We start from the raw sequence: 57,546 nt of genomic DNA on the forward strand, positions 1-57,546 counted from the left end.
CCTCATCCCAGAGGCCGTCGACGCCGCCCAAGAAGCACTCCTCATCGGACGGTAAGCGGCGTGGGAAACACGACATTCATCGCCGCGATTCACAGGGTTTTGGCTCGAGATGGTGGGTTTCCTGCCGAAATGGTGGGTTTTGGCTCGAGATGGTGGGACCGTTTCGGCGGAAGAGGGACCGTTTCGGCGCAAGAGGGACCATCTCGGCGGAAGAGGGACCGTTTCGGCGGAGGGATAAAGTGGCGGAGTGCTGAGAAGAGGACGCGCGTGATCGTGGGCATCGGCGTCGACCTCGTCGACATCGCACGATTCGAGCGCACGATCCAGCGCACACCGCGGCTTCTCGACCGGCTCTTCTCCCCGGCGGAGCAGACCCGCCCGCCGAGGTCGCTCGCCGCGCGGTACGCCGCGAAGGAAGCACTCATCAAGGCACTCGGCGGCTCGGACGGCGTGCACTGGACCGAGATCGAGATCACGCCCGAGGAATCCGGGCGGCCCTGGTTCACCCTCACCGGCACCACCGCCGACGCCGTCGCCGCGCGCGGCATCACGACGCTGCACCTGTCGATGTCGCACGACGCCGGTTTCGCGACGGCCTACGTCGTCGCCGAAGCGGATGCCGCGGCATCCGCCCCGCCCGCGCCGGGCATCGCGGCACGCCCTGCGGCTCGCGGCACGTCTTCGGACACGGGCCGCGAGGCCGGGCTCGTGCCGGGAGCGACGGAGCGGCAGGCATGACCGCTGCGATGCGCGAAGCCGTGATCGACACGAGCGCGATCGCCGCGAACGTGCGGCACCTGCGCCGGCTCACGGACTCCGAGGTCATCGCGGTCGTGAAGGCCGACGGATACGGACACGGTGCCGTGCGCGCCGCCGCCGCCGCGCTCGAGGGCGGCGCCGCCCGGCTCGGGGTCGCCGACATCGGCGAGGCCCTCGCCCTGCGCCGCGGCGGGATCATGGCACCAATCCTCGCTTGGCTGCACGCACCGGGAGCCCCGTTCGCCGAGGCCGCGGCGGCCGGCGTCGAACTGGGGATTTCGAGCATCGAGCAGCTGCTGCAGGCTGCGGCGGCGGCATCCGGAGATCGCCCCGTCGGCGTGCACCTCAAACTCGAGACGGGGCTGAGCCGCAACGGCATCGCGCCCGAGGACTACCGCGTCGCGTTCTCCGAGGCCGCGCGCCTCGAGCGCATCGGGCGGCTCCGGGTCATCGGGCTCTTCAGCCACCTCTCCAACGCCTCGGCGGACGATGACCGCCGGGCGCTGCGCGTGTTCCAGGATGCCGTCGGCGCAGCCTCCGTGGCGGGTCTGGCGCCGCCCCTCCGGCACATCGCCGCGACGCACGCCGCGATCGCGCTGCCTGAGGCGCGGCTCGGCTGCGTGCGGATCGGCATCGGCATCTACGGGCTCTCGCCGTTCGCGGACCGCTCCTCCGCCGACCTCGGCCTGCGCCCCGCGATGACGCTCCGCGCCCCGGTCGTCGCGGTGCGGCGCGTACCGGCCGGCCAGGGCGTCTCGTACGGTTACGACTACCGCACCGAGCGCGAGACCACACTCGCCCTCGTGCCGCTCGGCTACGCGGACGGGGTGCCGCGGCACGCATCGGGTGCCGGACCGGTCGTGATCGGCGGCCGCCGCTTCACTGCGGCGGGGCGGATCGCGATGGACCAGTTCGTCGTCGACGTCGGCGACCACGGCGTCTCGGTGGGCGATGAGGTCGTGCTTTTCGGCGACCCGACGCTCGGCGTGCCCGCCGCCGACGAGTGGGCGGCGGCGGCCGGCACCATCAACTACGAGATCGTGACCCGCATCGGACCCCGCGTCGCCCGTCGGCAGGTGGCGTCGTGAGCTTGGACGCCCTCCTCGGCACCCGAGAGGTCGCCTCGCCGGACGAGATGGAGGCCTTCGGCGAGCAGATCGGGCGGATGCTGCGCCCCGGCGACCTGATCGTGCTCACCGGTGCGCTCGGCGCGGGAAAGACCACCCTCACCCGCGGGATCGCGGCGGGTCTGGGCGTCCGCGGGCCCGTGCAGAGCCCGACGTTCGTGATCGCGCGCACGCATCCGTCACTCGTGGGCGGTGCTCCACTCGTGCATGTCGACGCCTACCGGCTCAGCTCAGCGCTCGAGCTCGACGACCTCGACATCGACGCCGACCGCTCGGTCGTGATCGTGGAATGGGGCCGCGGCATGGTGGACGGCATCCGCGATTCGTGGTGGGAGATCGAGCTCGAACGCGAGCGGGGCGGGCGCGGCGCCGACACGATGTGCGGCGAGGCCGCCGACCTGGATGCCGACGCCCCGCGCACCGTGACGCTTTCGCGCCGGCCCTGAGGCGGCGATCGCCGCGGCGACGGCGTCGGGTCGTTCGACGTTCGCGAAGTGTCCGGCGTCGCGGAGGCGCACCTCGTGGAAGTCGCGGATCAGCGCGGCGAACACGCCCGCGTCCCGCTCTCCGGTGAAGACGTCCCGTGCGCCGCGCACGGCGCGGACCGGACACACGATCGCCGTCCAGGTGCGCGGCTCGTAGTCCGCGGCGAGCCGAGCCGCGTGCGCGAACGCCGCGGGGCGCAACTCGCCCGCGAGCGCGGCGATCACCGAAGGGTGCACCGTGCCGGTGAAGAGCGGTGCGCTGAGGGTCGGCATCCACCCCCACCGGTCGAGCGCCCGCACGAGCGCCCGTCCCGCGCCGCCGAGAAGAGCAAGGCCGCGCATCGCGAGCAGCATCCCGGCGAACCAGGGGAGCGCGAGCCCCCCGCGCACGGGGCGCCGTACGGCATCGAGCACCCCGACGCCGGTCGGTGAGACGAGGGTCACCGCCACGGTCTCCCGCGGGTGGCGCGCGGCCAGATCCAGCGCGATCAACCCGCCGAGCGAGTGCCCCACCACCCGCCACGACGTGTACCCGAGTGCGCGCGCGACTTCGGCGACGGCATTCGTCATGTCTTCCACCGAGCCCACCCGCTCGAATCCGCCGCTGGCACCCCAGCCCGGCAGATCGAGGGCGACGACGTCGGTGAGCGGCGCACCGGACAGATCGGATGCCGAGAGCACCGGCGTCCAGGTCGTCCAGGAGCCGGCCGCCCCGTGCAGCAGCAGGAGCGCCGGGCCACCGGTCTCGCGGCCGGCGTGCACCACGATCTCGCCCGCCGACGTGGGGACGACCAACCGACGCAGCCCGAGCTTCGCCGGGTCGGTGCGCAACGGCAGGGGGTGCGGCAGAGGAGTCATATGGGTGATTCGTCACGGCCGGGCGAACGGATGCCGCCGCGGCACGCCTATTACCCTGGAGGGGTGCTCCTCGCCATCGACACCTCGATCGGCACCGCCGTCGCGGTGATCGACGCCGACGGCGTCGTGCGCGCCGAGCGCGACAGCGCGAACCCCCTCGGGCACGCCGAGGCGATCGGCGGGCTGCTGCAGTCCGCGCTCGCCGACGCGCCGGGGGCGATCACGCACGTCGCGGCGGGCATGGGCCCCGGTCCGTTCACGGGGCTGCGCGTCGGCATCGCCGCGGCGCGCGCGTTCGCGCTCGGGCGGAGCATCCCGGTCATCCCGGTCGTCAGCCACGATGCGGTCGCGCTCGAGGTGCTGCTCGGGGGCGCGCTGACCGGCACGGAGCCCGGCCGCTTCGCCGTCGTCACAGACGCCCGGCGGCGGGAGTTCGCCTACACGGTGTTCGACGGCGTGGACGATGACGGCCTGCCGGTGCGGGCCAACGAGCCCGCGCTCGTGCCACGCGACCAGCTCGAGACCAGGCTCGACGAGCTCGGGGCGGCTCGGCGCGATGCCGCGGCCGTTCCGGGTGCCCTCGTCGCGCTCATCGCCGCGCGGCTCCTCGCGGCCGGTCGGGTGCCGGAGAGCACCGAGCCGCTGTACCTCCGCTCGCCCGATGTGACGATGCCGCACGGACCCAAGCGGGTGACCGCGTGAGCCTCCGAGGCGCCACGCTCGAGGACCTCGACGCGATCATGGCGCTCGAGCACGCCTCATTCCCGTCCGACGCGTGGTCCGAGGCGATGATGCGCGAAGAGCTCGCGTCGCCGCACGGCTGGTACGTCGTGGTCGAGGAGGCCGGACGCCTCGTCGGGTACGCGGGCCTGCGGGCGGCGCGCGGGGCGGCGGATGCCGACATCCAGACGATCACGATCGCGGCGGGCGCCCGCGGTCGGGGGCGCGGCCGGGCGCTGCTGCGCACCTTGCTGGAGGAGGCGGCCCGCCGAAAGGTCCGCGAGGTGTTCCTCGAGGTGCGGGCCGACAACCCGGTGGCGCAGAAGCTGTACGCCTCGGAGGGCTTCACCGAGGTCGGCCGTCGCCCGCGCTACTACCAGCCCGATGATGTCGACGCGCTCGTGATGAAACTCGACCTGCGCGGGTGGGTGGCACGGCCCGTGCCGGAACAGGAGATTCGGCCGACACAGGTGGGTCCGGGCGCTGATCGGCCTGTGCTCGCCGAAACGCCTGTTCCGAGCCCGAACACGGACGCGGGGGCGTGCACGTGAACCGTACCGAACCACTCGTGCTCGGCATCGAGACCAGCTGCGACGAGACCGGCATCGGGATCGTCCGCGGCCGGACGCTGCTGAGCAACACGATCGCCTCGAGCATGGACGAGCACGCCCGGTACGGCGGCGTCGTGCCCGAGGTCGCCGCGCGCGCCCACCTCGAGGCCCTCGCGCCCTCGATCGACGCGGCGCTCGCCGAGGCGGGCGTCACCCTGCAGGATCTGGATGCCGTCGCCGTGACCTCCGGCCCGGGTCTGGCGGGCGCGCTCATGGTCGGCATCGGCGCGGCGAAGGCGCTCGCCGTCTCGCTCGGTACACCTCTCTATGCGGTGAACCACCTGGTCGGGCACATCGCCGCCGACATCCTCGACGCGGATGCCGAGCCGCTCGAGTACCCGACCGTCGCGCTGCTGGTGAGCGGCGGACATACCTCCCTTCTCCTGGTGCGCGATCTGACCTCCGACGTGGAGCTCCTCGGCGAGACCGTGGACGACGCGGCGGGCGAGGCGTTCGACAAGGTCGCGCGGCTTCTCGGCCTGCCGTATCCGGGCGGGCCCGAGATCGACCGCGCGGCCGCCACCGGGGATCCGAAGGCCATCCCCTTCCCGCGCGGCCTCTCCCGCGCGTCGGACATGGCAAAGCACCGCTACGACTTCTCCTTCTCCGGCCTCAAGACCGCGGTCGCGCGGTGGACCGAGCAGCGGGAAGCGGCGGGTGAAGAGGTGCCGATCGCCGATGTCGCGGCATCCTTCCGCGAAGCGGTCGTCGACGTCCTCGTGACGAAGGCGCTCGCGGCGTGCGCCGACCGCGGTGTGCCCCGGCTGCTCCTCGGCGGCGGCGTGATCGCGAACCGCCGGCTGCGCGACGTCGCCGCCGCGCGCGCCGCCGCGGCGGGTGTCGCCCTGCGGATCCCGCCGCTGTCGCTCTGCACCGACAACGGTGCGATGATCGCCGCGCTCGCCGCGGAGCTCATCATGGCCGGACGCGAACCCTCCCACCTCGCATTCGGCGCGGACTCGACGCTCCCGGTCACCGAGATCCTGGTGGGTCGGGCGTGAGCGACGAGCAGAGGCGGGCGGATGCCGTGCCCCCGGCATCCGCACCGGCGGTGGAGCCGCCGTCGGAGGACGTCGCCCCCGTGGCGGCGGAGTCGGCGCTGCCGGGCCACCACCGCGGCGGGTTCGAGCGCTGGCCGACCGCGCCGGTCGGTGTCGCCCCGACCGTGAGCGCCCCCGACCTGGACGCCCCCGTGCTGTGGGCGCCGGCCGAGCCGGCCGCTCCGACGCGCGGGATGGCGGCATGGGCGCTCGGCTTCGCGATCACCGGTCTCGTGGTCGCGGTGTTCGTCGGGTGGGGGTTCCCGCTCGGACTCGTCGCGATCGTCACGGCGATCGTCGCGCTGCGGCGTCCGCTGGAAAGCCGTCAGATCGCCGTCTGGGCGCTCGTCCTCGGCGTGGTGTCACTCGCCTACAGTGCGGGTTGGATCCTCTACGCCACGAGCCGCGGGCCCCTGTTCGCGTTCCTCGCCTGAGCGGGCAGCCCCGCCTCGGCCGCCCGCCTCGGCTGATCCGGCGGCCACCCGGTCTGCGAGGATCGCACGGCGCTTGCCGTCGATGCGCGTGATCAGCAGCGTCGCGGATTCGTCGCCGCGGAGTTTGAGCGCCGTGCGGAACCGCGCGGGATCGACGTCCACGCCGCGCTTCTTGATCTCCAGTCGCCCGATCCCGCGATCGCGGAGTGCCTTCGCGAGTGGCTTCGGATCGGCGGGCAGCATCTCGCGCACCCGGAAGCTCGCCACGAACGGACTCGTGAGCGCGGTATCCGAGGTGAGATAGGCGATCTGCGGGGCGAGCATGCCGGCATCGAGCGACCGGGCCACCTCGCCGATCAGGCGCGCGCGGATCACCGCGCCGTCGGGCTCGTGCACGAACGCGCCGAGCTCGCGCACGGGCTCGTCCTCGGTGTCCGCGGGGGCGGTGAGCTCCCACGCGTGCTCGCCGCGCAGGACGAGTGCGGCACGGCGCACCCCGTCGCGCGCGAGCGCGCCGGACCACAGCACGAGTTCGACGGTCGAGCCGTCGGCGCTCACCCACTGCGCTTCGGCATCGGCCGGGATCAGTCCGCGGTCCAGGCCCGGCCCGAGCTTGATGCCGGTGGGGATGCGGCCGGCGAGCTCGAAGGCCCAGTCCAGGGCGGGGGAGTACTCCTCGGGGCGCACGCGCGCCGTCTCGCTGTGACCGGCCGTCCGCCGGGCGGGGTCGAGCCAGACCGCGTCGACACCGTCGAGATCGGCGTCCTCGGCGCGGCCGTGCCCGACGGTGACGGCATCGCCGAACGGGGCGAGGTTGTACGCGGCGATCGCGGCGGTCACCTCGTCGGCGTCGATCGCCCGCACCCCGATGCCGAGCCCGGCGAACCCGAGCGCGTCGCCGCCGATCCCGCAGCCGAGGTCGGCGATCGTCCCGATCCCGGCGCGGCGCACCCGCCCGGCGTGCTGCGCCGCCACGCCGAGACGCGTCGCCTGCTCGAGGCCGGCGCGGGTGAACAGCATCCGGTCGGCGAACGCGCCGAACTTCGGCTGCGCCTTCGCGCGCAGGCGAGCCTGGCCGACCACCGCCGAGACGAGATCGGGGGCGTGCCCGTCTTTGCGCAGTCTCGACACGGTGCGCGCGACGTCGTCGGTGGAGAGGATCGGGCCGATCCGATCAAGGAGCCGCAGCCCTTCGGGGGTGAGCAGGGCGGTCAGCTCGGTCGAATCCACCGGGTCAGCCTATCCACGGCGTCCCGGGCGGTGGTCCGAACCCGAACCCCGGACCCCCTACCGCGGGGGCGAAAACCCCTACCGAACCCCGGGGGGATCACGGGGATGCCGGGGGGAGATCACCGATGTTGCAGATCGGATGCCGCTCCACACTCGTACTACACGCCATCGGGCACTTTAGAAAAGGAACACATCATGGCTGATGAAAACGTCAACGTTCTGGGTCTCCAGGCGAACGACTCGCTGAATGACAACTCGGACAACTCGGTCAACGACTCGGGCAACGTCGACGCGTCGGTCGACGCCTCGACCGACATCGCTGACTCGGGCAACGGCAACTTCTCGGGCAACCTGTCGGGCAACGACAACTCCGACAACTCGACCGACGACTCGATCAACGACTCGGGCAACGGCAACTTCTCGGGAAACACCGACGACTCGACGGACATCGCTGACTCGGGCAACGGCAACTTCTCGGGCAACCTGTCGGGCAACGACAACTCGGACAACTCCGACAACTCGAACAACTCCGACAACTCGAACAACTCCGACAACTCGACGAACGACTCGGGCAACGGCAACGGTTCGGGCAACGGCAACATCGCCGTCGGCATCGCGGACTCGGGCAACGACAACTCGGTGAACACCGACAACTCGGTCGAGAACGAGGCCGAGGACTCCTTCAACGACAACTCGGACAACTCCGACAACTCCGACAACGACCAGGCGAACGCCGAGGACTCCTTCAACACCGACAACTCGGTCGAGAACGAGGCCGAGGACTCCTTCAACGACAACTCGGACAACTCCGACAACTCGGACAACTCCGACAACTCGATCAACACGGACATCGACGTCGACATCGACGACTCGTTCAACACCGACAACAGCACCGACAACTCGGTCCGCAACCAGGACTCGTTCAACGTCACGAGCTCGTTCAACACCCAGACGCTGAACGACTACTCCACCACGGTGGGCGTCCGCCAGTACAACACCGGCTTCGGTGACTTCAACCTGGGTGGCCTCCTCGGCGGCGCGGCCGGCGGTGCCGGCGGCGGTGACCTGAACCTGAGCCTGGACAACCGCTCCACGCTGAGCGACCAGTCGGTCAACCAGGTCATCAACGCGGGTGGCGACGTGGGCCAGGTCTTCGGCAACGCGTCGATCGTCGCTTCGGGTGACGGCGCTGCTGCCGCAGGCGGCGACGCGTGGGTCGACAACTCGTGGACGAGCACCACGGTCGGTGACGTCAACATCGGCAACACCAACATCGAGACCACGATCAGCGACTCGTTCAACGACTACTCGCAGGCCTGGGACAACTCGACGGAGACCGAGTACGAGGACTCGTTCAACGACAACTCGGACAACAACTGGGAGGACAACTCGCAGCACGCCGACCTCGACGTCGACATCAACGACTCGTTCAACGACGTCGACACCGACATCGACAACAGCACCGAGTGGGAGAACAGCGGCAACTTCTTCAGCCCGCAGGGCGTCGCCGACTCGGACATCGAGCTCTGAGTCCGTCAGCTCACCAACCGCTTGCCCGGTTGCCCTTCGGGGCAGCCGGGCAAGCGGCGTTCGCGCCTCCGGATGGGGCACATGCGGCGTAGCCTGGAGGGGCGACGCCACCGAGGGAGATGGGTGAAGCAGTGGGAACCGAAACCGAACGCGTGATGAAGAAGGCCCAGATCGACGCGATCGTGCCGGCCTCGACGCCACGGACCGACCAACTCGTGCGGGTGATCGGCAACGTCGGAAAGCTCGCCGCTTCCGCGGGGCGCGAAGACCTCTCCGCACGACTGGAGCAGACCCAGGCGCGCCTGCGCGACCCTAACGTGCGGGTCATCGTCGTCGGCGAGTTCAAACAAGGCAAGAGCAAGCTCATCAACGCGCTCGTGAACGCCCCCGCCTGCCCGGTGGACGACGACATCGCCACGAGTGTGCCGACCTCGGTGGGGTACGCCGACGAGCCGTCCGCCTCGATCCTCATCCAGCACGAAGAGGGCGGGCCGAACAGCGTCGAACGGCAGGAAGTGCCGCTGGAGGAGCTCGGCGCGCTCGTATCCGAGCGCGGAAACCCGGGCAATGAGCGCAACATCGTCTCTGCTGAAGTGCTGATCCCCCGCGAGATCCTCAAGGGCGGCCTGCGCATCATCGACTCCCCCGGCGTGGGCGGGCTGGAGTCCTCGAACTCCCTGTCGACCCTGTCGGCGTTGTCCTCGGCGCACGCGGTGCTGCTCGTCTCGGACGCGTCGCAGGAGTACACCGAGCCCGAGATCCAGTTCCTCAAGCACGCGATGCGCGTCTCGCCGAACGTCGCGACCGTGCTCGCCAAGACCGATCTCTACCCGCATTGGCGCGAGATCGAGAAGATCGACAAGGGTCACCTCGACGGGGTCGGCGACGTGCCGATGTTCACGGTCTCGAGTGATCTGCGGCTTCTGGCGGCGGAACTGCAGGACCGCGAGCTCAACGACGAGTCCGGCTTCCCGGCGCTCGTCGCGCACCTGCGCCGTGAAGTGCTCGGCAAGGCCGAGGTGATCCACGAGCGCGCGGCGATCCATGATCTGGCCTCGGTCGTCGATCAGCTCACGATGTCGCTGAAGTCCGAACTCGCCGCCCTCGAACACCCCGAGGACACCCCGCGCCTCATCGCCCAGCTCGAGGACGCGAAGGCGCGCGCCGACGAGTTCCGCGGGCGCTCCTCGCGCTGGCAGATCACCCTGAACGACGGCGTCGCCGACCTCATCTCCGACATGGAGCACGATCTGCGCGACCGCCTGCGCAAAGTGCAGCGCGAAGCCGAGAACGCGATCGAAGAGGGCGACCCCGGCCCGATCTGGGATCAGATCACCGAGTGGCTCGACCAGCGCGTGTCGGCCGCGGTCTCGGAGACGTTCGTCTGGACCGACGAACGCGGCCGGTGGCTCAGCGAGGAGGTCGCCCAGCTGTTCAGCGAGGGCGAGACCGAGCTGCCCTACATCGACGTGGGCAACACCGACGGGGTCCTCGACCCGGTGGAAGGGGTCTCGCACCTCGAGGCCGGACGCATGGGCGCGGCGGAGAAGATCTACATCGGCGTCCGCGGATCGTACGGCGGCGTGCTCATGGTCGGTCTCGTGACCGGTCTCATCGGTCTGTCGCTCATCAACCCGCTGTCGCTGCTCGCCGGCATCCTGGTGGGACGCCGCGCGTATCGCGAGGACATGGGATCGCGCCTGTCGCGACGCAAGTTCGAAGCGAAGACGCTCGTGCGCAAATACATCGACGAGGTGACCTTCCAGGTGAGCAAGCAGCTGAAGGACCGGCTGCGTACCGTCCAGCGGGCGGCACGCGACCACTTCGGGGCGATCGCCGACGAGCACCACCGGTCGCTGTCGGATGCCGTGCTCGCGGCCAAGCAGGCGGCAGGCGTCTTCACCGCCAACCGTGATCAGCGCATGACGCAGCTGCGCACCCAGATCGGTCAGTTGGAGAACCTCCGCGCGGAGATCCCCGTGCTGCCGGCGGGCAAAGGCAAGAGCGTGGCGGCGGGAAAGAAGCAGGAGGCCATCACCACGTGACCAGGACTGTGCGTGAGGATGCCGGAGAGCTCATCTCCGCGGCATCCGCTCTGTATGCGGACGATCCGCAGGCACGGGAGATCCTCGCCGATCTCGACCGGCGGTTGCGCGAACCGCTGCGTCTGGCGCTGGCGGGGATGGTGAAGGCCGGAAAGTCGACCCTGCTGAACGCGATGCTCGGCGAGGAGATCGCCCCCACCGACGCCGGCGAGTGCACGCGGGTCGTGACGTGGTACCGGTACTCGGATACCCCGTCCGTGACGCTCCACTCGCACGACGGCGAGACGCGGCGACTGCCCGTCAAGCGCGACAAAGGTCATCTCGTCCTGACGCTCGGCGGTGTCGCCCCCGAAGAAGTGCACTGGATCGACGTGGGTTGGCCCTCGGCGGGTCTCCGGTCCGTCATCCTGATCGACACCCCCGGGATCGCGTCCATCTCGCAATCGACCTCGGCCCGGTCGACGACGTTCCTCACGCCTGACCAGTCCCCGTCCTCCGCCGACGCCATCGTGTACCTCCTGCGGCACCTGCACGCGTCGGACCTCAAGTTCCTCGAGGCCTTCCGCGACACCGCGGCGGGTGTGTCGCAGACCGTGAACGCGCTCGCGGTGCTCTCTCGGGCCGACGAGGTCGGTTCGGGCCGGATCGACTCGTTGCTGTCGGCGGGCAAAGTGGCCCGCCGGTACGAGAACGACGGCGATCTCGCCTCCCTCGCGCTCGGCGTCATCCCCGTCGCGGGGCTCCTCGCCGAAGGTGCCCGCACCCTGAAGGAGAAGGAGTTCGCGGCCTTCCGCGAGCTCGCGGCGCTCGACAAGGCCGATCGCGACCGGCTGCTCGTCTCCGCCGACCGGTTCGTCAGGCCGACGGACGCGGTGAGCCTCAGCGAGAAGGCACGGAAGGAACTGCTCTCGCGTTTCGGCATCTTCGGCGTGCGCCTGGCGACGGCGCTGCTGCGGGGCGGCGTGACCGACTCGACCCAGCTCGCCGAGCGCCTCGTGCAGCAGAGCGGGCTGAACGACCTGAACATCTTCGTGCGCGACCAGTTCCGTACCCGCGCCGATGCGCTGAAGGTGCGCGGGGTGCTGTCCGGGCTCGAGAAGCTGCTGCGCGACTTCCCGCGCGAGGGGGATGCCGCGATCGCCGCCGGCATCGAGCGGATCCACGCCACCGCGCACACGCTGCGGGAACTGTCCCTCCTGTCGCGGGCACGCCTTGCGGGCCTGCCACTGCCGGATGCGGCATCCGTCGACGCGCAGCGCATCGTCGGCGGCAGCGGGACACCCGACGCGGTCCGGCTCGGCCTCAGCGAAGACGCGCGCACCGACGAGCAGCGGGCCGCGGTTGACGCGCTCCTCGTGCGGTGGCGGACACTCGCTCAGTCGCCGTTGACCGAGCGAGCGGGTGTGGAAGTGTGCCGGGTGGTGATCCGCAGTCTCGAGGAGATCGCGTCACATCTCCGAGCCCTCGGACCCGACGGGGCCGCGGCGGACATCGACCCCGCGAGCGGTCCAGCGCAGCCCCGCGGGGAGGGTGCTGACGAGGAGGGCGAGCAGGACGAGGATCGCCTGCAGCGGGAGGAGCTGGCGCAGGACCTGGCCGTCGCCGCTCGTGGCGACCAGCTCTAGCGAGATCGCGAGCAGGATCACCTGCAGCACGAGCGTCGCGAACTGCCACCAGCGCACGCCCGGGCGTCTGCTCATGAACGACACCAGCAGGGCGATCTGGACGATCAGGATCGACACCATGCTCCCGAACACCGTCCAGAACAGGATGTCGGCGGCGGCGGTGTAGGTCTCGTCCGCCCGGCCCTCCACGACGCCGCGGATGACCTCCTCCATGATCGGCAGCTGTGCCTTGCGGATGATGAAGAGATAGACGACGCAGAAGCCGCCGAGCGCGAAGCTCAGGATCCAGAACAGCTGCGTCAGGCGGATCGACGCCGGCGGGGGAACCTTCGCGACGACCGGCGCCGCGTTCGGGTTCACCAGCGGCGGCCGGGACGGCGCCTCCCGACGCGGAGCGGGCGGCTCCGGACGCCGTGGCGGCATGGTCCCCCCGGGAGCGGGCGGGGGGACGCGGGAGACGGCGCCGGAGTCCTCCGGCGCCGTCTGGTCCTTCGAGTTCGGGTCCGTCACAGCGGGTTAGGGCTCTTCCGTCGTGAACTCGACCTGGCCGTCGCCCTCGATCGTCGTGTCGACGTCGTTGAACGAGTCGTCGATCGTCACATCTGCCGAAACGTCCGTCGAGTTGTCGACCGTGGTGTTCTCGGAGTTGTCGTTGAACGAGTCGTCCGTCTCGGTCTCGGTCGAGTTGTCGGTCTCGGTCGACTCATCATTGAACGAATCGTCGATCGTGACATCGGTCGTCTCGTTGCCGATGTTGATGTCGCCGGTCTCGATGTCGGTGTCGGAGTTGTCCACATCCGCGTCGTCGCCGGCCGCGGCCGCGCCGTCGCCGGAGGCCACGATCGCTTCGTTGTCGAAGATCTGCGTGACATCGCCCTTAGCCCAGATGTTCTGGTTCACCGACTGGTCGATCACCGTGGAGCGGTTGTCGATCGACACGTTCTGCGTGATCGTGTTGATCTCCTTGATCACGTCGTTCGGGTAGGGCTTCGGCGGCGGCGGGGGCGTCGGGTGCACATCGGGTCGGTCGATCACGACCGGCGCGACGGCGCGGACGTCGTCGGCGCAGACGCCGCTGAGCCCGTTGCGGGCCAGCATCGCCTCGGGGTTCTCGTCGAACTCGGCCTGAGCTGCAGGGTCGCGGAGGAGGCTGAGAATGAACTCGATCAGCGCATCCGCGATCGTGGTGAGCGGTGTGGTCATGAGTGGCTCCTGTGTCTCCTCAAATTCTCATCTTCAGTCTGATCCGGTGATCCGGGGATCGCATCGGGGATAACCCCGATGCGATGGGGGTGCGTCAGGGGGATCCGGGGGGAGTCCCCTGCGATTCGGCAGAGGACGTTGCGTCTTCGACGACGACGCGCAGCTTCGCGACCAGGTCGGAGCGCGATGTCGCGCCCAGCCGTCGCCGGATGTGCGCGATGTGGTGCTCCGCTGTGCGCGGCGAGATGAAGATCGTCTGGCCGATCTCGGCGTAGGTCTTGCCCTGGAGCACGAGGCGGGCGACGTCGCGCTCGCGTTCGCTCAGGACGATGCCGCCGGACTCGTCGCTTCTCTTCTGCACCGCGACCGCACCGGTGTCCGCAGACCGCGGGGTGCGCGATCCGTCGTTCGGGTGCAGCTCGCGGGCGACCGACAGCAACCGGGCGGAGACCCGACGGTCGGTGGACTTCCCGGCACCGTGACCCGCCAGCCGCGCGCCGTCCCACCCGAGTCCCGCCGAGGCGAGACCGTGCGCGGCCGCTTCGATCGCGTCGGCATCCACCGAGCCGGCGAGCGTCGCGGTCCACACGCGGCCCGCCTGCGCCATCACCGCGGCGACAGCGCTGTGCGTGGAGGCCGTCACGAGCACGCGGGCGTGGGGCTTCAGGTCGTCCGGGCGGTTCAGCAGGATCCCCTGTTGGATTCCGGACCAGTGCACGTGCGCCGCCCAGACGGGCGGAGCGCCGAGGCGCTCCACGATCTCGAGAGCCCGCGCGAAGTGCGGCTGCACGCGCGCGGTGTCATCGACACGGGCGGCGGCGGCCACGAGCTCGGTGAGCGGCAGCAGTGTGTACAGATCCGTCTCCGTGCGCAGCACGCTGTCGCGGGCATCCACCCAGATCGCGTCCAGCGCCGCGGCGTCCTCGTAGCGGCGGGCGATCGCCACGCGGATCGCGTGGGCGAGCATCGCGTCGCGGGCGCTGAGGACGGCGTCGCCCTTCACGGCGTCCGCCAGCGCCTGCCGTGCGTCCACGGGCCGGGCGCGCTGCACCGCGAGCCAGGACTTCCACAGCAGCAGCCGCGTGCGGGCGATCGCACCGCCCTGACCACCGGACAGGGCGTCGTCGATGCTGGACTGCGCGATCTCGAGCTCTCCGACGCCGATCGCGACGATCGCGGCGATCACGGCGGGAAGTTCGGGCAGGGGGGCGGCGGACCCCGACGCCGTGTACATCTCGGACGCGCGCACCAGGTCGGCCACTGCGGCTTCCGCACCGTCCGGGCGCAGGGATTCGCGCAACCCGCGGTCGAGGAGCTCCATCGCGACACCGAGGGTGGAGGGCAGGCCGTGACCGGCCTCCGGAGCGCCTAGGGAAGCGGCATCCCCGACACCCACCGCGGCGATCGTGGCGCGTGCGCACGACTCGGCCCCGACCGGCGGGAGTGAGCGGTAGACCGCGTCGCTCATGCGCAGCATTCCGCGGGACGCCCAGATGGCGGCCGAGGTGTCGGCGACGCGGTCGCCGTCGCGCACGCCGTCCAGCAGCGACACGTCGTCGAGCATGCTGCTCGCCGCCTCGAGGTCGCCGGTGGCCCACGCGGCCTGTGCCCGGCGTCCGGTGAGTTCGACTTCGCCGATGCCGCACTCCAGCGCAGCGGCGTAGAGCTCCAGCGCCCGCGCGGGCTCCCGTTCGAGGAGCCGGTCCGCTTGTTCGACCAGATTGCGGCCGAAGGCGGCGTCCGCCTCTCCGCTGACCCAGTCCGCGAACGCGTCCTCGCTTCCGGCCGCCGAGAGCGCGAGCGTCTGCACCGCCGAGGCCGCGATGCCCCCCATGCGCGTGGTGGGCATCGCGGAGCGCACGGCCGAGCGGACGACGGGAGCAGGACGGCCGTTGCGCAGCAGCAGCCCTTCGGCGTATCCCTCGGCGACGAGATCCTCCTGATGCGGTGAGCCGTCGCCGTGGGGCGAGGAGCTGAGGCAGCGCGCCACGACCTCGTCCCGAAGCGCGGGGTCGATCGTCTCCAGTCGGTGGGCGACGCGCTCCTCGACCGCGCGCCGGACGGCGCGGTGCTGACGATCCGCTGCGCAGTCGCGCGGATCGTGGAGCGCGAGGGCCTCGGCGACGAGCCAGGACACCCCGCCCGTGCACTCGAGGATCGCGTCCACGCACGCGATCTCGGCGCGGCGGTCGGAGTCCTCGAGGAAGGTCAGCACGTCCGAACGAGAGACGGTGCCCAGCACGATCGCCGGACGGCTGCGCTCGAGCGCGTGCCGGACGCGGCCTAGTTCGGCGCGCTGCGCCGACGGGCGGGAAGCGACGACCAGCGACGCGGCCAGGTCCTCCGCGCGATCCAGGAGCGCCGGCAGCTGCGCCGGCGACACCCGGTGGAGATCGTCGACCAGAAGGACGGCATCCGCGGGAATCGCGTGAACGTCCGCAGCTTCGTCGAGGAAGCGGTGCGGGCGATTCTGCTCGATCAGCAATCGCTCGATCTCGGCGAGCACGGCGGTCTTTCCCGCGCCGGCGGTGCCGGAGATCACTCCGCGCACGGGCCGGCCCGGCTCGACGATCGACTCGATCGCGGGGCGGGCCTGCCGCTCCCACAGGTGGGCAGCCTGGCGCTCGGGCATGACGGTGGAATTCGGTGTAGCCATCTCGATAGAGCTTCCGCGGGTCAGACCGGGTCGGTGGGCGAGGGAGACGGATCCGGAGCGGGGTCAGCGGGTGGAGTCGTGGGGTCGGGTTCGGCGGGCGGTGTCGTCGGGTCGGCGGGCGGTGTCGTCGGGTCCGCGGGCGGCGTCGTCGGATCCGCCGGCGGGTCCGTCGGATCGGCGGGCGGATCGGTTGGATCGGCGGGCGGATCCGTCGGGTCTGCCGGGGGAGTGGTCGGATCGGCGGTCGGGTCTGCCGGAGGAGTGGTCGGGTCCGTGGTCGGGTCGGGGTTGGCAGTGGTGGGGTCCGAGCTCCCACCCGTCGGACTCGGGCTGGGTGTCGTGTTGCCGTTGGGGGTGGTGCCCGTCGGTGTGCCCGACCCGCTGCCCGATCCGCCGCCGGTCTGAGCCTGTGAGGCCGGCGTCGTCGGCTTGGCCGTCGGCGAGGCGGCCGCGATCTGCTTCTCGCTCTGCTGCACGGCGCGCTGCGTGGCCTGCCGGCGCGGATTCGACGGGCCGCTTCCGCCGCCGCGGCTGCCTCCCTGATCGGCGACGGGTTGCGTCTCGGCGACGGTTTCCAGCGGCGGAGCTGCGACGGGATCCGTCACGGGCGCCGAAGACGACGTCGGCGTCGGGCTCGGCGTACCGGTGTCATAACCCGTGAGCTCAGGGGAGCGCGACCCGGCAGACAATGTGCTCGCGAACACGATGGCCGCGGCGATCGTGACGGCGGCGCCGGCCAGCAGGATCGGCGAGGACTTGCGCGCGAACGAGGAGGACTCGGCGGACACGGGGAACGGCGGGTCGAGCGCCACGGCTTCCCCGGTGGGTGCGTCGGGCAGAAGGGCCAGCGCGTCGGACGGCTCGTCGGCGACGAGGGCGAGAGCCCCGGGCGTTGCGAGACGGCGGTCCTCGGCGCGGACGAGCGCCGTGCGCGCGGCGCCGAGGGCGATCGCGGCCTTGGGGTCGGCATCCACCGCGATGGGCCGATCGAACCGCTCGGACAGCCGCTGCGCGACCTGGGGGATCCGGGACGACCCGCCGATCAGGAGGATCGAGTCCAGCTGCTCGGGCTCGAGGCCCGCGGACTCGAGCGCGTCGTCCACGGCGTCGATCGTCCGGTCGACGGACGGCAGGATCATGGCCTCGAACTCGGAGCGGGTCAGACGCACGCTCGTGCGCTGCGGCGGAACGAGGACGGGGATCGACGCATCCGAATCGAAGGAGAGCGCCTCCTTCGCGTCCACGCACTCACGGCGCAGCTGTGAAAGGGCCAGTCGCGTGTCGGGCTCGTCCATCGCGAGGGATGCGACATCGATTCCGGATGCCGAGATGACGTGTCGCAGGACGGCGTCGTCGAAGTCCGCTCCACCGAGGTCTTCGATCCCTGTCGGCTCACCGACGATGTCGAACGTGCCGTCGATCTCCTTGCGGAGCAGGACCGTGTCGAAGGTCCCGCCGCCGAGGTCGTAGACCGCGAGCGTCTGGCCCATCTCGAGAGGGCGTGCCGCCTCGTAGTGCCGCGCGGCCGCCTCGGGCTCAGAGATCAGCTCGACCGAGGTGACCCCCACCGCTGCGAGGGCGGACCGGATCAGTTCGAGGCGGTGCGCGCCCCACTCGGTCGGGTGCGTCAGCGCGACGCCCTCGGGATCCGCTCCTTCGCGCTCCGTGACCTGGCGGACGATATCGGCCGCAGTCTGCGCATACAGGTACTCGGCCCGCAGGGCGCGGTCCCCGACTGTGATCGGCACGTCGTCGCCGACGCTGCGCTTGAACTCGCGGATCAGCCTCTCGGGCTGCGTCACGCCCCGGCGCTCGGCGGCATCACCGAAGGACAGCTCGCCGTCGTCGCCGACGAAGACGACGGTGGCCGCGCTGTCGCTGCGGCGACCCAGCGTGAACGGCGCCGCGACGATGCTGCCGTCGGCTGCGACGCGCGCGGTCGCCGCGGCTACGCGACTTGTCCCCACATCGATCGCAAGAAAATAAGACGACTGTGTCATGTTGTCCAGTTCCCCCAAGAACCTGGCGTACTGCTTCCCCCATGCATGTCTACCACCGCATAGGGCTGTCCGCGAGGGGTGTGCCGACGCTTGTCCCGGAAATGACGAGACGTTACGATCCGCAGTTCTCATGTGATCAGAGCACGCCGTACCCGCCCTGATACATCGGGTTCGGGAAATGCTCCTCGAGGCACGTCCCCGCCCGTCGAAAGGTCTTCGGTGCGGCGCGTGATTCGGATTGCGTCACAGGCTGGCACTCACGTTGCATGAGTGCCAGCGCTTGCCTAGACTGGCGTTAGCACTCTCAGGTGGAGTTTGCTAATCAGTCTTGAAGTTTCAAGGAAAGCAGAGGTAGACCGTGTCGGTTTCCATCAAGCCGCTCGAGGACCGCATCGTCATCAAGCAGGTCGAGGCCGAGCAGACCACCGCGAGTGGTCTGGTCATCCCCGACACCGCCAAGGAGAAGCCCCAGGAGGGCGAGGTCGTGGCGGTGGGCCCCGGCCGCATCGACGACAACGGCAACCGTGTCCCGCTCGATGTCGCCGTCGGCGACCGCGTGCTGTACAGCAAGTACGGCGGCACCGAGGTGAAGTTCGGCGCGGACGAGTTCCTCGTCCTGTCGGCGCGTGACGTCCTGGCGGTCGTGGTCCGCTGAGACCGGCCGTTCCGGAAGGCCCGGGTGCTTCGGCACCCGGGCCTTTCCTCGTTGCGGGGCGGCCGCTGTTCATAACTCCCGCATTCGCCGCGGCCCCGCAGCGCGCGGGCCGCGCATTCGCGCGGATTCGGCCGCTGCGTGAACAAGGAAAGCGGGAGTTGTGAACGCGCACCGGCGCTGACGGATCCGCGCCTACGCTGGGTGAGTGAGCCGACCCGATCCTGAGACCGCCCGCGCGGCATCCGGATCGCAGATCGACACGCCGAGAGAGCGGGCGCTGGGCGGTCTGTACGCGTTCACGGCGTACCTGCTCTGGGGCTTCCTGCCGCTGTACTTCCTCCTGCTCGCACCCACCGGCCCGTTCGAACTGGTCGCGTGGCGCATCCTGCTGTCGCTGATCTTCTGCGCGTTCCTGCTGACCGTGCTCCGCGGATGGGGGAGACTGCTCGCCGTCGTCCGCCGGCCGCGGCTGCTGCTGTGGACAGGGGTTGCCGGGGCGCTGATCTACGTCAACTGGCAGGTGTACATCCTCGCCACCCTCAGCGGGCACGTGATCGAAGCGAGTCTGGGCTACTTCATGAACCCGATCGTCACGGTGGTGCTGGGGGTCGTGGTGCTGCGCGAGCGGCTGCGCGTCGTGCAGTGGATCGCGGTCGGCATCGCCGTCGCCGCCGTGGCGGTCATCGTCGTCGGCTACGGCGACTTCCCGTGGATCGCCCTGACCCTCGCGTTCACGTTCGGCATCTACGGGCTCGTGAAGAAGCGACTGGGCCCCTCGGTGGATGCCGTCAGCGGGCTCACGCTCGAATCAGCGTGGCTCGTCCCGGTCGCGACCGTGATCCTCATCGTGGTCGGATCGACCTCCGGACTCACGATGGGTGCGGCGGGGCCGTGGCACGCGCTGCTCCTGAGCCTCGCCGGCGTCATCACGGCGGTGCCCCTGCTGCTGTTCGCCGCCGGCGCGCGTCGCATCCCGCTGACCGTGGTCGGACTGCTGCAGTTCATCGCGCCGATCCTGCAGTTCATCATCGGCGCATGGCTGCTGGGCGAACCCATGCCCCTCGAGCGCTGGATCGGCTTCGCCCTCGTGTGGCTCGCCCTGATCGTGCTGTCGGTGGACTCGGTGCTGTTCGCGCGCCGCCCGCGCGGCGTCTCGGACGTCGGCGAGCTCACCTGAGCGGCCGCCTCAGCGCACGAGCCTCGCGATCGCCGCGGTCGCCTCGGTGATCTTGGCGTCGGCCTCCGCACCGCCCAGGCGCGCCGCATCGACGACGCAGTGCCGCAGGTGGTCGTCCAGCAGGCCCACCGCTACCGCCTCCAGAGCGCTCGTCAGCGCGCTGATCTGCGTGAGGATGTCGATGCAGTACTTCTCGTCCTCGACCATCTTGTGGATGCCGCGCGCCTGACCCTCGATCCGCCGCATGCGGTTGAGGTACTTCTCCTTGTCGGTGATGTAGCCGTGGTGCGCGTGCGCGGATGTGTCGGTCATGCGAGCTCCTCGACGGGAAGGGGGCGGAAACGGCGCAGGCGCAGGCTGTTGCCGACGACGAAGACACTGGATGCCGCCATCGCAGCCCCGGCGATCATCGGGTTCAGCAGCCCGAGCGCCGCGAGCGGGATCGCCGCGACGTTGTAGGCGAAAGCCCAGAACAGATTCGTGCGGATCGTCCGGAACGTCCGGCGGGACAGGCGCACCGCGTCGGCGGCGCTGCGCAGATCGCCACGCACCAGGGTGATGTCCGCGGCTTCGATCGCGGCATCCGTCCCCGTGCCCATCGCGAGACCGAGGTCGGCCTGCGCAAGGGCGGCGGCGTCGTTCACGCCGTCTCCGACCATCGCGACGACGCGTCCCTCGGCCTGCAGTTCCTTGACGACGGCGACCTTCTGCTGCGGGAGCACGCCGGCGATCACCCGCTCGATGCCGACCTCGTCGCCCACGCGTCGCGCGACCGTCGCGTTGTCGCCGGTGAGCAGCACGGGATCGAGTCCCAGTGCGCGCAGCTGCGCGACCGCCTCCGCGCTGGAGGGCGCGACCCGGTCGGCGACCACGAGCACGCCGCGGGCCCGACCGTCCCACGCCACCAGCACCGCGGAGGAGCCTTCGGCCTCGGCGGACTCCTTGGCCGCCAGGAGTGCGGGGGAGAGGTGGATCGCCCAGTCCGCGAGCAGCTGCTCGCGGCCGACGATCACCGCGTGACCCGCCGCGACACCCGAGACGCCGACGCCGGTCGTGGCGGCGAAGGACTCCACAGCCGGCAGGTCGCCGAGTTCCGCGCGGGCCGCGCGGGCGATCGCCTGGGCGATGGGGTGCTCGGATGCCGCCTCCACGGCGCCGGCCAGCCTCAGCAGTTCGGCGCGCGGGGTGTCGGCATCCGTGACCGCGTCGATGAGCGACATGCGCCCTGTCGTCACGGTGCCGGTCTTGTCGAGCACGATCGTGTCGACCGTGCGCGAGGACTCGAGCACTTCGGGACCCTTGATCAGGATGCCGAGCTGCGCTCCGCGGCCGGTGCCGACCAGCAGTGCGGTGGGGGTCGCGAGGCCCAGCGCGCACGGGCACGCGATGATGAGGACCGCGACCGCGGCGGTGAAGGCCGCGGCGGCCGGAGCACCGATCAGCAGCCACGTCACGAGGGTGCCGAGCGCGATCACGAGGACGATCGGCACGAAGACCCCGGAGATCCGGTCGGCGAGCCGCTGGACGTCGGCCTTGCCGGACTGCGCCTGCTGCACGAGCCGGGCCATCTGCGCGAGCTGCGTATCGGCGCCGACGCGCGTCGCACGCACGAGCAGTCGTCCGCCGGCGTTCACGGTGGCGCCGACGACCGCGTCGCCCTCGCCGACCTCGACCGGCAGCGATTCGCCGGTCACCATGGAGGCGTCCACCGCCGAGGTGCCCGAGACGATGACGCCGTCGGTCGCGATCTTCTCACCCGGGCGCACGACGAACTCGTCGCCGACCCGGAGCGAGGCGATCGGGATGCGCCCGGACACGCCGTCGCGGATGACCTCGACGTCCTTCGCGCCGAGCTCGAGCAGCGCCCGCAGGGCCGCCCCCGCTCGCCGCTTGGAGCGCACCTCGAAGTACCGGCCGGCGAGGACGAACATCGTCACGCCCGCGGCCACCTCGAGGTAGATGTTCCCGGCGCCGTCCGACGGGCGGATCGTCCATTCGAACGCGTGCGTCATGCCCGGCATCCCGGCGGTGCCGAAGAAGAGCGCGTACAGCGACCATGCGAACGCCGCCGATGTGCCGATCGAGATGAGGGTGTCCATCGTCGCGGCGCCGTGGCGGAGGTTGATCCACGCGGCGCGGTGGAACGGCCAGCCCGCCCACAGCACGACCGGGGTGGCCAGGGCGAGCGAGACCCACTGCCAGTAGTCGAACTGCAGCGCGGGGATCATCGCCATCGCGATCACCGGCACCGACAGCACGACCGCTCCGATCAGGCGGCGCCGGAGCGAGGTCAGCTCGCGATCCTCCGGCTCGTCGCCGGCGGATGCCGGGGGCTCGGGGAGCGCCGCGGTGTAGCCGGTCTTCTCCACCTCGGCGATGAGGACGGCGGGGTCCAGTCCGGCGGGCGCGTCGACGACGGCTTTCTCGGTCGCGTAGTTCACGCTCGCCGAGACGCCGTCAAGGCGATTGAGCTTCTTCTCGATGCGGTTCGCGCACGAGGCGCACGTCATGCCGCCGATGTCGAGCTCGACATGGGACGGTGCGTCCGGCACGGCCGCGGGTGCCGGGGCCATCAGACGCGGGCCGCGGAGTATCCCGCCTCGTCGACCGCGGCGAGCACCGCGTCGTCGTCGAGCGGGGAGGCGGAGGTGATGACCAGGGTGCCCGCAGCGGCGCTCACGTCGACCTGTTCGACGCCGGCGATCTTCTGCACCTCGCCGCGCACGGCGTTCTCGCAGTGGCTGCAGGTCATCCCGGTCACGGTGTACTGGTTCGTCGTCATGTCCCCGCCTTTCGTGAGGATACCCCTAGGGGGTAGTACGTCGATGACAACCGTATACGGCAGTGGGGTATTCCGGGCCGCAGACGTGGAATCCGCTCTCATCGACCGTGGAACCGCGGACCATAACGATCGGGTCGCGTTACATATCGTTAACGAAAGGCAACATTGGCGAGACCGGCTCCGGTTTAGGTTTAGGGGAACTGGCCCGGCGCCCGAGCCGGACCGCGTTCATTCACAGCAAGGAGCAACATGAGCGTCTTCTCCCGAGGCACTGCCTCCCGTTCGCGCGTGCGGGCGGTGATCGGCGGTATCGCCATCGCCGGCGCCAGCGCCCTCGTCCTCGCCGGGTGCGCCGGCGGTGGAGGCACGGCCGAGCCTTCGGATTCGGCTGCCCCCGCTGAGGATCTCACCCTCAAGATCGGCACCGTCCTGCCCCAGACCGGCAGCCTCGCCTTCCTCGGCCCGCCCGAGGAGGCCGGTGTCACGCTCGCCGTGAACGAGGTCAACGAGGCCGCGGCCGGCGTGACCGTCGACGTCACGTTCGGCGACTCGGGTGACGCCGACAACAAGGCGTTCGAGACGACGGTTCCCAAGCTGCAGAGCGAGGGCGTCTCGGCCATGATCGGTGCCGCATCCTCCGGTGTGACCAAGCTGTTCCTCGACAGCAACGTGTCCGAGGGCATCATCACGTTCTCGCCGGCCAACACGTCGCCCGACTTCACCACGTGGGACGACAACGGCCTGTACTGGCGCACGGCTCCCAGCGACCTGCTGCAGGGCGAGGTCCTCGGAAACCTGATCGCCGAGGACGGACACAAGAACATCGGCATCATCTACCAGAACGACGCGTACGGCACCGGCCTGTACAACGTCGTCAAGGAGGTCTTCGAGTCCTCCGGCGGATCGGTCGTGGCTGAGGCGTCGTACAACGACGGCGACAGCTCGTTCGATGCTCAGGTGGCCACCGTCACCGCGGCGAACCCCGACGCGGTGGTGCTCATCACGTTCGACCAGTTCACGACGATCGCGCCGCTGCTGGTGAACGCCGGCATCCCCGCCTCGGAGTTCTACCTGGTCGACGGAAACCTGTCGAACTACGGCACGGACGTCGCCGTTTCGCTCGAGGGCGCGAAGGGCACGCTCCCCGGCCCCAAGCTGGAGGATGACTTCCAGCAGCGTCTGAACGACGCGTGGGTCGCCGAGGGCAACGCCGAGCTGGAGGACTACTCCTACGCGGCCGAGTCCTACGACGCGGTCATCCTGCTCTCCCTCGCTTCGCTCGCGGCCGGCTCGACCGACGCCGAGGCGATCGCGGGCAAGCTGCAGGAGGTCTCCGGTGGTTCCGGTGACGGCGAGAAGTGCGACTCGTTCGCCGCGTGCGCCGAGATCATCAACGGTGGCGGCGTGGCCGACTACGACGGCTACTCCGGTGGCGTCGCGTTCGACGACGCGGGCGACCCGACCGAGGCCACGATCGGTATCTTCCAGTACGGTGCCGACAACATGTACACGCGCATCAACTGATCTGATCAGCTGAGCGCAGAAGGGCCCCGGGGAAACCCGGGGCCCTTCGTGCGTCCCCCGCCCGCTCCGCCGAGATGGTGGGTTTTCCGCCGAGATGGTGGGTCTTCTCCCGAGATGGTGGGGTCTCCCGCGAGATGGTGGGGGCCATCTCGGCGTAGGAGGGGCCATCTCGGCGCAGGAGGGGCCATCTCGGCGCAGGAGGGGCCATCTCGGCGAGCACGAAAAGAGAAGCGGATGCCGGTCACCCGGCATCCGCTTCGCTACGACGAAACAGCTACACGCCGTCGGCGCCGAGCGTGCCCAGATACAGCCCGATGACCTTCGGGTCGTTCAGGAGCTCGCGGCCGGTGCCCTCGTACGCGTCGCGGCCCTGGTCGAGGACGTACCCGCGGTCGCAGATCTGCAGGCAGCGGCGGGCGTTCTGCTCGACCATGATCGTGGTCACGCCCGCCTTGTTGATGTCCGAGACGCGGATGAACGCGTCGTCCTGGCGGACGGGGGACAGGCCTGCGGACGGCTCGTCCAGCAGCAGCACGGACGGGTCCATCATGAGCGCCCGCGACATCGCCACCATCTGGCGCTCGCCGCCGGAGAGCGAGCCGGCGCGCTGCTTGAGGCGCTTGCCCAGTTCGGCGAAGATCCCGGTGACGAACTCGAGGCGATCCTTGTAGATGCGGGGGTTCTGGTAGAGCCCCATCTGCAGGTTCTCCTCGATCGACAGCGAGGGGAAGACGTTGTTCGTCTGTGGCACGAAGGCGACACCCCGCTGCACGAGCTTGTCGGCCTTCAGGCCCACGATCGACTCGCCGTTCACGGTGATGTCGCCGCCGCGGACCTTCACCAGGCCGAAGATCGACTTCAGCAGGGTGGACTTGCCGGCGCCGTTCGGGCCGATGATGCCCACGAGCTCGCCCTTGCGGGCGACCAGGTTCGCGCCGTTGATGATGTTGATCCCCGGCAGGTAGCCGGCGAACAGGTCGGTCGCCTCGACGACGATCTCGTCGGACTTCGCGGGCTTCGCCGGCGCGGTCTGCGGCAGGCTCATCGCGTCTCCTTCTCTGCTTCGTCGATCTCGTGCTGGCGCTCCTCGCGGATCTCCTCCAGCAGCTCCTGGCCTTCTTCGCCGAGATCGCCCTGGACGCGGCCTGTCACGACGCCGAGGTCGACGTCCTGGTGGCTGCCGAGGTAGGCGTCGATCACGGCCTGGTCCTGCATCACGGTGTCCGGCGGACCTTCGGCGACGACCTTGCCCTCGGCCATCACGACGACCCAGTCGGCGATGTGCCGCACCATGTGCATGTCGTGCTCGACGAAGAGCACGGTCATGCCGAGTTCCTTGAGGTCGAGGATGTGGTCCAGGAGCGATTCGGTCAGGGCCGGGTTGACGCCGGCCATCGGCTCGTCGAGCATCACCAGGGTCGGGTCGCTCATGAGCGCACGCGCCATCTCGAGGAGCTTGCGCTGACCGCCCGAGAGCGACGCGGCGAAGTCCTTCTCCTTCGCGTCGAGCTTGAAACGCTTGAGCAGCTCGCGCGCCTTCGCCTCGTTCTCGGTCTCCTGCGATCTCCAGAAGGCCGGGATGAAGCTCGTCCAGAACCGCTCGCCGCGCTGCTTCGTGGCGCCGAGCTTCATGTTCTCGAGCACCGTGAGGAGCGAGAGCGCCTTGGTCAGCTGGAACGTGCGCACCTGACCCATCCGGGCGACTTTGAACGCGGGGATGCCGGACAGGGTCGTCCCGTCGAACGCCCACGTCCCGCTATTGGGCTTGTCGAAGCCGCACAGCAGGTTGAACAGCGTCGTCTTGCCCGCGCCGTTGGGTCCGATGAGTGCGGTGATCGCGCCGCGGGGGACCTCGAGGTGCTCGACGTTGACCGCGGTGAGGCCGCCGAAGCGGCGCGTGACGTTGTCGATCACGAGGATCGGATCGGTCTTGGCGACGCCGGGGACGTTCTCGCCCTTGGCCAGTCCGCCGGTCTTGGGCCGTCGGATGCTCGCCGTGGTGGGCACGGTCTCGGGTGAGCCGTATTCGCGCTCCGGCTGTTCGCTCGCCGGCTGATTACTTGACAAAGGTCATCTCCCTCTTGTCGCCGAGGATTCCCTGCGGCCTGAAGATCACGAGGACCATCAGGGCGACCCCGACCAGGATGTAGCGCAACGTGCCGGCCTGGATCGACGACATCGGCAGGATGCCGGCGTCGGCGAGCTCGGGGAGCAGGTTGCCCAGAAGAGCGAGGACCACCCAGAAGATCACGGCACCCAGCGTCGGTCCGAGGACCGTCGCGGCACCGCCGAGCAGGAGGATCGTCCACAGGAAGAACGTCAGCGCCGTCGTGTAGCTGGAGGGCACGACCGCCGACGGCAGCACGTAGACGATGCCGCCCATCGCGCCGATCACACCACCGACCACGAGGGCCTGCATCTTGTACGCGAAGACGTTCTTGCCCAGCGAGCGGACGGCGTCCTCGTCCTCACGGATGCCCTTGAGCACGCGGCCCCACGGGCTGCGCATGAGCGACCAGACCAGCAGGATCGCGATCGCGAGCATTCCGAGCCCGAACACCCGCGTCCACAGCACGGTCTCGTTGGACTGCCACGGCCCGAAGCCGTACTGCCCGGGCGGGAACGGGTTGGCCGCACGGAAGCTCGCGTGGTAGCCGCCCAGGCCGTCCGCGGAGTTCGTCCACTTGTCGAACACCTGCGTCGTGAACAGCAGGCGCACGATCTCGGCGGCGGCGATCGTGACGATGGCCAGATAGTCCGCGCGCAGTCGCAGGGTCGGGATGCCCAGGATCAGCGCGAACACGGCTGCGGCGAGCAGACCGATGATCATGCCGAGCCACCACGGGATGCCGAAGCTCAGGACCGAGATCGCGTAGCCATAGCCGCCCAGGGCCATGAAGCCGGCCATACCGAAGTTGAGCAGTCCGGCGTATCCGAAGTGCACCGCGAGGCCGGTGGCCGCGAGCGCGTACGCGATCGTGACCGGGCTCAGGATGTACCCGAGCGTGTTCGAGAGAATCGCTCCCCAATCCATGGCCGCTACCCCAATCTTTCTTTGCGACCGAGCAAGCCCTGAGGTCTGACGAGCAGGATGAGGATCAAGACGACCAGCGCGCCGGCGTACTTGAGATCGGACGGGATCCACAGCGTCGAGACCTCGACCACCATGCCCACGATGAGCGAGCCGAGGAGGGCACCGAATGCGGTGCCCAGGCCGCCGAGGGTGATCGCCGCGAAGATCAGCAGCAGCATCTGCGTTCCCATGTCCCACCGCACACCCGGGCGGAAGTACGCCCACAGGATGCCGGACAGGGCCGCCAGCACACCGGCGAGGATCCACACGATCCGGATGACCCGGTCGACGTTGATGCCGGACGCCGAGGCCAGCTGCGGGTTGTCCGAGATCGCGCGGGTCGCCTTGCCGACGCGGGTGCCGATCAGGAAGTACGCGACCGCGAGGATCACCACGATGCTCACGCCCATGCTGATCAGGTCGATGTATGACAGCGAGATCGGTCCGAACTGGATCGGGGTGGGGCTGGCTCCCGGCAGCTGGTACGTGGATCCGCCGATGAAGTACTGGAACGTGTAGCGCAGGGCGAGGGAGAGGCCGATGCTGACGATCATCAGCTGCACGACCCCGAGCCCTCTTCGGCGCAGAGGTCTCCACAGGCCCGCGTCGAGCGCCAGGCCGAGCACACCTCCCATGACCACCGCGACGATGATGCCGAGCCAGAACGGCAGCGCCCAGAACGAGGTGAGCACGAGCGCCATGAGCGCGCCCCAGGTCACCATCTCGCCGTGCGCGAAGTTCGACAGGCCCGTCGTGCCGTAGATGAGCGACGCGCCCATCGCCGCGAGGGCGAGGAGCAGGCCGAAGTTCAGGCCGTTGATCACGCGCACCAGGAGCTGGTCCCACAGGGACTGCGTGACGCGCTCACCCTCACCGAGGAAGAGGTTCACGATCTTCGAGCCCGTGAGGCCGAACTCCACCTCCTGCGACGCGGATTCGCCGTCCACGATCACACCGTCCGGCAGCGTGGACTCGTCGACCGTGAGCGTGTACGTGTCCTTCTCGGGCACGTACAGGCGCCACTGGCCTTCGGCGTTCGTCACGGTCTCCGCATCGAAGCCGCCGCCCGAGACCTTCACGGTCACATCGGGCACCGGCTTGTCCTCGAACGTGATCACACCGCCGAAGTAGAAGTCCGTCGCCTCCTGGTCGCCGCCTGGCGTGTCGGGGGCCGCGGCGAACGCGCCGGGGGTGGACAGGAACACCATCGCCGCCGCGAGGAGAGTGCCGATCAGGACGACCAGCCAGGGCTGGGCCCGTCGAACGCGTAGAGCCGTGGGACTCACAAAACCTCCAGTCCGCTGCCGCGCCGAGGGTTCGGGTCGAAGCAGCGCTGATCAACGACGGTACGAGCGTAATGTGTCGGACTTGTTTCGCCTACCGCACACATCCGAGACGTGTCCGATCCGTGACCGGCCGGTGTCCGACGGGTGCGCGGCCGGAATGAATCGGCGGCCTCCGCGCTTAGAATCGAGTACGGTGCGCCTCGCGCCCCGGCCGTCGTCGTCCACCCCGATCAACGCGCGGTGCGCGCAGGAGAACCCATGCAGAACCACGACCCCTTCGGCTTCGTCGGGCTCACGTACGATGACGTCCTTCTGTTGCCGGGCCACACGGACGTCATCCCGAGCGAAGCGGACACCTCTTCGCGCGTGACGCGCCGGATCACGGTCGCCACCCCGCTCCTCTCGGCGGCCATGGACACCGTCACCGAGGCCCGCATGGCCATCGCGATCGCCCGCGAGGGAGGGATCGGCATCCTGCATCGCAACGCCTCGATCGCCGAGCAGGCGTCGATGGTCGATCGCGTGAAGCGCAGCGAGTCGGGGATGATCACCGATCCGATCACGACGACCCCCGACGCGTCGATCGAAGAGGTCGACGCCCTGTGCGCCCAGTACCGCATCTCCGGCCTGCCGGTCGTGGACGACGACGGGCGCCTGCTCGGCATCATCACGAACCGCGACATGCGCTTCGTCTCGGGCTTCGAGCGGCAGACCACGAAGGTCCGCGACGTCATGACGAGCGACGGGCTGATCACCGGCCGCGTCGGCATCGGCGCGAACGAGGTCATCGCCCTGTTCGCCCAGCACCGCGTCGAGAAGCTGCCGCTCATCGACGACGAGGGCAAGCTCGCCGGCCTCATCACGATCAAGGACTTCGACAAGAGCGAGAAGTACCCGCTCGCCACGAAGGACGAGCACGGGCGCCTCCGCGTGGGTGCGGCGATCGGCTTCTTCGGCGACGCGTGGGAGCGCGCCGAGGCCCTGCGCGACGTGGGCGTCGACGTCCTCGTGGTCGACACCGCGAACGGACAGTCGGCCGGTGTGATCGACATGGTCCGCCGCCTCAAGGCCGATGCGTCCTTCGACCACATCGACGTGATCGGCGGCAACGTCGCGACCCGCGAGGGTGCGCAGGCGCTCATCGACGCGGGCGTGGATGCCGTCAAGGTCGGTGTCGGGCCGGGCTCGATCTGCACGACCCGCATCGTCGCCGGTGTCGGTGTGCCGCAGGTCACCGCGATCTGGGAGGCCTTCCAGGCGGCGCGGGATGCCGGCATCCCGGTGATCGCCGACGGCGGACTGCAGTACTCCGGCGACATCGCCAAGGCTCTCGTCGCGGGCGCCGATACCGTCATGCTCGGCTCGCTGCTCGCCGGAACCGACGAGTCGCCGGGCGAGATCGTGTTCCAGGGCGGCAAGCAGTTCAAGCTGTACCGCGGCATGGGTTCGCTCGGTGCGCTGCAGACGCGCGGCAAGAAGACCTCGTACTCGAAGGACCGCTACTTCCAGGCGGATGTCCCGAGCGACGACAAGCTCATCCCCGAGGGCATCGAGGGCCAGGTCGCGTACCGCGGCCCGGTCTCGGCGGTCGCGTACCAGCTCGTCGGAGGCCTACGGCAGTCCATGTTCTACGTCGGCGCGCGCACGATCGAGGAGCTCAAGGCCAAGGGCAAGTTCGTCCGCATCACCGCGGCCGGGCTCAAGGAGTCCCACCCGCACGACGTGCAGATCGTGGTCGAGGCGCCGAACTACAAGCGGTAAGCGGCATCCGCTCGAGTCGGTAGACGGTCAGAGCTCGCAGGATCGAGCCAACCGCGCACGGATTCGGCCGAATCGCCGGCCGTTGCGCGCTCTCGCTAACCTGGGGCGATGGCCGTCCCCCAGCAGCGCGTGTTCTCGACCACCCGGGTCGAGGCGTATACGGACGGCGTGTTCGCAATCGCCGCGACGCTCCTGGTCCTGGATCTGACCACGACCGCATTCGGACGCATCGATTCGGATGCCGAGATGTGGTCGGCGCTGGCGGACATGTCCGAGAGCTTCCTCGCGTTCGTCATCTCCTTCGGTCTGCTCAGCCTGCTCTGGATGATCCACCTTCAGCAGTTCCGCGACATCGCGCGGGTGGACGGCGGCCTGATGTGGCTGAACAGCATCCGGCTGCTGTTCATCGTGCTCATCCCGTTCACCACGACCCTGGTGGCCGAGTTCTCGGAGTTCTACGCCGGGCGGATGCTGCTGCCGATCAACTTCTTCTTCGCGACGCTGTTCGGCTTCCTCGCCTACCGATGGGCGATGGCGCGCGGTGGCCACCTGCTCTCCGACGAAGCGCGGCCCGACGCGGCGACCCAGTCCATCGCGGGTGCCGTCGCGGTGGGGTGCGCCGCCGGCGCCGTGGTCCTCGCGCCGTTCGTCGGGTCATGGGGCTTCCTCGTCTTCGTCATCAATCAGCCGCTGGCTGCGGCGCTGCAGAAGCGGGCGGCGCGTTCGGGAGATTGACCTTCCGCCGCCACAGCGCCCGGCGTACCGTGGCACGCATGTGCCGCAACATCCACACGCTTCACAACTTCGAGCCGGCCGCGACGAACGACGAGATCCACGCGGCGGCCCTCCAGTACGTCCGCAAGATCGCGGGGACGACCAAGCCCTCCAAGGCCAACCAGGAGGCCTTCGACCGCGCCGTGCAGGAGATCGCCCACATCACAGGACACCTCCTTCAGGACCTGGTCGCCGTCACGCCGCCGAAGAACCGCGAGGAGGAGGCGGCGAAGGCGCGCGCCCGCGCGATCGCGTCCGGGCGGTACTCGGCCGCCTGAGCGTCCTCGACACCGCGGCCTCGCGAGCGCCCCGGGTAGGCTGAGGACGTGAGCATGGAGATCGAGATCGGTCGCGCGAAGCGCGCGCGTCGCGCCTACACGTTCGACGACATCGCCGTCGTGCCGTCCCGGCGCACGCGCAACCCGGAAGACGTGTCCACCGCGTGGACGATCGACGCGTTCCCGTTCGACATCCCGGTGCTCGGCGCGCCGATGGACTCCGTCGTGAGCCCGACCACGGCGATCATGCTCGGCCAGCTCGGTGGGCTCGGCGTCCTCGACCTCGAAGGGCTGTGGACGCGCTACGAGAACCCCGAGCCGCACCTCGAGGAGATCGCCTCGCTCGACGACGCGACGGCGACGCGCCGCATGCAGGAGCTGTACGCCGAGCCGATCAAGCCCGAGCTCGTGCGCGATCGGCTGGCGGAGATCCGCGCGGCCGGGGTGACGGTCGCCGGGGCGCTCACGCCGCAGCGCACGCAGGAGCTCTATGAGACGGTCGTCGCGGCCGGCGTCGACCTGTTCGTCATCCGCGGCACGACGGTCTCGGCCGAGCACGTCTCGTCGGTGGACCAGCCGCTGAACCTCAAGAAATTCATCTACGACCTCGACGTCCCGGTGATCGTCGGCGGCGCCTCGACGTATACGGCGGCCCTTCACCTCATGCGCACCGGCGCCGCGGGTGTGCTCGTCGGCTTCGGCGGCGGGGCCGCGTCCACGACGCGCGCGACGCTCGGCATCCACGCCCCGATGGCCACCGCCGTCTCGGACGTCGCCGGGGCGCGCCGCGACTACCTCGACGAGTCCGGCGGGCGCTACGTGCACGTGATCGCCGACGGCGGCGTGGGCACGTCGGGCGACATCGTGAAGGCGCTGGCGATGGGGGCGGATGCCGTCATGCTCGGCGTCGCCCTCTCACGCGCGACCGATGCGCCGGGTCGCGGGTTCCACTGGGGACCGGAGGCGCACCACCCCAAGCTCCCGCGCGGGCACCGCGTGCGCGTGGACCAGGTGACGACGCTCGAGTCGATCCTGTACGGCCCCGCGCCGGTCGCCGACGGCACCGCGAACCTCATCGGGGCGTTGAAGAAGTCGATGGCCACCACGGGATACTCCGATCTCAAGGAGTTCCAGCGGGTCGACGTCGTGGTCGCGCCGTACAGCACGGGATGAGTTCCCCCGACGCGGACGTCGTGCCGCCGGACGAGGTCTTCCCGCCGACGCTGCGCGAAGTCATGCTGCGCCCGCGGTGGATCGGCGTGCTCGCGCTCTGCCTCGTGATCGCGGGCGTCTTCGCGTGGCTCGGCCAGTGGCAGCTCGGTCGCGCGCTGCAGTCGAACCCGATTCCTCCCGGTGCGACCGAGGTCGTGCAGCCGCTCGCCGATGTCGCCGCGCCGGGGGAGTACGTGCCCGAGCCGCTCGTCGGCCAGCGCGTCACCGCGACCGGCACGTGGATCCCCGGCGACTTCATCGTCGTCTCCTCCCGCTTCAACGACGGCGCCGAGGGCTACTGGGTCACGGGCCAGTTCCGCATCGCCGAGGAGGTGCCCGCCCAGCCGGTGTCGGTCGCGGTCGCGATCGGGTGGGTGCCCACGCGGGAGGAGGCGCTCGCCGCGGCCGCGGAGCTCGAGGAGCAGGCCCGCGCGGCGGGGTCCGACGACGCGCCGCTCGCGATCACCGGGCGCCTGATCTCGGACGAGGGGCCGGTCCCGCCCTCGCGCGCCGGCGACCCTCTCGAGCTCACCCGCATGTCGCCCGCGGCGCTGCTGTCGCGCTGGCACGACGTGGCGGGACTCGACGTCTACCGCGCGTACATCGCCGCGGAGGTTCCTCTGGCCGGCCTGCAGGCGATCTCCTCACCCGCACCTGCGGACGCGCCGCTGAACTGGCTCAACATCTTCTACGCACTCGAGTGGGCGGTCTTCGCCGGCTTCGCGTTCTACCTCTGGTACCGCCTCGCGCGGGACGCGTGGGAGAAAGAGGTCGAGGACCTCGAGGACGCCCAGGCCGCGGCCGAGGACGCGCAGGCCCGCGGGTAGACTGGAGCCATGCCGCGCGCTCCCAAACTCGCCACGTTTCCGGCGATCCGCGGAGCGCTGAAGTTCTACGAGATCTGCTCCACGATCACCGGTATCGGCCTGCTGCTGCTGGTCACCGAGATGATCCTGAAGTACACCCCGCTGCACGTCGAGCTGTTCGTCGGCGGATCGGGTGGAGCGGTGTGGTTCGCACCGGTCATCGCGGGGGCGGACTGCCAGTGGTGGTCGCTGTTCCTGCCGATGACGAACGCGTGCGAGATGACCTCGGTGGGCGACGGCTTCAACGTCTCGCAGTTCATCCTCGTCGCGCACGGCTGGTTCTACGTCGTGTACCTGTTCTCGTGCTTCCGCATCTGGAGCCTCATGCGCTGGCCGTTCCCGCGGTTCATCGTCCTGGCGCTCGGCGGCATCGTCCCGTTCCTGTCGTTCTTCATGGAGGCGCGCGTCGCCCGCGAGGTGCGCCGCTACCTCGACGAGCGGGAAGCCGCCGAGACGGCATCCGATTCATCCACCGTCCCCGCTTCGGAAGGTTCCCGGTGACCGAGAAAACCGAGACGAGTCAGCGCCCGGCGCTCGTCGTCGACTTCGGCGCGCAGTACGCGCAGCTGATCGCCCGGCGCGTGCGCGAAGCGGGCGTGTACAGCGAGATCGTGCCGCACACCGCGACCGCCGGCGAGATCGCCGCGAAGAACCCCGTCGCGCTCATCCTCTCCGGTGGCCCGTCGTCGGTGTACGAGCCGGGCGCGCCGACCCTCGACCCCGGCGTGTTCGAGCTCGGTGTGCCGACGCTCGGCATCTGCTACGGATTCCAGGTCATGGCGCAGGCGCTCGGCGGCGAGGTCGCGAACACCGGGTTGCGTGAATACGGCGCGACGGATGCCGCCCTCACCGGTGACGGCGGCGTGCTGCTGGCCGGGCAGCCTGCGGAGCAGAACGTGTGGATGAGCCACGGGGATCAGGTCTCGCAGGCTCCCGAAGGTTTCGACGTGCTGGCCTCGACCTCGGCGACGCGGGTCGCCGCGTTCGCGAGCGACGAGCGGCGCATGTACGGCGTGCAGTGGCACCCCGAGGTCAAGCACAGCGATTTCGGGCAGCGCGTGATCGAGAACTTCCTGCACCGCGGGGCCGGCCTCGCCGCCGACTGGAACAGCGGGAACGTGATCGCCGAGCAGGTGGCGCGCATCCGCGATCAGGTCGGCACGGGCCGCGTGATCTGCGGGCTGTCCGGCGGCGTGGACTCCGCGGTCGCGGCGGCGCTCGTGCACGAGGCCGTCGGCGACCAGCTCGTCTGCATCTTCGTGGACCACGGGCTGCTGCGCAAGAACGAGCGCGAGCAGGTCGAGCAGGACTACGTGGCCTCCACCGGCGTGCGCCTGGTCACGATCGACGCGCGCGAGCAGTTCCTGACGGCACTCGCGGGGGTGAGCGACCCCGAGCAGAAGCGCAAGATCATCGGCCGCGAGTTCATCCGCTCGTTCGAGGCGGCCGAGAAGGAGCTCGTGGCCGAGGCCGCCGCGGACGGCGAGCCGATCCGCTTCCTCGTGCAGGGGACGCTGTACCCCGACGTCGTCGAATCCGGCGGGGGCACGGGCACGGCCAACATCAAGTCGCACCACAACGTCGGCGGACTCCCGGAAGACCTGCAGTTCGAACTCGTCGAGCCGCTGCGGACCCTCTTCAAGGATGAGGTCCGCGCGATCGGTCGCGAACTGGGACTACCGGAAGTGATCGTCGGACGCCAGCCGTTTCCGGGGCCCGGCCTCGGCATCCGGATCGTCGGTGAGGTCACCGCTGACCGTCTCGAGATTCTGCGTGACGCCGACGCGATCGCCCGTGAAGAGCTGACCCGCGCGGGGCTCGATGCCGAGATCTGGCAGTGCCCGGTCGTTCTGCTCGCGGATGTCCGCTCGGTCGGCGTGCAGGGCGACGGCCGCACGTACGGTCACCCGATCGTGCTGCGTCCGGTGTCGTCCGAAGACGCGATGACCGCCGACTGGACCCGCCTGCCCTACGACGTCCTCGCGCGGATCTCGAACCGCATCACGAACGAGGTCCGCGAGGTCAATCGCGTCGTGCTCGATGTGACCTCGAAGCCGCCGGGGACGATCGAGTGGGAGTGACCCGGTAGCACCGCGCGCCGCTCCCCGGTTCCGCGCCGAGGTGGTGGGTTTCCCGCCGAGGTGGTGGGTTTCCCGCCGAGGTGGTGGGCACCATCTCGGCGAAAGAGGGACCGTCTCGGCGAAAGAGGCACCATCTCGGGGGGAGAGGGACCATCTCGGCGGGAGGGAGAGGGGCAGGATGGGGGTGTGAGCGAATTCCCGGATGCCGAATACCTCGTGCTCTCGAGCCGTCTCATCCCCGATCGTGACGGCGGGTACACCCTGGCGACCCTCGCCCGGGCCCGCCAGATGGCCGCTGCCGGTGTCCATGAGGGCCGTGGTCCACTGCTGCTGACCCTGGACCCCGGCACGCCCGAGGAGCATGCCCGCCACCGTGCAGCGTTCGCGGATCGCGACCTCGTGCTGCACCCCGACCGCATGCGCAACCTGTTCGACGAGGCCGCGGCGCCCCATGGCGGCGCGGCCGCCTGGATCCGCGCGGCCGCCGAGCCCGGCGCGCCCGATCCGGCGCTCGAGTACCGCTCGGTCACGGACACGGAGGGCCGTCCGGTCCTCGGTCTCCCGGTCATCGCGGGCGACCCCGACTGGCACGTCACCACGGCACCGGTCGCCGCGTACGACGAGCGCGGCCACGTCGCCGGGGTCCTCGAGGGATTCGGGGCGCTCTACCGGGCGTGGCTCGCCTACGTCGTCGCGCAGCTGCGCGCGGGGGATGCCGACCGCCCGGTCGTCGTCATCTGCGAGTCCCGCCAACTGGGCGAGCTCCTGGCGGGCTGGGATGATCCGGCGCTGCGTCTCGTGCACGCGATCCACACGATCCACCTCGAGCCCCCGTTCACTCCGGACGCCCCGACCAACCCGCTGTGGTCGCGCTGGTTCAGTCTCGCCGAGCGCTTCGACGCCGTGCTCTGGCCGACCACGACCCAGCGCGCAGACGTGCAGGACCGGTTCGGCGCCTCCCCGGTGCACGTCGTCGTGCCGCACGCCGTCCCCTCCGCGGCATCCGTCACCCCGCTGTCGGATCGGGCTCCCGGCCGCGTCGTGATGCTGAACCGGCTCGCGCCCGGCAAGCGGGTGGACCACGCGATCCGCGCGTTCGCGGCCGTCGTGGCAGAGGTTCCGGGCGCGACCCTCGACGTCTTCGGCGAGGGCGCCGAGCATGCGTCGCTGCAGGCGCTGATCGACGAGCTCGGACTCGACGCGCACGTCGCACTGCGCGGGCTGACCGAGGACCCGGGCCGGGAGCTGGATGCGGCATCCGTGTTCCTGTCCACGTCGGCGTTCGAGGGGCAGGGGCTCTCGATCGCCGAGGCGCTCGCGCACGGGTGCCCGGTCGTCGCCTACGACGTGCGGTACGGGCCCCGCGACCTGCTGGCCTCGGGCGGCGGCGTGCTCGTTCCGGATGCCGACATCGACGCCCTCGCCGGCGCACTCGTCGAGGTGCTCGGTGACGTGGAGCGACGTGCGCGGCTCTCCGCGGAAGCGGTGGTCGCCGCCCGCGCCGTCGACCCCGCGCACGCGATGACCTCGCTCGCGCAGGCGGTGCACGACGTCCTGGGGCGCCCCTCCCGGAGGACGTGACCGGAACATCGGGGAAACCCCGGGGGAATCAGGGGGATCGAACCGCCCAGGCTGCCGCGCGGAGCGGATATCGTGACCTCATGCGGGCCATCGTCGTCGGGAGCGGGTTCGGCGGTCTCGCCGCGGCCATCCGCCTGGCGGCCGCCGGTCATGAGGTGACCGTGCTCGAGAAGCGCGAACGCATCGGCGGACGGGCGTACCTGTACGAACTGGACGGCTTCCGCTTCGACGGGGGTCCCACCGTGCTGACGGCCCCGTTCATGTTCGAGGAGCTGTTCGCGCTCGCCGGGGAGAAGCTCGAGGACCACGTCCGGCTCGTGCCGCTGGACCCGTTCTACCGAGCCTTCGACGCGGACGGCGCGCACTTCGACTTCCACGCGGACGCCGAGCGGATGCGGGAGGAGGTCGCGCGCCGCAGTCCGGCCGACGCGGCGGGCTACACGCGGCTGAGCGGCCGGATCAGCCGCATCTTCGACGCGTTCTACCCCTACACCGAGCGCCCGATGATGCAGCTGCACGTCATGCTGCGGATGCTGCCCTTCCTGCTGCGCCATCGTGCGGCGCTCGGCGTCCAGCGTCTGGTCGACGCCTGCATCCGCGATCCCTTCCTGCGCCGCGCGCTCGCCTTCCACCCGTTGCTGATCGGCGGTCACCCCGCGCACACGCCCGCGCTCTACGCGCTCATCGTCGAGTTCGAACGTCGCTGGGGCGTGCACTACGCGGTGGGCGGCACGGCGGCGATCGTCGACGCGCTCGGCGGGCTCCTCGAGCGCCTGGGCGGCCGCATCGAGTGCGGTGCGGAGGTGGAGCGGATCCTCACCGACGGTGGACGGGTGCGGGGTGTCCGGCTCGCCGACGGCAGTACGAGGGATGCCGACATCGTCGTCTCGAACGCGGATCCCGGTTTCACGTACGAGGCGCTGCTCGGTCCGTCCCGCGGCCTGGCCGCGCGACGGGCCAAGGCCGCGCGCCCCAGCATGTCGCTGCACGTCCTGTATTTCGGCGCCGATCGGACCTGGCCCGAGACGCCGCTGGCGCACCACAACCTCCTGCTCGGCGGGGACTCGCGACACGTCCTGGACCGCGTGTTCCGCCGCCCCCGCCGCACCGCCGGCAGGGAGCAGCTCGCCGCCGACGACCTGTTCCTCTATGTGCACCTGCCGACGCGCACCGACCGCTCGATCGCCCCCGAGGGCTGCGAGGCGATGTACGTGCTCGTCGCCGCGCCGCCGTTGCGGGATGCCGAGCACATCAGCCCCGAGACGGCGCGGGACGTGCGCGACATCGTCGTGCAGGTGCTGGACGAGCGCTACCTGCCGGGACTGAAAGACCACCTCGTCGTCGAGCACGCGATCGGACCCGAGCACTTCCGCGACGTCCTGAACACCCCCCACGGCGCGGCGTTCTCCCTGCAGCCGACGCTCTTCCAGTCCGGCTGGTTCCGGCCGCACAACCGCTCGCCGCGGGTGCAGGGGCTCTATCTCGTGGGAGCCGGGACGCACCCGGGGGCGGGCATCCCCGCCGTGCTCGCGTCGGGCAAGATCGCCGCCGATCTCGTCGCCCGCGACGCGACCGCGCGGCGCCCGGCCGTCCGGACGGCGGCCGCGCGATGACGGCGACGTACGCCGCCGCCGGCTTCGGGGAGAGCCCCGAGGTCGCCCTCGACGACGTTCCGGTGACCGGTGCGCTGCCGACGTGGCTCACCGGGTCTCTGCTGCGCAACGGCCCCGGTACCTTCCAGGTCGGCGACCGCCGATACCGGCACTGGTTCGACGGGCTCGCGATGCTGCACCGGTTCACGATCTCGGACGGTCGCGTCTCCTACGCCAACAGGTTCCTCGAGACCGAGTCGTACCGGGCCGCACGCGAGGAGGGACGCATCGCGTTCCCCGAGTTCGCCACGGACCCCTGCCGCTCGCTGTTCGCCCGCGCGATGGCGGTGTTCGACCCGCAGGCCACCGACAGCGCGAAGGTCAACATCGCCCGGGTCGCCGAGCACTACCTCGCGCTCGCCGAGACGCCGATCCAGGTGGAGTTCGATCCCGAGACCCTGCGCACCGTCGGGGTGACCGGGTGGGACCGCTCAAACTTCGGTCGCATGACGACCGTGCATCCGCACCTCGACGAGGAGCGTCACGAGGCGATCAACCTGGTCACCCGCTACGGAGCCCTGAGCACGTATGTCTTCCGGCGCGTCGACACGACCGACCCGGGTCTGCTCGAGGGCGCGACGTTCGCGAGCCGGGCCGTGGGGGAGCCGTCCTACATCCACTCGTTCGGGATGTCCGAGAAGCACGTGATCCTCGTGGAGTTCCCTCTCGTCGTGAACCCCGTGTCGCTGCTGCTCTGGCTGAAGCCCTACATCGAGAACTTCCGGTGGAAGCCGAACCGGGGGACCCGCATCCACGTGTTCGATCGGGCGACCGGTAAGCACGTGAAGTCCGCGACCGCCGATCCGTTCTTCGCGTTCCACCACGTGAACGCGTACGACGACGGCGACGATGTGGTCGTCGACCTCGTCGCGTACGACGACGCATCGGTCATCCAGTCCTTCTACCTGCACCGGCTCGAGGATCCCGATGTGCAGATCCCGCCGGGGACGCTGCGGCGGCTGCGGGTGCCCCTGGGCGGCGCGACCGGTCGCCTGCACGCCGAGGTGATCTCGCCGACCGGGATCGAGCTGCCGAGCATCGACTATGCGCGACGCAACACCAGCCCGGAGCTGCGCTACGTGTACGGCGTCGGTGTGCGCGGTGAGCGCGGCTTCTACGACCGGCTCGTGAAGATCGACGTCGCCGAGCGCTCGACGGCGTCGTGGTCGGAGGAGGGGTGCTATCCGGGTGAGGGCGTGTTCGTCGGGCGTCCGGGACGCGAGGTCGAGGATGACGGCGTAGTGCTCTCGGTCGTGCTGGACGCCGCCCGCGGAACGTCGTTCCTCCTCGTGCTGGATGCCGCGACCTTCACCGAGATCGCACGGGCCGAGCTCCCGCATCCGGTCCTGCTCGGCTATCACGGCCAGTTCTACGGCGACCTGCGTCCCGCCCACGGGTCGTAGTCGGCGATCAGCTCCTCCTGCGCGGGGCGCTCACCCTCGGGCACGTGCTGCAGGTTGACGCGCACCCGATACCAGAGCGAACTCGACCCGCGCATGCCGTCGACGAGTTCATCGGCGGGGTGCAGCAGAGCGGCGGCGGCCGGATGCCGGTCCCGCCACTCCCGGAGGGCGTCGAGCGCCTCGGGCTTGGTCTTCGTGCGCGCGATCTCGATGAGCGGCATCGTGGACTGCCGCCGGCCGTCGCCGTCGCCCGCACGCGGCGGCTTCTCAGCCGGCCCCAGCTCGTCGGCGAGGGCCAGGAGCCCCTCGAGGGAGCCGATCGCGTCGTCGATCCCCTCGTGCGGGTCGCCGATCTCGGCGAAGCGCGCCGGGACCGTGAGCGCGGTGAACTCCTCGGGTCTGCGGCTGCCCACCTCGTCCCAGCGCAGGGGAGTGGAGACCCGGGCGTCGGGCAGCGGGCGGATCGAATAGGCCGACGCCACGGTGCGGTCCTTCGCGTTCTGGTTGAAGTCCACGAACACGCTCTCGCCGCGCTCCTCCTTCCACCACCGCGCGGTCGCGAGTCCCGGCGCGCGGTTCTCGATCTCGCGGGCGAGGGTCTCGGCCGCGAGGCGCACCTGGCGGAAGTCCCACCGCGGCGCGATGCGGACGAGGATGTGCAGGCCGCGGGAACCGCTCGTCTTCGGCCAGCCGACGAGTCCCATATCCTCGAGCACGTCGCGGGCGATCATCGCGACGTCGACGATCTGCGCCCAGTCGACGCCGGGCATCGGGTCGAGGTCGACCCGGAGCTCGTCGGGGTGGTCGAGGTCCTCGGCGCGCACCGGGTGCGGGTTCAGGTCGAGGCAGCCGAGGTTGACGACCCACGCGAGACCGGCGGCGTCTCGGATCACGGTCTCCTCCGCCGATGTGCCGCGGGCGTAGCGGAGCGTCGCGGTGTCGATGAAGTCCGGGTGGTTCTCGGGAACGCGCTTCTGGAAGAACGCCTCCTGCTCGATGCCCTTCACGAAGCGCTTGAGCACCATCGGCCGGCCTCCCGCTCCGCGCAGCGCTCCCGGTGCGACGGCGAGGAAGTAGCGGACGACGTCGAGCTTCGTGAGGCCCGGCGCGGGGAACACGATCTTGTCGGGGCTCGAGATCCGAACGGGCGTGCCGTCGATCTCGAGCATGGTCTCCTTGCGTGCCGCCACCTTCGCCACGCTAGCGGCGGCGGGCACCCCGGGACAGGGTCTTGACGCCGGAAAGCGGAAAGCCCGGCGCATCCGAGGATGCACCGGGCTTTCGAGGATCGGAACTAGTTGCTGCCGCGCAGGATCGCGAGGATGCGCAGGATCTCGACGTACAGCCACACGACGGTGACCATGATGCCGAAGGCGCCCAGCCAGGCGTACTGGCGGGGGGCGCCGTTGCGGACACCCTGCTGGATCTGGTCGAAGTCGAGGACGAGCGAGTAGGCCGCCATGATGACGACGAAGATGCCGATGATCAGGCCCAGCGGAATGCCCATGAACGTCTGGCTCAGCAGGCCGAACGCGCCGCCCGCGATCGGCACGTTGAAGAGCATGAGGCCGATGTTGATGAGCGAGAACACGAGGTATCCGATCATCGCGATCATGAAGACCTTCGTCGCGCGCTTGGAGGCGCGCACCTTGCCGCTCGCGAACAGAGCCAGGGTGACGCCGACGACGGTGAGGGTCGCGAGCGTCGCCTGAACCACGATGCCGGGCCAGATGAATTCGAAGAAGGCGGAGATTCCGCCGACGAACAGACCCTCGAACGCCGCGTACGCGAAGATGAACGCCGGGCGCACCTTCTTGCGCGACCCGAAGATCACGACCATCGACAGGACGAACCCACCGAGCATGCCGATGAGCCACGGAGCCATGTTGGGGCTGGGGTTCTGCGCGCTCACGCCCGCCATCGTCCAGATCCATCCGGCGACGGCGCCGACCACGAGGATCGCGAAGAGGCCGACCGTCTTCCAGACGGTGTCCTCGACGGACATGCGGTCGGTCTCGATCGCGCCGGCCGGGGGAGCGGCGTACATGCCCTCCAGCTGCGCCTGTGCCGCGGCATCCGTTCCCGCGGCCTGCGCGGTCGCGTACTGCGTCGGCGCGGCGGGCGGCGTCAAGCCCGGAGCCTGGCGGCCACCGGGGTAGGTCTGCACGGCCTTCTTGTCCTGGAAGGCCGGATTGTCGAATGCGGGGTTTCTGAGGGCCACAGCTCTCACACTCCAAAGTCGGGGTTTCACAGCACTGTGCTGTGACATAACGATATCGGACGGTCCGCATTCCCTCACGGGGCCCTGCTGTGAGAGCCCTTTGAGAGCCGCCGGTAGCCTGTTCACGTGCCCCGCGCCCACCCGCTCGTGATCGGCCATCGCGGTGCGCCCGGGTACCGGCCGGAGCATTCCCGTTCCTCCTACGACCTCGCCCTCGCGATGGGGGTGGATGCCGTGGAGCCCGATGTCGTCGTCAGCAGGGACGGCGTCCTGGTCGTCCGTCACGAGAACGAGATCTCGGGCACCACGGACGTCGCCGATCGGCCCGAGTTCGCCGATCGCCGGACGACGAAGACGATCGACGGTGCCGAGCTGACCGGCTGGTTCACGGAGGACTTCACGTGGGCCGAGCTCGCGACGCTGCGGTGCCGGGAGCGGCTGCCGAAGATCCGGCCCTCGAGTGCGAGCTTCGACGACGAACAGAGTGTGCTGCGGTTGCGCGATGTGCTGGATCTCGTCCGCGACGCCTCGCAGGAGCACGGGCGGGAGATCGGCGTCGTCCTCGAAATCAAGCACGCGACGTACTTCTCGGGCATCGGCTGGGATCTCGCCGAGCTCGTCGAGTCGGAGCTCACCGCGGCGGGATGGGCGAACGGCGAGCATCCGCTCGTGATCGAGTCGTTCGAGTCGACCGTCCTCGCCCGGGTGCGCGAGCGCGGCATCCGCGGGTCGTACGTCTATCTGCTCGAAGCCGCCGGCCGTCCATACGATCTCGTCGCCGCGCTCGGGTCCGCGGCCCCGACTTATCGCGCCACCGCGGCGCCGGCCGGACTCGACGCCCTGATCGGCGTCGTCGACGGCATCAGCGTCGACAAGCGGATGATCCTCGCGCCCGACAAGCTCGGTCGGGTGACCGGGCCCTCATCCGTCGTCGCCGACGCGCACGCCCGCGGGCTGCGCGCCTTCACCTGGACATGCCGCCCGGAGAATGCATTCCTCGTGGCCCAGAACCGCACGCGGGGAGGTGCGGCCGCGTTCGGCGACTACGAGCGGGAGTGGGGCGTGATCCGAGACGCCGGTGTCGACGGCGTCTTCGTGGATCACGCCGATCTCGGAGTGGAGTTCTTCCGCCGCTGAGTCGGGTGGCGGGGCCGCGCCTGCAGAACTCCACAGATCTGGGCGGCGGAGGGGCGGATCGGGCGCGATTCCGGTGCGCGGCGACCGATTCTGTGGAGTTCCGCGTGCCTGTCCGGTTCGGATCGTCAGGCGAACGTCGCGTCGAGAGCCGCTGACACGTCGGACAGGAGGTCGTCCGTGTCCTCGATGCCGACCGACAGGCGCAGATGCCCCAGACGCCGGAACGGCTCGGGGTAGGTCGCGACACGCGGACCCTCGGCGCCCGTGTGCACGATGAGGGAGTCGTCGTGGCCGAGCGAGAATCCCGAAGTGATCAGGCGCAGATGTGCCACGAAGCGGTTCTGCGCCCCGGGGTCGCCGTCGACGGCGAACGCCATCATCCCGCCGTACCCGCGTCCGCCGAACTGGCGGGTGGCGAGGTCGTGTCCGGGGTGGGAGGGAAGGCCCGGGTAGTGCACGAACGTCACCCGGGAGTCGGCGTCCAGGAGGTCGGCGATCGCCTGTGCCGAGGCCTGGTGCTGGCGCAGGCGCAGTGGCAGCGTCACCGATCCGCGCTGGATCTGCCACGCGTTGAACGGGGAGATCACCCCGCCGACGTCGACCATCGCGTCCGCCTTGATCGGCTGGATGAGCTCGTGACGACCGAGCACCGCGCCGCCCATCGCGTCGCCGTGGCCGTTGATGTACTTCGTCAGCGAGTGAACCACCAGATCGGCACCGTCTGCGATCGGACGGTACAGCGGTGGGGGCGTGAAGGTCGAGTCCACCATCAGGATCGCGCCGGCGTCATGGGCGATGCCCGCGAGAGCGGCGATGTCGGCGACCTTCGTGGTGGGGTTCGCGATCGCCTCGACGCAGACGAGGCGCGTCTCGGGACGCATCGCTGCGCGGACGGCGTCCAGATCGGTCACGTCGACGAAGGTCGCCTGGATGCCGTAGCGCCGCGGGAGGAGTTCGGTCCACAGGCGCCAGGTCGCCTCGTAGACCACGTCGCTGACCACGACGTGGTCGCCGACGCGCACGTGGGTGAAGAACACGGCGTGCAGGGCGGCGACGCCGCTCGCGAGAGCGACCGCGTCCTCGCTGCCCTCGAGAGCGGCGAGCTTGGTCTCGAGGGCGGCCTGGTTCACACCGGTGTTGCGGGTGTACAGGCCGGGGGCGGTGGCCGACCAGCTGATCTCGCTCGGATCGTCGGGCAGCTGGTAGGAGTTCGCCATCACCAGCGGCGTCCGCAGCGCCTGTGTGCTGTCCAGGGCGACTCCGCCGTGCACGGACAGGCTCAGATCGCCCAGGGTGCCCGGCTGCGATCGATCGGGGCGCTCGGCCATCGCTCTTCCTTTCCCGACGTTCATCACCTAAGCTGTGCGTGCAACATTAGCACGCACGAGTGTCATTCGTGCACGTACTGAGGAGCCCGCATGGTCGGACTGCACTTGGATGACATCGATCAGCGCATCCTTGCGGAGCTTTCCGTCGACGCCCGGCTGTCCCTTGTGACCCTTGCGAACCGGGTCCACCTCTCGCGCAACGCGGTGAAGCAGCGCATGGAGCGCATGGAGCGCGACGGCGTGATCGAGGGCTACACCCTGCGCCGCGGCTCCGGCCCCTCCCGGCGGGTCACGGCGATCATGCTCGTCTATCGCGCGGATCGCATGCGCGGCGCCGGGGTCGTCGCCGAGCTCGCCCGCATCCCCGAAGTGGTGCGCTGCGACATCCTCTCGGGTGAGTTCGACCTGCTCGCGACCGTGGTGGCGGAGTCGATGGACCGGGTCGGGGAGATCTGGGAGCACGTCTCCGCGCTGCCGGACGTGGAGAACACGGTGACCTCCGTCTCGCTCTCCCGGCCCATCGACCGTCCCTGATCTCATCCGACGAGCAGCTCCGCCGCTTCGGCCCGGGTCATTCCCGAGACCGCGGCGACGGCATCCGCGATCGGCGTGCCCGTGCGCAGGGCGCGATGCGCGGCGGCAGCGGCCGCTTCGTAGCCGATCGTGGGCACGAGCGCGGTGACCGTGCCGACAGAAACGGCGACGCGGTCGGCCAGGATCCGCTCGTCGGCGGTGATGCCCTCCACGCACAGCTCGCGCAGCACCCGTACTCCGTTCGTGAGCCATGCCAGCGCCTGCAGCAGGGAGTGCGCGATGATCGGCTCGAACGCGTTCAGCTGCAGCTGGCCGCCCTCGGCAGCGACGGCGACCGTCAGGTCAGCGCCCATCACCGCGAACGCGATCTGGTTGACGACCTCAGGGATCACCGGGTTGACCTTGCCCGGCATGATCGAGGAGCCGGCCTGTCGCGGCGGGAGCCGGAGTTCGCCGAACCCCGCCTGTGGTCCGCTTGCGAGCAGCCGCAGGTCGTTGCAGATCTTCGACAGCTTCACAGCGGTGCGCCGGAGCGCGCCGGAGGCGTGGAGGAAGCCGCCCGCATCCCACGAGGCCTCGAACAGGTGGTGCGCAGGCACGACGGGCAGGCCGGTGATCTCGCGCAGGTGGGCGAGGACGGCCTCGCGGTATCCGGCCGGCGCGGTGACGCCCGTGCCGATCGCCGTCCCGCCGAGGCTGCACTCCAGCAGCAGCGGCACCGCTTCGCCCAGGCGTGCGACGTCTTCGCGGATCGCGACGGCGAATGCGCCCAGTTCGTCCCCGACGGTCATCGGGACGGCATCCTGCAGCTGCGTCCGCCCGATCTTGCGGACCGTGCGATGCGCCGCACCGCGTTCGTCGAACGCGTCGGCCAGGTTCGCGAGCTCGTCGACGAGGCCGCTCAGCCCCGTCACGACCGCGAGCCGGATCGCCGTCGGATAGACGTCGTTCGTGGACTGGCTGCCGTTGACGTCATCGATCGGGTGCACGATGTCGTAGCGGCCGAACCCTGTCCCGAGCGCTTCGAGCGCGGCGTTGGCGATCACTTCGTTCGCGTTCATGTTGCTGCTCGTGCCCGCTCCGCCCTGCACGACGTCGACGCAGAACTGCTCGTGCAGCTCGCCCGCGCGGATGCGACGGCAGGCCGTGACGATCGCGTCCCTGCGGGCCTGCGGGAGGAGGCCCAGGTCGCCGTTCGCCCGCGCCGCGGCTTCCTTCACCGCGGCGAGGGCGTTCACGAGCGCGGGATGGGCCGAGAGCATCGTCCCGCTGATCGGGAAGTTCTCCCGCGCCCGCAGCGTGTGGATGCCCCAGTATGCGTCGGCGGGCACCTCGCGCTCGCCGAGCGAGTCCCGCTCGATGCGCACGGTCATGCGTTGATGCAGATGACCTTGGGCTGGGTCATCTCCTCGAATGCGAACCGCACGCCCTCGCGGCCCATGCTGCCGTACTTGGAACCGCCGAACGGCATGCTGTCGATGCGGTAGTCGGAGGAGTCGTTGATCATGACGCCTCCGCCGTCCAGTTGCTCGGCGACCCGCAGCGCGCGCGAGAGATCGGACGTGAAGGTCGCTGCGTGAAGGGCGTACTCCACGTCGTTCGCCTGCGCGATCGCCTCGTCCTCGGTGTCGAACGGAGTGAGCACGACCACCGGTGCAAACGCCTCGTCGGCCCACAGCTCGCACGAGAGCGACACGTTCTCGACCACCGTCGGCCAGTAGACGGACCCCTCGCGGCGGTGTCCGACCAGCACGCGGCCGCCTGCGGCGACGGCGTCCTGGACGCGACGTTCCGCGTTGCGAGCCGATCTCTCCGTGATCATCGGGCCGACGTCGGTCGCCTCGTCCGTCGGGTCGCCGGCGATCAGAGCCTCGGTGCCGGCCACCATGCCGTCGCGAAAGGAGTCGTACACGCGCCGCTGCACCAGGATGCGCTGCGCGCCGACGCAGTTCTGCCCCGCCGCCCAGAATGCGCCGGACACGCAGGCCTGCACGGCCGCATCGATGTCGGCGTCCTCGAACACGACGACGGGCGCGTTGCCGCCGAGCTCCATCGCCAGACGCTTCAGGCCCGCCGACCGGGCGATCGCCTCGCCGGTCACGAAGCCTCCGGTGAATGACACCAGCCGCACGTCGCGCGCGGCGACGAGGGCCTGGGCGAGGTGCCGGTCGCCGTGCACGACGGTGACGATCTCGTCCGGCAGCCCCGCTTCGATCAGCAGATCCACGAGGAAGTGCGCGGTGAGAGGCGTCTCCTGCGACGGCTTGAGGATGACGGCATTCCCACCCGCGATCGCGGGTCCGATCTTGTGCGCCACGAGGTTCAGCGCGTCATTGAACGGGGTGATCGCGACGACGATGCCGAGCGGTTCCCGCGTGAACCATCCGCGACGGTTCTCGGACCCCTCGAACGCGTCGAAGGGGATGACCTCTCCGGTCTGCGATCGCGCGGCCTCGGCCGAGAGGGAGAGAGTGGTCGTCGCACGCCGCACCTCCTTGCGCGCCTGCCGGATCGTCTTTCCCGCTTCACGGACGATGAGTGCCGCAGCGAGGTCCGCACGCTCGTGCAGGAGCCCGGCGGCGCGCTCGAGGACGTCGTGGCGGCTGAACCGCGACATTACGCGCGCGATGCGCTCACCGATGCGTGCGCGATCGAGGATGCCGTCCGCCTGGTCGGCGTGACTCTGGGTGACGCGACCGATCTCGCTGCCGTCGTACGGGTTGCGCACGATCACGTCCTCGGTCGCCCGGATGCGCACCATTGCCGGGGCGCTCATCGTCCGACCGCCACGGCCTCGTCGGCCGCGCGGGCGGCGTTGATCGCGATGATGTCCGACAGCAGGGCGAACGCGGTCTCGACCCGGCCCGCACCGGGCCCGGAAACCGTGACGGTGCCGAGCATGTCAGTGTCGAAGGACACCGCGTTCGTCGGCCCGCTGACACCTGCGAGGGGATCGCCGACCGGCAGGGCAACCGGCTCCACCCCGGCGGTCACGCCGCCGGCCGCATTGCGGAACGCCGAGCCCACGAGCTTCCAGCGCTTGCCCTCCGCCGCTGCCTGGACGATGTCGGCGGCGGTCACCTCCGAGATCCCGCGGCGCTGAACGTCCGCGGTCGTGAGGTTCGCTCCGAGCAGCTCGTTCGCGAGGATCACGACCTTCAGCTGCACGTCGGACCCCTCGATGTCGGCAGTGGGGTCGGCTTCGGCGTAGCCGAGTGCCTGCGCTTCGGCGACGGCGTCCTCGAGCGTCATTCCGAGCTCCATCTGTCCCAGCACGTAGTTGCTCGTGCCGTTGAGGATGCCGCGCACGGCGTTGATCTGCAGTCCCGCGAGGGTCTTCTCCGCCAGACGCAGCACCGGGGTGCCGCTGACGACGGCGCCCTCGTACGCGAAAGTCACGCCGTTCTCGGCGGCGATGCGATTCAGTTCGGTCCCCGCGAGGGCCACCGGCCCCTTGTTCGTCGTCGTGACGGACTTCCCCGACTCCAGTGCGGCGCGCACGTGCGAGACGGCCGGTTCGCCGTCGATCGGGTTGGTGAAGGTCGCCTCGACCACGATGTCGGCGGTGGTGTTGCGGATCACGTAGTCGTTCTGCGGTGCGGCGGTGCCGCCGTGCTTTCCGGCGAACGTCTCGCCCGCGGGCATCCGCAGGACCGCGTCGAGGTCGATCCCGTCCGCGACCATGAGCGAGCCCAGGCGCAGGTCGGTGATCGCGACCACGCGCAGCTCGAAGCCGAGCTCGCGCGTCAGCTCCTCGCCGCGGTCGCGGATGGTCTCGGCCAGCGCGCGGGCCACGCCGCCGAAGCCGATGAGGGCGATGTCGTGTCGGTTCATGAGGACTCCTCGGAAGGGGAAGGGACGGTCGAGCTCCAGCATCCGGGCGGGCCGTGTCGGTGCGCGCCTGCCGGATCGTCGGCGCGCACTGACGATGTGTCGGTGGAGAGGCAGATCGCCCGTTTCCGGGTGGGGGCCGGAGGATCGTGCTTTCCGACTTGTGGTCGCCGTGAGTCGCGAGTAACGTCCGTGAAACATTTACCGTGCTAAATGAACACACTGCCGTGTTTATCCCACACGTCAGCGGTGCATCACCACCCGACCGAACGAAGGCGCGAGACCGCAATGACCTCTTCTCCTCGCAGCACTGAGCTGCCCAACGCCATGCCGCACACCACGGCGACGCAAGTGCCCCTGCGTCGCCTGCAGCGAACGATGGACGCACGCCACCTCGTCATGATCGCGCTCGGCGGCGTGATCGGATCCGGGCTGTTCCTGAGCTCCGGGTACACGATCGGTGTCGCGGGACCCCTCGGTGCCGTGATCGCCTACCTCGTGGGTGCCTTCGTCGTCTGGCTCGTGATGGCGTGCCTCGGGGAGCTCGCCCTCGCCTATCCGGTCTCGGGCGCGTTCCACGTCTACGCGGCGCGGTCGATCAACCCCGCGACGGGCTTCACCACCGCGTGGCTGTACTGGCTGTGCTGGGTGGTCGCGCTCGGCTCGGAGTTCACGGCGGCCGGCATCCTGATGCAGCGCTGGTTCCCCACCGTCGCCGTCTGGGTGTGGTGCCTCGTGTTCGCCGGCATCCTGTTCCTCCTCAATGCGATCTCGGCGCGGGTCTTCGGTGAGACGGAGTTCTGGTTCTCCCTCATCAAGGTCGTCGCGATCGTCGCGCTCATCGTCCTCGGCGGCATGGCGATCTTCGGGTTCACTCCGCTGTCCGCCGAGCACCCGGCCGCCGTGCTGTTCAGCAACTTCCAGACGCCGGAGGGCCTCTTCCCGAACGGCGCCATGGGCGTGCTCGTCACCTCGCTCGCCGTGTTCTATGCCTTCAGCGGCTCCGAGCTCATCGGGGTCGCCGCTGGCGAGACGAAGGATCCCGCCAAGAACATCCCCCGCGCGCTGCGCTCGACCGTGCTGCGCCTCCTCATCCTCTTCGTCGGATCGATCACCGTCATCGCCGCGCTCCTGCCCTACGACCAGGCCGGCGTCACCTCGAGCCCGTTCGTGGACGTCTTCGAATACGTGGGCGTGCCGTACGCGGCCGACATCATGAACTTCGTCATCATCACGGCACTGCTCTCGGCCGGCAACAGCGGACTCTTCTCCTGCGCCCGCATGCTGTTCTCGCTCGCCGAAGAGGGCCACGCGCCGAAGGCCCTCGGTCGGCTCACCCGGCGCGGCATCCCGATCGTGGCCCTCAGCGTCTCGATCTTCGTGGGACTCGCGTCGCTCCTGTCCAGCGTGATCGCCGCCGAGACCGTCTACCTCGTGCTCGTCTCGATCGCGGGCTTCGCGGTCGTGGCGGTGTGGATGTCGATCGTCGCGTCGCTGTACTTCCACCGTCGCCGCTTCGTGCGCGAAGGCGGTGACGTCTCGGCGCTGCCCTACCGGACGCCGCTGTTCCCGTTCGTGCCCATCCTGGCCTTCGTCCTCTTGTCGATCTCGATCATCGCGATCGCGTTCGACCCGAACCAGGTCGCCGCCCTGTACTTCGGCATCCCCTTCGTCGGACTCTGCTACTTCTACTTCTGGCTGCGGTACGGACGTCGCGGGGCGAAGGAGGTCTCGGTGCTCGCAGGCGAGGCACCGGTCGACCCGGAGGAAGATCCCGCCGTCGAAGCGCCGACCCCGATCGACGACGCCGCCGCACCGCGCCGATGACCACCGCTGCGGGGTGGGTCGAGATCGACACGGGCGCGATCGCGCACAACCTCGATCTCGTCAGGACCCACCTCGGAGAAGGCGTCGCGCTCTGCGCCGTCCTGAAGGCGGACGCTTACGGGCACGGTGTCGATCTCGTCGCCCCCGTGCTCGTCGCCCGCCGGGTGGAGCGCCTCGGCATCACGGGCAACGTCGAGGCCCGCGCCGTCCGTGACGCGGGCTTCACCGGCCGCCTCCTGCGACTGCGCCCGGCGCTCGCCGACGAGATCCTGGACGGCGCCGCGTACGACATCGAGGAGTGGCTGGGTGGCCGCGAGCACGCGGAGGCGGTGACGGATGCCGCGTCCCGGCTCGGCAGACCGGTCCGGGTGCACGTCTCCCTCAACTCCACGGGTCTCAGCCGCGACGGCATCCCTGTCGACACCGGCGTCGGGCGGGCGACGATCGCGTCGCTCGCGGGCAGGACTGGGCTGGACATCGTGGGTGTCGCGGCCCATTTCCCGCGCGAGGATGCGGTGGACGTCGAGCGCGGGGCCGCTGTGTTCGGCAGGGAGTCCGCCGTCGCGATTGAGCTGCTGGGCAACCGGCGGCTCGACCGCCACTGCGCCACGACGTACGCGGCGCTGAGCGTGCCGGCATCCCGCTTCGACATGGTGCGCATCGGTGCGGCGCTCTACGGCGACTCCCCGCTGCTCGACGGAGCGCTGAGGCCGGCGATGCGGGTGCTGTCCCGGGTCGCTGCGCTCAACGACTACGCCGCGGGCGGCACGGCCGGGTACGACCGCGCGTACACGCTGCAGCGCGACGCCCGTCTCGCCGTCATCCCTGTCGGGTACGCCGACGGCTACCACCGCGCGCTCGGGCAGCGGGCCGAGGTGCTGATCGGAGGTCGCCGGGCCCCGGTGGTGGATCGCCTCGCGATGAACACCCTGCTGGTCGACGTCAGCGACCTGCCGCGCACCCGGGTCGGCGACGAGGTGGTGTTGTACGGCACACAGGGCGGCGATGCGATCACGTCCGCGGACATCGAGCGTGTGAGCGGGCAGATCGCCGCGGACCTGTACACCGCATGGGGGCGGCTCCTGCCGCGGCGTGCGGTCGAGGTGACCGTGCGGACGGCGTCGATAGGCTGAGACGGGAGGTGCGCATGGACGGCCCGTCATCGCTGGCGCAGGGGCTGACACTCCTCGGTGCGGTCGTGGACCGCGAGCGCTCCGGGCGCCCGGGGCACAACGCGTCCCGACTCGCCGAGATCACCGGCATGGAGCGGAGCCGGGTGTCGCGGCTCACTCAGGAGCTGCGTGCCATGGACTTCCTCGGGCGCGGCGAGGGATCCGCCTTCGCGGTCGGGCCGGCGTTCTTCCGCACCGCCGGTGCACTCAACGCCCCGTGGCTGCGCGTCGCCCGGCGCGAGCTGCGGCTCCTCGCCGCCCGCTTCTCGATGACCGCCCGCATCACCGCCTGCGACGGACCTCAGGCGCTGCTCCTGCGGTTCGAATCGGGTGCCGCCGCGGTCGACCCGTCCATCCGCGCGGGTATGGTCAGCCCGGTGTGGAGCACCGGCGCGGGCCGCGCGCTGCTCCTGGACCACGATCGCGCCGCGCTGACGGGGCTCCTCGAAGGCGTGCAGTTCGTCGGGGTCGGTGGGCCGGCGGCCGCGCGGAGTGTGGACGAGGTCGCTGCGCTCGTGGACCGCGATCGCGGGCAGGGAATCGTGCGCGCCGTCGACGAGTACGTCGCCGGCATCACCGAACATGCCGTGCCGATCCGTGTCGAGGGCACGATCATCGCCTCGATCTCGGCCGAAGGTCCACCGGTCACGGTGTCTGTGGCCGGGCAGCTGCAGCGCGCGCTGATCGCCGCAGCCGCGCGACTCGGGTCGGAGTGACCCGCTCAGCGCACGTCGGGCGCGCCGAGGAGCGTGGACAGCCGATCGGCCGCGATCCGGCAGCGGCCACCGACCTCGGTGGCGCGGGCGACGAGCGCCCGGCGCTCGCCGACGACCTGCACGGCCGCGATCACCTCGCCGCGGAAGTCCCGCACCGGCGCCGACACCGAGAAGAGGCCCGCCTCGGCCTCCTCATCGACGATCGCGTATCCGCGCTCCTTCGAGTCGCGCAGGCGCTCGAGGAAGACTTCGAGCGACGCGGGGGCGTTCGGGCCGGCACCGGTGAAGCGGATGCCGGTGAACACGTCGCGGATCTCCTCGTCGTCGGCATCCCACAGCACCGCACGGCCCGCGTCACTGCACCACGCAGGGTAGGCGCGACCGATCCAGGAGCCGATCATCCGTGAGGTGGCCGGGATGCTCTCGACGACGGTCACGGTGTCCGCGCCGTGCAGCACGCCGATGAAGCAGCTCTCGCCGGTCGCGTCGGCGAGTTCGTCGAGCAGCGAGAGCCCTTCCGTGCGCAGCCGGACCGCGGTGATCTCCTGCGCCTGCGCGTACCAGGCCCACGACAGCCGGTACCCGCGGCCGCCGTCGCGTGTGAGGTAGCCGCGCCGATCGAGCGCCGCGAGGGTCCGCGAGACCTGCGAGCGGTCACGGCCGAGGTGCTCTGCCACGGCGGTCACGCTCGCGCCGTTCTGCGACGAGCTGCCGGTCAGCGCCGCGAGGGCGCCGATCACCTCGAATCCGCGGCCCATGCTGCTGAGGGCGGGCGGCATCGCCGGGGACTGCGGCATGCTTCGAGCCTAGCCGGGCGTCGCACCAGCTTGCCGAGCGCGGCGCGCAGCGCGCCGACGGGTTCGGTCACGGTGTCAGTGAAGCAGATCGCGTGCTCCGCGCGGCCGGTGGTGCGCACAACTCCTGCTTTCCGCGCGCTGCAGCTCCTCTCCGCCGCGATATCCAGCGACATCCCGCGGCACGTGGGCGGGCCCGCCACGGGAAAGCAGGAGTTGTGCACGCCGATCGGAGGCGATGGGATGGACCGAGGCGGCGAAGGGGGCCGGAATGGGCGGGACGCACGTGGTGAGGGCTCTCACGCCCGAGACGTTTCCGGCCTGGCTCGCGCTCGCCGAGAAGCACAACGGCGTGTGGGGCGGGTGCTACTGCTCGTATTTCCACGGGGACACCGCGCACACGGTGAAGGACGACTACGACCGGGCCACGTTCAAGAAGCGGCTCGTCGACGAGGGCGTCGCGCACGCCGCCCTCGTGTTCGACGGCGACCAGGCGATCGCGTGGTGCGAGTACGGCAGCCCCGAGGAGCTCCCCGGGATCTATCACCGTAAGCAGTACGACGCGGGCGAGCAGAACCCGGCGCCGTGGCGCATCACGTGCTTCTTCGTCGATCGGGACCACCGCCGGTCGGGAGTCGCCCGCGAGGCGCTCGACGGTGCCCTCGAGCTGATCGCGCAGGCGGGTGGAGGCGAGGTCGTGTCGTTCCCGAACGAGCCGGTGCCGGGCAAGCGCACGTCCTCCTCGTTTCTGCACAACGGGACCCGGGCGATGTTCGAGAAGGCCGGCTTCGCCTTCGAACGGCACATCGGCAAGAGCAAGACGGTCATGCGGATCACGGTGCCACCGGCCGACTGAAGGCCGGACGTAGACTTCATCGACACCGCACGGATGGGGAGTGGACATGAGCGTCGAGTGGCACCGCAAGCACCTCGGAGACGGGATTCCCGAGCAGGCGCCCGGCGAGGAGACGCTCCTCGGGACCGCGGGCGATGAGGTCCCGCCCGGCGGTCGTGTGGCGGGCTCCTTCGATCAGGAGTTCCCCGGCGCCGATCCGTACGCGGGCATCCCTGCCGACGAGATCGGTCTGCCTCCGCTCAGGGAGGCCGAGCAGGAAGCGGTCGCGCGCGAGGCGGACCGACTCGCGGACGACCCGGACGCCCGCGCGGGTCTCTGACCCGTCGGCGCGTCCTCCTCCCGTGTGTCGGGGCGAGTCGCCCCGCCGAGCCGTCCGTCCGTGGCCGACTTAGTATCCCTGCATGACCTCCGACGTGCGGACGCCCGAACGTGCGGGCACGGGTCGACCCGCGCTCGCGCACGAGTGGGCCGCGCTCCTGCCTGAGCTCTCGCTCCCGTTCGCTCCTGCCCGCCCTTCCGCTCCCCGAGTCCTCGCGCTCAACGAGCCTCTCGCTCACGAGCTGAATCTGGACGTCGTCGGGCTCCGATCCGCCGAGGGCGTCCGCTTCCTCAGCGGTGAGCCGGCGGATGCCCGTCCGGTCGCCCAGGTCTACGCGGGGCACCAGTGGGGCCGCTTCCAGCCGATCCTGGGCGACGGCCGCGCGGCCCTGCTCGGCGAGGTCCGCGACGTCCACGGCCGCCTGCGGGATGTCCACCTGAAGGGTTCCGGGCCGACGCCGATGTCGCGCGGCGACGGGTACGCCGTCATCGGCCCCATGCTGCGCGAGTACCTGATGGGCGAGGCGATGCACGCGCTCGGAGTGCCGACGACGCGCGCGCTCGCCGTGGTCGCGACGGGTTCCGTGCGACCGCTGGACGGGCTGCCCGGTGCGCTCCTGGTGCGAACGGCGACGAGCCATGTCCGCTACGACTCGTTCGAGTACGTGCGGGTTCACGGCGACCTGGGCCTGCTGCGGCGACTCGCGGACCTCGTGATCGCCCGCCACTACCCCCGCGCGGCCGAGGCTCGGCATCCGTATCGCGCTCTCCTCGCTGAGATCGTCGAGGCGGTCGCACGGCTCACCGCCGACTGGATGCGCGTCGGATTCGTGCACGGGGTCCTGAGCACCGACAACGTGCTCGTCGGCGCGGAGACGATCGACTACGGGCCCTGCGCGTTCCTGGACGCGTACGAACCGGACGCGTTCTTCAGCTCGATCGACGAGTTCGGGCGGTACGCGTACGAGCGGCAGCCGGAGATCATGCGGTGGAACCTCGATCGGCTCGGCGAGGCCGTCGCCCCGCTGTTGCACGACGACCTTCCCGAGGCTCTGTCGATCGCCGCCGGGATCGTCGCGGAGTTCGACGAGTCCTACGCACGCGCGCGACAGGAGTCGTTCCGCCGCAAGCTCGGCCTGGCCGGCGACGTCGACGCGGCCACGGTCGACAGGCTCACGGATGCCGCGCTCGCGCTCCTGGCCGATCACCGCGTCGACTTCACGGGGTTCTGGCGTGACCTCGCGGCAGCGGCCGAGGGCGACGAGCGGGCCGTGCGCTCACGCTTCCTCGGCGAGGTGCCGGCGCTCGAGGACTGGCTCGCCGCCTGGAAGACGCAGGGTCCGGATGCCGCGCTCGCCCGCGCGGTGAACCCGGTGTACATCGCCCGGAACCACATCGTCGAAGAGGTGCTGCGGGCCGCGACCGACGGTGATCTCGTCCCGTTCGACGAGCTGGTCGCCCTTCTGCGCGACCCGTTCACCGAACGTCCGGAGGCCCGTTATCGCCGCTTCGCGCGACCGGCCCCCGACGGCTCCCCGCGCCACCGGACGTTCTGCGGCACCTGAGACCGCCGCGCTGCGGCCCGGGTGTCCTCGTGTTGCGCGCTCTTTTCTGAAGCGGGGCGGGCCCTGCCTAACCTCGTCCAGGCACCGCGATGAGGCGAGCGGGTGTGATCCACCCGCCACGGCGGTCGTCAGTCCGCCACCGCGGCGCCTGACAACCGCTAGGAGCACCATGTCCCGCAAGAGAATCCTGTCCGCCGCCGCGCTCGCCCTGCCGCTCGCGCTCGTGGTCTCCGGATGCGCGTCCGGCTCGAGTGAGCCCGCATCCTCGGATGCCGCATCCGAGGGCCCGGTCCGCATCGGAGTCGTCGGCGCCGGAGACCCGTACTGGGAGACCTACAAGGAAGCCGCCGCCGCCGAGGGCATCGAGGTCGAGCTCGTCGACTTCAGCGAGTACACGCAGCCCAACCCGGCCCTGTCCGCGGGCGAGCTGGACCTCAATCAGTTCCAGCACATCATCTACCTCGCGACCTACAACGTGAACAGCGACGACGACCTGCAGCCCATCGGCTCCACGGCGATCTACCCGCTGGGGCTGTACTCGACGCAGTACGACGCGGTGGAGGACATCCCCGACGGCTCGACCGTCGCCGTGCCGAACGACGAGTCGAACCAGGCGCGGGGCCTCCTCGTGCTGCAGTCCGCCGGGCTCGTCGAGCTCGAGGACGGTGGGTCGATCTTCTCGACCGTCGCCGACGTGCTGCCGGAATCCAAGGTGAAGGTCGAGGCGCTCGACGCCGCCTTCACGGCGACGTCGCTGCCCGATGTGGCCGCCGCCATCATCAACAACGACTTCGTCGAGGACGCCGGACTCACCTTCGA

The 57,546-nt window shown here is 70.2% G+C and carries 49 protein-coding genes and 2 pseudogenes (1 of these 51 only partly in view); 32 read left to right on the forward strand and 19 right to left on the reverse strand.

Going from position 1 to position 57,546, the window contains the following annotated elements; genetic code table 11:
- Positions 1-267 precede the first annotated feature (267 nt).
- The 3 genes and pseudogenes from AB0P18_RS09930 to tsaE form a co-directional block, all read left to right on the forward strand.
- A pseudogene (locus tag AB0P18_RS09930) lies at positions 268-621 on the forward strand (holo-ACP synthase); the annotation flags it as partial.
- 113 nt (positions 622-734) lie between these two features.
- Entirely contained in the window at positions 735-1,847 is a 1,113-nt protein-coding gene (gene alr, locus AB0P18_RS09935; RefSeq protein WP_363359882.1) for an alanine racemase, read from the forward strand.
- 47 nt (positions 1,848-1,894) lie between these two features.
- On the forward strand, positions 1,895-2,332 hold the full coding sequence (tsaE, locus tag AB0P18_RS09940; RefSeq protein WP_363360018.1) for a tRNA (adenosine(37)-N6)-threonylcarbamoyltransferase complex ATPase subunit type 1 TsaE: 438 nt from the start codon (positions 1,895-1,897) through the stop codon (positions 2,330-2,332).
- Positions 2,333-2,353: 21 nt separating this feature from the next.
- Here the strand turns inward: tsaE and AB0P18_RS09945 are convergent.
- Positions 2,354-3,229, reverse strand: a pseudogene (locus tag AB0P18_RS09945) (alpha/beta hydrolase); the annotation flags it as partial.
- A gap of 63 nt (positions 3,230-3,292) precedes the next feature.
- Between AB0P18_RS09945 and tsaB the strand changes: the two are divergent.
- Genes tsaB through AB0P18_RS09965 form a run of 4 tightly spaced genes read left to right on the forward strand, consistent with a single transcriptional unit; the run spans position 3,293 to position 6,034 of the window.
- Positions 3,293-3,931: a tRNA (adenosine(37)-N6)-threonylcarbamoyltransferase complex dimerization subunit type 1 TsaB gene (tsaB, locus tag AB0P18_RS09950; protein WP_363359883.1), complete on the forward strand. Its 639-nt coding sequence runs from the start codon at positions 3,293-3,295 to the stop codon at positions 3,929-3,931.
- Entirely contained in the window at positions 3,928-4,500 is a 573-nt protein-coding gene (gene rimI, locus AB0P18_RS09955) for a ribosomal protein S18-alanine N-acetyltransferase (RefSeq protein WP_363359884.1), read from the forward strand. The genes tsaB and rimI overlap by 4 nt, the downstream gene beginning before the upstream one ends.
- Positions 4,497-5,561: a tRNA (adenosine(37)-N6)-threonylcarbamoyltransferase complex transferase subunit TsaD gene (gene tsaD / locus AB0P18_RS09960; protein ID WP_363359885.1), complete on the forward strand. Its 1,065-nt coding sequence runs from the start codon at positions 4,497-4,499 to the stop codon at positions 5,559-5,561. The genes rimI and tsaD overlap by 4 nt, the downstream gene beginning before the upstream one ends.
- Positions 5,558-6,034 (forward strand): hypothetical protein, encoded by a 477-nt coding sequence (locus AB0P18_RS09965; RefSeq protein WP_363359886.1) that lies wholly within the window; start codon positions 5,558-5,560, stop codon positions 6,032-6,034. Before tsaD ends, AB0P18_RS09965 begins: the two co-directional genes overlap by 4 nt.
- Here the strand turns inward: AB0P18_RS09965 and AB0P18_RS09970 are convergent.
- Positions 5,963-7,264 carry a class I SAM-dependent methyltransferase gene (locus AB0P18_RS09970; RefSeq protein WP_363359887.1) on the reverse strand — a complete coding sequence of 434 codons (1,302 nt, stop codon included), beginning with the start codon at positions 7,262-7,264 and terminating at the stop codon, positions 5,963-5,965. The two genes, AB0P18_RS09965 and AB0P18_RS09970, sit on opposite strands and share 72 nt — an antisense overlap.
- Before the next feature lie 195 nt (positions 7,265-7,459).
- Between AB0P18_RS09970 and AB0P18_RS09975 the strand changes: the two genes are divergently transcribed.
- From AB0P18_RS09975 to AB0P18_RS09985, 3 genes are all read left to right on the forward strand, one after another.
- Positions 7,460-8,794, forward strand: coding sequence for a hypothetical protein (locus tag AB0P18_RS09975; protein ID WP_363359888.1), 1,335 nt, complete (start codon positions 7,460-7,462; stop codon positions 8,792-8,794).
- A gap of 131 nt (positions 8,795-8,925) precedes the next feature.
- Complete coding sequence (locus tag AB0P18_RS09980; RefSeq protein ID WP_363359889.1) at positions 8,926-10,839, forward strand: dynamin family protein; 1,914 nt, start codon at positions 8,926-8,928, stop codon at positions 10,837-10,839.
- Positions 10,836-12,464 carry a dynamin family protein gene (locus AB0P18_RS09985; protein ID WP_363359890.1) on the forward strand — a complete coding sequence of 543 codons (1,629 nt, stop codon included), beginning with the start codon at positions 10,836-10,838 and terminating at the stop codon, positions 12,462-12,464. The genes AB0P18_RS09980 and AB0P18_RS09985 overlap by 4 nt, the downstream gene beginning before the upstream one ends.
- A gap of 516 nt (positions 12,465-12,980) precedes the next feature.
- Here AB0P18_RS09985 and AB0P18_RS09990 read toward each other — a convergent pair.
- The 3 genes from AB0P18_RS09990 to AB0P18_RS10000 form a co-directional block, all read right to left on the reverse strand.
- Entirely contained in the window at positions 12,981-13,667 is a 687-nt protein-coding gene (locus AB0P18_RS09990) for an IniB N-terminal domain-containing protein (RefSeq protein WP_363359891.1), read from the reverse strand.
- Between the two features lie 94 nt (positions 13,668-13,761).
- Complete coding sequence (locus tag AB0P18_RS09995; protein ID WP_363359892.1) at positions 13,762-16,323, reverse strand: helix-turn-helix transcriptional regulator; 2,562 nt, start codon at positions 16,321-16,323, stop codon at positions 13,762-13,764.
- Positions 16,324-16,343: 20 nt separating this feature from the next.
- On the reverse strand, positions 16,344-18,323 hold the full coding sequence (locus AB0P18_RS10000) for an Hsp70 family protein (protein WP_363359893.1): 1,980 nt from the start codon (positions 18,321-18,323) through the stop codon (positions 16,344-16,346).
- A 358-nt stretch (positions 18,324-18,681) separates the two neighbouring features.
- On the opposite strand from AB0P18_RS10000, the gene groES reads away from it, so the two are divergent.
- On the forward strand, positions 18,682-18,978 hold the full coding sequence (gene groES, locus AB0P18_RS10005; protein WP_017203655.1) for a co-chaperone GroES: 297 nt from the start codon (positions 18,682-18,684) through the stop codon (positions 18,976-18,978).
- Positions 18,979-19,183: 205 nt separating this feature from the next.
- The gene (rarD, locus tag AB0P18_RS10010; protein WP_363359894.1) at positions 19,184-20,155 is read left to right on the forward strand and encodes an EamA family transporter RarD; all 972 of its coding nucleotides are present in this window, start codon (positions 19,184-19,186) and stop codon (positions 20,153-20,155) included.
- Between the two features lie 9 nt (positions 20,156-20,164).
- On the opposite strand, the gene AB0P18_RS10015 is transcribed toward rarD, so the two are convergent.
- Genes AB0P18_RS10015 through AB0P18_RS10025 form a run of 3 tightly spaced genes read right to left on the reverse strand, consistent with a single transcriptional unit; the run spans position 20,165 to position 22,937 of the window.
- Positions 20,165-20,467, reverse strand: a complete 303-nt coding sequence (locus AB0P18_RS10015) for a metal-sensitive transcriptional regulator (protein WP_363359895.1) — start codon at positions 20,465-20,467, stop codon at positions 20,165-20,167.
- A complete protein-coding gene (locus tag AB0P18_RS10020) occupies positions 20,464-22,728 on the reverse strand; it encodes a heavy metal translocating P-type ATPase (protein WP_363359896.1) in 2,265 nt (754 codons plus the stop codon). Before AB0P18_RS10020 ends, AB0P18_RS10015 begins: the two co-directional genes overlap by 4 nt.
- Entirely contained in the window at positions 22,728-22,937 is a 210-nt protein-coding gene (locus AB0P18_RS10025) for a heavy-metal-associated domain-containing protein (protein WP_344051967.1), read from the reverse strand. The genes AB0P18_RS10020 and AB0P18_RS10025 overlap by 1 nt, the downstream gene beginning before the upstream one ends.
- A gap of 249 nt (positions 22,938-23,186) precedes the next feature.
- Here AB0P18_RS10025 and AB0P18_RS10030 point away from each other — a divergent pair, with 249 nt between their 5' ends.
- The gene (locus AB0P18_RS10030) at positions 23,187-24,461 is read left to right on the forward strand and encodes an ABC transporter substrate-binding protein (RefSeq protein ID WP_344051969.1); all 1,275 of its coding nucleotides are present in this window, start codon (positions 23,187-23,189) and stop codon (positions 24,459-24,461) included.
- Between the two features lie 274 nt (positions 24,462-24,735).
- Here the strand turns inward: AB0P18_RS10030 and AB0P18_RS10035 are convergent, their stop codons facing one another.
- The 4 genes from AB0P18_RS10035 to AB0P18_RS10050 all read right to left on the reverse strand — a co-directional run bounded on the left by AB0P18_RS10035 (position 24,736) and on the right by AB0P18_RS10050 (position 28,742).
- On the reverse strand, positions 24,736-25,506 hold the full coding sequence (locus AB0P18_RS10035) for an ABC transporter ATP-binding protein (RefSeq protein WP_363359897.1): 771 nt from the start codon (positions 25,504-25,506) through the stop codon (positions 24,736-24,738).
- The gene (locus AB0P18_RS10040; protein WP_344055789.1) at positions 25,503-26,450 is read right to left on the reverse strand and encodes an ABC transporter ATP-binding protein; all 948 of its coding nucleotides are present in this window, start codon (positions 26,448-26,450) and stop codon (positions 25,503-25,505) included. Before AB0P18_RS10040 ends, AB0P18_RS10035 begins: the two co-directional genes overlap by 4 nt.
- A 67-nt stretch (positions 26,451-26,517) precedes the next feature.
- The gene (locus AB0P18_RS10045; protein ID WP_363359898.1) at positions 26,518-27,495 is read right to left on the reverse strand and encodes a branched-chain amino acid ABC transporter permease; all 978 of its coding nucleotides are present in this window, start codon (positions 27,493-27,495) and stop codon (positions 26,518-26,520) included.
- A gap of 5 nt (positions 27,496-27,500) precedes the next feature.
- On the reverse strand, positions 27,501-28,742 hold the full coding sequence (locus tag AB0P18_RS10050; protein ID WP_344055790.1) for a branched-chain amino acid ABC transporter permease: 1,242 nt from the start codon (positions 28,740-28,742) through the stop codon (positions 27,501-27,503).
- 336 nt (positions 28,743-29,078) lie between these two features.
- On the opposite strand from AB0P18_RS10050, the gene guaB reads away from it, so the two are divergent.
- The 10 genes from guaB (at position 29,079) to AB0P18_RS10100 (ending at position 40,428) form a co-directional block, all read left to right on the forward strand.
- Entirely contained in the window at positions 29,079-30,581 is a 1,503-nt protein-coding gene (guaB, locus tag AB0P18_RS10055; protein WP_344051975.1) for an IMP dehydrogenase, read from the forward strand.
- Positions 30,582-30,689: 108 nt separating this feature from the next.
- Positions 30,690-31,316: a TMEM175 family protein gene (locus AB0P18_RS10060; protein ID WP_363359899.1), complete on the forward strand. Its 627-nt coding sequence runs from the start codon at positions 30,690-30,692 to the stop codon at positions 31,314-31,316.
- Positions 31,317-31,354: 38 nt separating this feature from the next.
- The gene (locus AB0P18_RS10065) at positions 31,355-31,633 is read left to right on the forward strand and encodes a DUF2277 domain-containing protein (protein WP_344051980.1); all 279 of its coding nucleotides are present in this window, start codon (positions 31,355-31,357) and stop codon (positions 31,631-31,633) included.
- Between the two features lie 54 nt (positions 31,634-31,687).
- Positions 31,688-32,806, forward strand: a complete 1,119-nt coding sequence (locus AB0P18_RS10070; RefSeq protein WP_363360019.1) for a GuaB3 family IMP dehydrogenase-related protein — start codon at positions 31,688-31,690, stop codon at positions 32,804-32,806.
- A complete protein-coding gene (locus AB0P18_RS10075; protein WP_363359900.1) occupies positions 32,803-33,672 on the forward strand; it encodes an SURF1 family cytochrome oxidase biogenesis protein in 870 nt (289 codons plus the stop codon). Before AB0P18_RS10070 ends, AB0P18_RS10075 begins: the two co-directional genes overlap by 4 nt.
- 9 nt (positions 33,673-33,681) lie before the next feature.
- Entirely contained in the window at positions 33,682-34,212 is a 531-nt protein-coding gene (locus AB0P18_RS10080; RefSeq protein WP_344051990.1) for a DUF3817 domain-containing protein, read from the forward strand.
- Positions 34,209-35,792 carry a glutamine-hydrolyzing GMP synthase gene (guaA, locus tag AB0P18_RS10085; protein WP_363359901.1) on the forward strand — a complete coding sequence of 528 codons (1,584 nt, stop codon included), beginning with the start codon at positions 34,209-34,211 and terminating at the stop codon, positions 35,790-35,792. The genes AB0P18_RS10080 and guaA overlap by 4 nt, the downstream gene beginning before the upstream one ends.
- Positions 35,793-35,978: 186 nt before the next feature.
- Complete coding sequence (locus AB0P18_RS10090) at positions 35,979-37,373, forward strand: glycosyltransferase (protein WP_363359902.1); 1,395 nt, start codon at positions 35,979-35,981, stop codon at positions 37,371-37,373.
- 80 nt (positions 37,374-37,453) lie between these two features.
- Positions 37,454-38,986: a phytoene desaturase family protein gene (crtI, locus tag AB0P18_RS10095; RefSeq protein WP_344051996.1), complete on the forward strand. Its 1,533-nt coding sequence runs from the start codon at positions 37,454-37,456 to the stop codon at positions 38,984-38,986.
- Positions 38,983-40,428 carry a carotenoid oxygenase family protein gene (locus AB0P18_RS10100; protein WP_363359904.1) on the forward strand — a complete coding sequence of 482 codons (1,446 nt, stop codon included), beginning with the start codon at positions 38,983-38,985 and terminating at the stop codon, positions 40,426-40,428. Before crtI ends, AB0P18_RS10100 begins: the two co-directional genes overlap by 4 nt.
- Here the strand turns inward: AB0P18_RS10100 and ligD are convergent.
- Positions 40,395-41,597 carry a non-homologous end-joining DNA ligase gene (ligD, locus tag AB0P18_RS10105; protein ID WP_363360020.1) on the reverse strand — a complete coding sequence of 401 codons (1,203 nt, stop codon included), beginning with the start codon at positions 41,595-41,597 and terminating at the stop codon, positions 40,395-40,397. The two genes, AB0P18_RS10100 and ligD, sit on opposite strands and share 34 nt — an antisense overlap.
- A gap of 125 nt (positions 41,598-41,722) precedes the next feature.
- The gene (locus AB0P18_RS10110) at positions 41,723-42,649 is read right to left on the reverse strand and encodes a Bax inhibitor-1/YccA family protein (protein WP_344052000.1); all 927 of its coding nucleotides are present in this window, start codon (positions 42,647-42,649) and stop codon (positions 41,723-41,725) included.
- 126 nt (positions 42,650-42,775) lie between these two features.
- Between AB0P18_RS10110 and AB0P18_RS10115 the strand changes: the two genes are divergently transcribed.
- Positions 42,776-43,786: a glycerophosphodiester phosphodiesterase family protein gene (locus AB0P18_RS10115; protein WP_344052002.1), complete on the forward strand. Its 1,011-nt coding sequence runs from the start codon at positions 42,776-42,778 to the stop codon at positions 43,784-43,786.
- Positions 43,787-43,911: 125 nt separating this feature from the next.
- On the opposite strand, the gene AB0P18_RS10120 is transcribed toward AB0P18_RS10115, so the two are convergent.
- The gene (locus tag AB0P18_RS10120) at positions 43,912-45,114 is read right to left on the reverse strand and encodes an aminotransferase class V-fold PLP-dependent enzyme (RefSeq protein WP_363359905.1); all 1,203 of its coding nucleotides are present in this window, start codon (positions 45,112-45,114) and stop codon (positions 43,912-43,914) included.
- Between the two features lie 90 nt (positions 45,115-45,204).
- Here AB0P18_RS10120 and AB0P18_RS10125 point away from each other — a divergent pair, with 90 nt between their 5' ends.
- Entirely contained in the window at positions 45,205-45,648 is a 444-nt protein-coding gene (locus tag AB0P18_RS10125) for an Lrp/AsnC family transcriptional regulator (RefSeq protein WP_363359906.1), read from the forward strand.
- Positions 45,649-45,650: 2 nt separating this feature from the next.
- On the opposite strand, the gene AB0P18_RS10130 is transcribed toward AB0P18_RS10125, so the two are convergent.
- From AB0P18_RS10130 to AB0P18_RS10140, 3 genes are read right to left on the reverse strand one after another with little or no spacing between them, the layout of a single operon-like run.
- Positions 45,651-47,021, reverse strand: coding sequence for an aspartate ammonia-lyase (locus tag AB0P18_RS10130; RefSeq protein WP_363359907.1), 1,371 nt, complete (start codon positions 47,019-47,021; stop codon positions 45,651-45,653).
- Positions 47,018-48,424 (reverse strand): aldehyde dehydrogenase family protein, encoded by a 1,407-nt coding sequence (locus AB0P18_RS10135; RefSeq protein ID WP_363359908.1) that lies wholly within the window; start codon positions 48,422-48,424, stop codon positions 47,018-47,020. The genes AB0P18_RS10130 and AB0P18_RS10135 overlap by 4 nt, the downstream gene beginning before the upstream one ends.
- Complete coding sequence (locus AB0P18_RS10140) at positions 48,421-49,482, reverse strand: homoserine dehydrogenase (protein ID WP_363359909.1); 1,062 nt, start codon at positions 49,480-49,482, stop codon at positions 48,421-48,423. The genes AB0P18_RS10135 and AB0P18_RS10140 overlap by 4 nt, the downstream gene beginning before the upstream one ends.
- Before the next feature lie 324 nt (positions 49,483-49,806).
- Between AB0P18_RS10140 and AB0P18_RS10145 the strand changes: the two genes are divergently transcribed.
- From AB0P18_RS10145 to AB0P18_RS10155, 3 genes are read left to right on the forward strand one after another with little or no spacing between them, the layout of a single operon-like run.
- On the forward strand, positions 49,807-51,306 hold the full coding sequence (locus tag AB0P18_RS10145; RefSeq protein ID WP_363360021.1) for an amino acid permease: 1,500 nt from the start codon (positions 49,807-49,809) through the stop codon (positions 51,304-51,306).
- Positions 51,303-52,439, forward strand: coding sequence for an alanine racemase (gene alr, locus AB0P18_RS10150; RefSeq protein WP_344052012.1), 1,137 nt, complete (start codon positions 51,303-51,305; stop codon positions 52,437-52,439). Before AB0P18_RS10145 ends, alr (AB0P18_RS10150) begins: the two co-directional genes overlap by 4 nt.
- A 14-nt stretch (positions 52,440-52,453) precedes the next feature.
- The gene (locus AB0P18_RS10155) at positions 52,454-53,194 is read left to right on the forward strand and encodes an IclR family transcriptional regulator C-terminal domain-containing protein (RefSeq protein ID WP_344052015.1); all 741 of its coding nucleotides are present in this window, start codon (positions 52,454-52,456) and stop codon (positions 53,192-53,194) included.
- A 5-nt stretch (positions 53,195-53,199) separates the two neighbouring features.
- On the opposite strand, the gene AB0P18_RS10160 is transcribed toward AB0P18_RS10155, so the two are convergent.
- Positions 53,200-53,991 (reverse strand): IclR family transcriptional regulator, encoded by a 792-nt coding sequence (locus AB0P18_RS10160; protein WP_363359910.1) that lies wholly within the window; start codon positions 53,989-53,991, stop codon positions 53,200-53,202.
- 268 nt (positions 53,992-54,259) lie between these two features.
- Between AB0P18_RS10160 and AB0P18_RS10165 the strand changes: the two genes are divergently transcribed.
- The 4 genes from AB0P18_RS10165 to AB0P18_RS10180 all read left to right on the forward strand — a co-directional run.
- Positions 54,260-54,844 carry a GNAT family N-acetyltransferase gene (locus AB0P18_RS10165; RefSeq protein WP_363359911.1) on the forward strand — a complete coding sequence of 195 codons (585 nt, stop codon included), beginning with the start codon at positions 54,260-54,262 and terminating at the stop codon, positions 54,842-54,844.
- Positions 54,845-54,890: 46 nt separating this feature from the next.
- Positions 54,891-55,163, forward strand: a complete 273-nt coding sequence (locus tag AB0P18_RS10170) for a hypothetical protein (RefSeq protein ID WP_363359912.1) — start codon at positions 54,891-54,893, stop codon at positions 55,161-55,163.
- An 82-nt stretch (positions 55,164-55,245) separates the two neighbouring features.
- Positions 55,246-56,727: a protein adenylyltransferase SelO family protein gene (locus AB0P18_RS10175; RefSeq protein WP_363359913.1), complete on the forward strand. Its 1,482-nt coding sequence runs from the start codon at positions 55,246-55,248 to the stop codon at positions 56,725-56,727.
- A gap of 169 nt (positions 56,728-56,896) precedes the next feature.
- Positions 56,897-57,546, forward strand: partial view of a MetQ/NlpA family ABC transporter substrate-binding protein gene (locus tag AB0P18_RS10180; RefSeq protein WP_363359914.1) — the 5' portion only. Its footprint extends 250 nt past the window's final position; 650 of the gene's 900 nt are visible here — the first part of the coding sequence; the start codon lies at positions 56,897-56,899; its stop codon lies off the right edge, out of view.

It is taken from the genome of Microbacterium sp. NPDC064584, from assembly GCF_040687315.1.
GTDB classification, from domain to species: Bacteria; Actinomycetota; Actinomycetes; order Actinomycetales; family Microbacteriaceae; genus Microbacterium; species Microbacterium lacus.

Coding starts and splice junctions, on each gene's coding strand:
- AB0P18_RS09995 (WP_363359892.1), bottom strand. CDS start 16,323: ATGGCTACACCGAATTCCACCGTCATGCCCGAGCGCCAGGCTGCCCAC.
- guaB (WP_344051975.1), top strand. CDS start 29,079: ATGCAGAACCACGACCCCTTCGGCTTCGTCGGGCTCACGTACGATGAC.
- AB0P18_RS10000 (WP_363359893.1), bottom strand. CDS start 18,323: ATGACACAGTCGTCTTATTTTCTTGCGATCGATGTGGGGACAAGTCGC.
- AB0P18_RS10070 (WP_363360019.1), top strand. CDS start 31,688: ATGGAGATCGAGATCGGTCGCGCGAAGCGCGCGCGTCGCGCCTACACG.
- AB0P18_RS10035 (WP_363359897.1), bottom strand. CDS start 25,506: ATGAGCCTGCCGCAGACCGCGCCGGCGAAGCCCGCGAAGTCCGACGAG.
- AB0P18_RS10075 (WP_363359900.1), top strand. CDS start 32,803: ATGAGTTCCCCCGACGCGGACGTCGTGCCGCCGGACGAGGTCTTCCCG.
- ligD (WP_363360020.1), bottom strand. CDS start 41,597: ATGCTCGAGATCGACGGCACGCCCGTTCGGATCTCGAGCCCCGACAAG.
- AB0P18_RS10015 (WP_363359895.1), bottom strand. CDS start 20,467: ATGACCGACACATCCGCGCACGCGCACCACGGCTACATCACCGACAAG.
- AB0P18_RS10080 (WP_344051990.1), top strand. CDS start 33,682: ATGCCGCGCGCTCCCAAACTCGCCACGTTTCCGGCGATCCGCGGAGCG.
- AB0P18_RS10050 (WP_344055790.1), bottom strand. CDS start 28,742: ATGGTGTTCCTGTCCACCCCCGGCGCGTTCGCCGCGGCCCCCGACACG.
- crtI (WP_344051996.1), top strand. CDS start 37,454: ATGCGGGCCATCGTCGTCGGGAGCGGGTTCGGCGGTCTCGCCGCGGCC.
- AB0P18_RS10160 (WP_363359910.1), bottom strand. CDS start 53,991: ATGCCGCAGTCCCCGGCGATGCCGCCCGCCCTCAGCAGCATGGGCCGC.
- AB0P18_RS10155 (WP_344052015.1), top strand. CDS start 52,454: ATGGACGGCCCGTCATCGCTGGCGCAGGGGCTGACACTCCTCGGTGCG.
- AB0P18_RS10175 (WP_363359913.1), top strand. CDS start 55,246: ATGACCTCCGACGTGCGGACGCCCGAACGTGCGGGCACGGGTCGACCC.
- AB0P18_RS10140 (WP_363359909.1), bottom strand. CDS start 49,482: ATGAACCGACACGACATCGCCCTCATCGGCTTCGGCGGCGTGGCCCGC.
- AB0P18_RS10030 (WP_344051969.1), top strand. CDS start 23,187: ATGAGCGTCTTCTCCCGAGGCACTGCCTCCCGTTCGCGCGTGCGGGCG.
- AB0P18_RS10130 (WP_363359907.1), bottom strand. CDS start 47,021: ATGACCGTGCGCATCGAGCGGGACTCGCTCGGCGAGCGCGAGGTGCCC.
- AB0P18_RS10125 (WP_363359906.1), top strand. CDS start 45,205: ATGGTCGGACTGCACTTGGATGACATCGATCAGCGCATCCTTGCGGAG.
- tsaE (WP_363360018.1), top strand. CDS start 1,895: ATGGAGGCCTTCGGCGAGCAGATCGGGCGGATGCTGCGCCCCGGCGAC.
- AB0P18_RS10060 (WP_363359899.1), top strand. CDS start 30,690: ATGGCCGTCCCCCAGCAGCGCGTGTTCTCGACCACCCGGGTCGAGGCG.
- AB0P18_RS10120 (WP_363359905.1), bottom strand. CDS start 45,114: ATGGCCGAGCGCCCCGATCGATCGCAGCCGGGCACCCTGGGCGATCTG.
- AB0P18_RS09990 (WP_363359891.1), bottom strand. CDS start 13,667: ATGACCACACCGCTCACCACGATCGCGGATGCGCTGATCGAGTTCATT.
- AB0P18_RS10025 (WP_344051967.1), bottom strand. CDS start 22,937: ATGACGACGAACCAGTACACCGTGACCGGGATGACCTGCAGCCACTGC.
- AB0P18_RS10100 (WP_363359904.1), top strand. CDS start 38,983: ATGACGGCGACGTACGCCGCCGCCGGCTTCGGGGAGAGCCCCGAGGTC.
- AB0P18_RS10065 (WP_344051980.1), top strand. CDS start 31,355: ATGTGCCGCAACATCCACACGCTTCACAACTTCGAGCCGGCCGCGACG.
- AB0P18_RS10020 (WP_363359896.1), bottom strand. CDS start 22,728: ATGGCCCCGGCACCCGCGGCCGTGCCGGACGCACCGTCCCATGTCGAG.
- AB0P18_RS10135 (WP_363359908.1), bottom strand. CDS start 48,424: ATGAGCGCCCCGGCAATGGTGCGCATCCGGGCGACCGAGGACGTGATC.
- AB0P18_RS10165 (WP_363359911.1), top strand. CDS start 54,260: ATGGGCGGGACGCACGTGGTGAGGGCTCTCACGCCCGAGACGTTTCCG.
- alr (WP_363359882.1), top strand. CDS start 735: ATGACCGCTGCGATGCGCGAAGCCGTGATCGACACGAGCGCGATCGCC.
- alr (WP_344052012.1), top strand. CDS start 51,303: ATGACCACCGCTGCGGGGTGGGTCGAGATCGACACGGGCGCGATCGCG.
- AB0P18_RS10170 (WP_363359912.1), top strand. CDS start 54,891: ATGAGCGTCGAGTGGCACCGCAAGCACCTCGGAGACGGGATTCCCGAG.
- AB0P18_RS10145 (WP_363360021.1), top strand. CDS start 49,807: ATGCCGCACACCACGGCGACGCAAGTGCCCCTGCGTCGCCTGCAGCGA.
- AB0P18_RS09975 (WP_363359888.1), top strand. CDS start 7,460: ATGGCTGATGAAAACGTCAACGTTCTGGGTCTCCAGGCGAACGACTCG.
- AB0P18_RS10045 (WP_363359898.1), bottom strand. CDS start 27,495: ATGGATTGGGGAGCGATTCTCTCGAACACGCTCGGGTACATCCTGAGC.